The 57,671-nt window shown below is 59.3% G+C and carries 40 protein-coding genes (1 of these 40 only partly in view); 13 read left to right on the top strand and 27 right to left on the bottom strand.

The annotated features are described in order from the left end of the window. Window positions 1-71: 71 nt before the first annotated feature. The 6 genes from ACTQ0H_RS02760 to ACTQ0H_RS02735 all read right to left on the bottom strand — a co-directional run bounded on the left by ACTQ0H_RS02760 (window position 72) and on the right by ACTQ0H_RS02735 (window position 6,622). A complete protein-coding gene (locus ACTQ0H_RS02760; RefSeq protein WP_441048218.1) occupies window positions 72-392 on the bottom strand; it encodes an MGMT family protein in 321 nt (106 codons plus the stop codon). Between the two features lie 193 nt (window positions 393-585). Beyond that, entirely contained in the window at window positions 586-1,440 is an 855-nt protein-coding gene (locus tag ACTQ0H_RS02755) for a DegV family protein (RefSeq protein WP_441063059.1), read from the bottom strand. A gap of 119 nt (window positions 1,441-1,559) precedes the next feature. Further along, window positions 1,560-2,009 (bottom strand): MarR family winged helix-turn-helix transcriptional regulator, encoded by a 450-nt coding sequence (locus tag ACTQ0H_RS02750; protein ID WP_154515655.1) that lies wholly within the window; start codon window positions 2,007-2,009, stop codon window positions 1,560-1,562. A gap of 163 nt (window positions 2,010-2,172) precedes the next feature. Then, complete coding sequence (locus tag ACTQ0H_RS02745; RefSeq protein ID WP_441068315.1) at window positions 2,173-2,892, bottom strand: B3/B4 domain-containing protein; 720 nt, start codon at window positions 2,890-2,892, stop codon at window positions 2,173-2,175. Window positions 2,893-3,116: 224 nt separating this feature from the next. After that, on the bottom strand, window positions 3,117-4,787 hold the full coding sequence (gene pckA, locus ACTQ0H_RS02740; protein WP_427719537.1) for a phosphoenolpyruvate carboxykinase (ATP): 1,671 nt from the start codon (window positions 4,785-4,787) through the stop codon (window positions 3,117-3,119). 263 nt (window positions 4,788-5,050) lie between these two features. Next, entirely contained in the window at window positions 5,051-6,622 is a 1,572-nt protein-coding gene (locus ACTQ0H_RS02735; protein WP_154515661.1) for an L-lactate permease, read from the bottom strand. A 177-nt stretch (window positions 6,623-6,799) separates the two neighbouring features. Here ACTQ0H_RS02735 and ACTQ0H_RS02730 point away from each other — a divergent pair, with 177 nt between their 5' ends. Next, window positions 6,800-8,374 (top strand): lipopolysaccharide biosynthesis protein, encoded by a 1,575-nt coding sequence (locus ACTQ0H_RS02730; protein WP_441537798.1) that lies wholly within the window; start codon window positions 6,800-6,802, stop codon window positions 8,372-8,374. A 317-nt stretch (window positions 8,375-8,691) separates the two neighbouring features. Here the strand turns inward: ACTQ0H_RS02730 and ACTQ0H_RS02725 are convergent, their stop codons facing one another. After that, window positions 8,692-9,531, bottom strand: coding sequence for a metallophosphoesterase (locus tag ACTQ0H_RS02725; RefSeq protein WP_441537797.1), 840 nt, complete (start codon window positions 9,529-9,531; stop codon window positions 8,692-8,694). A 325-nt stretch (window positions 9,532-9,856) separates the two neighbouring features. Here ACTQ0H_RS02725 and ACTQ0H_RS02720 point away from each other — a divergent pair, with 325 nt between their 5' ends. Together ACTQ0H_RS02720 and ACTQ0H_RS02715 are read left to right on the top strand one after the other, a co-directional pair. Then, on the top strand, window positions 9,857-10,849 hold the full coding sequence (locus ACTQ0H_RS02720) for a potassium/proton antiporter (protein ID WP_441537796.1): 993 nt from the start codon (window positions 9,857-9,859) through the stop codon (window positions 10,847-10,849). A gap of 45 nt (window positions 10,850-10,894) precedes the next feature. Then, window positions 10,895-11,458 carry a TrkA C-terminal domain-containing protein gene (locus tag ACTQ0H_RS02715; protein WP_441547758.1) on the top strand — a complete coding sequence of 188 codons (564 nt, stop codon included), beginning with the start codon at window positions 10,895-10,897 and terminating at the stop codon, window positions 11,456-11,458. A gap of 337 nt (window positions 11,459-11,795) precedes the next feature. On the opposite strand, the gene ACTQ0H_RS02710 is transcribed toward ACTQ0H_RS02715, so the two are convergent. The 5 genes from ACTQ0H_RS02710 to ACTQ0H_RS02690 all read right to left on the bottom strand — a co-directional run bounded on the left by ACTQ0H_RS02710 (window position 11,796) and on the right by ACTQ0H_RS02690 (window position 19,521). Then, window positions 11,796-11,987, bottom strand: coding sequence for a hypothetical protein (locus tag ACTQ0H_RS02710; protein ID WP_441547757.1), 192 nt, complete (start codon window positions 11,985-11,987; stop codon window positions 11,796-11,798). 27 nt (window positions 11,988-12,014) lie between these two features. After that, window positions 12,015-13,379: a hypothetical protein gene (locus tag ACTQ0H_RS02705; protein WP_441547756.1), complete on the bottom strand. Its 1,365-nt coding sequence runs from the start codon at window positions 13,377-13,379 to the stop codon at window positions 12,015-12,017. A gap of 74 nt (window positions 13,380-13,453) precedes the next feature. After that, the gene (gene brxL / locus ACTQ0H_RS02700; protein WP_441547755.1) at window positions 13,454-15,799 is read right to left on the bottom strand and encodes a protease Lon-related BREX system protein BrxL; all 2,346 of its coding nucleotides are present in this window, start codon (window positions 15,797-15,799) and stop codon (window positions 13,454-13,456) included. A gap of 11 nt (window positions 15,800-15,810) precedes the next feature. Next, a complete protein-coding gene (pglZ, locus tag ACTQ0H_RS02695) occupies window positions 15,811-18,492 on the bottom strand; it encodes a BREX-1 system phosphatase PglZ type A (RefSeq protein ID WP_441546828.1) in 2,682 nt (893 codons plus the stop codon). 60 nt (window positions 18,493-18,552) lie between these two features. Beyond that, entirely contained in the window at window positions 18,553-19,521 is a 969-nt protein-coding gene (locus ACTQ0H_RS02690; protein WP_441546827.1) for a hypothetical protein, read from the bottom strand. Window positions 19,522-19,992: 471 nt separating this feature from the next. On the opposite strand from ACTQ0H_RS02690, the gene ACTQ0H_RS02685 reads away from it, so the two are divergent. After that, window positions 19,993-20,670 (top strand): DUF3800 domain-containing protein, encoded by a 678-nt coding sequence (locus tag ACTQ0H_RS02685; protein WP_441546826.1) that lies wholly within the window; start codon window positions 19,993-19,995, stop codon window positions 20,668-20,670. A gap of 177 nt (window positions 20,671-20,847) precedes the next feature. Here ACTQ0H_RS02685 and ACTQ0H_RS02680 read toward each other — a convergent pair whose 3' ends face one another. The 10 genes from ACTQ0H_RS02680 to ACTQ0H_RS02635 all read right to left on the bottom strand — a co-directional run bounded on the left by ACTQ0H_RS02680 (window position 20,848) and on the right by ACTQ0H_RS02635 (window position 41,195). Beyond that, complete coding sequence (locus ACTQ0H_RS02680) at window positions 20,848-23,568, bottom strand: hypothetical protein (protein ID WP_441546825.1); 2,721 nt, start codon at window positions 23,566-23,568, stop codon at window positions 20,848-20,850. Between the two features lie 382 nt (window positions 23,569-23,950). Then, a complete protein-coding gene (locus ACTQ0H_RS02675; protein WP_441546824.1) occupies window positions 23,951-24,889 on the bottom strand; it encodes a hypothetical protein in 939 nt (312 codons plus the stop codon). Between the two features lie 9 nt (window positions 24,890-24,898). After that, window positions 24,899-27,367 (bottom strand): BREX-1 system adenine-specific DNA-methyltransferase PglX, encoded by a 2,469-nt coding sequence (gene pglX, locus ACTQ0H_RS02670; protein WP_441547754.1) that lies wholly within the window; start codon window positions 27,365-27,367, stop codon window positions 24,899-24,901. 30 nt (window positions 27,368-27,397) lie between these two features. Beyond that, window positions 27,398-31,057 carry a BREX system P-loop protein BrxC gene (gene brxC, locus ACTQ0H_RS02665; protein WP_441547753.1) on the bottom strand — a complete coding sequence of 1,220 codons (3,660 nt, stop codon included), beginning with the start codon at window positions 31,055-31,057 and terminating at the stop codon, window positions 27,398-27,400. Between the two features lie 9 nt (window positions 31,058-31,066). After that, window positions 31,067-31,690, bottom strand: coding sequence for a DUF1788 domain-containing protein (locus ACTQ0H_RS02660; RefSeq protein ID WP_441547752.1), 624 nt, complete (start codon window positions 31,688-31,690; stop codon window positions 31,067-31,069). Between the two features lie 2 nt (window positions 31,691-31,692). After that, the gene (locus tag ACTQ0H_RS02655) at window positions 31,693-32,364 is read right to left on the bottom strand and encodes a DUF1819 family protein (RefSeq protein ID WP_441547751.1); all 672 of its coding nucleotides are present in this window, start codon (window positions 32,362-32,364) and stop codon (window positions 31,693-31,695) included. Between the two features lie 105 nt (window positions 32,365-32,469). Further along, window positions 32,470-33,426 carry a hypothetical protein gene (locus ACTQ0H_RS02650; RefSeq protein WP_441547750.1) on the bottom strand — a complete coding sequence of 319 codons (957 nt, stop codon included), beginning with the start codon at window positions 33,424-33,426 and terminating at the stop codon, window positions 32,470-32,472. A 3-nt stretch (window positions 33,427-33,429) separates the two neighbouring features. Next, window positions 33,430-35,358 carry an SNF2-related protein gene (locus ACTQ0H_RS02645; protein WP_441547749.1) on the bottom strand — a complete coding sequence of 643 codons (1,929 nt, stop codon included), beginning with the start codon at window positions 35,356-35,358 and terminating at the stop codon, window positions 33,430-33,432. Next, complete coding sequence (locus ACTQ0H_RS02640) at window positions 35,359-36,591, bottom strand: hypothetical protein (protein ID WP_441547748.1); 1,233 nt, start codon at window positions 36,589-36,591, stop codon at window positions 35,359-35,361. A gap of 11 nt (window positions 36,592-36,602) precedes the next feature. Then, window positions 36,603-41,195: a hypothetical protein gene (locus ACTQ0H_RS02635; RefSeq protein ID WP_441547747.1), complete on the bottom strand. Its 4,593-nt coding sequence runs from the start codon at window positions 41,193-41,195 to the stop codon at window positions 36,603-36,605. 339 nt (window positions 41,196-41,534) lie between these two features. Here ACTQ0H_RS02635 and ACTQ0H_RS02630 point away from each other — a divergent pair, with 339 nt between their 5' ends. The 3 genes from ACTQ0H_RS02630 to ACTQ0H_RS02620 all read left to right on the top strand — a co-directional run bounded on the left by ACTQ0H_RS02630 (window position 41,535) and on the right by ACTQ0H_RS02620 (window position 46,964). Then, on the top strand, window positions 41,535-44,474 hold the full coding sequence (locus tag ACTQ0H_RS02630; protein WP_441547746.1) for a DEAD/DEAH box helicase: 2,940 nt from the start codon (window positions 41,535-41,537) through the stop codon (window positions 44,472-44,474). Window positions 44,475-44,606: 132 nt separating this feature from the next. Next, a complete protein-coding gene (serC, locus tag ACTQ0H_RS02625) occupies window positions 44,607-45,731 on the top strand; it encodes a 3-phosphoserine/phosphohydroxythreonine transaminase (protein ID WP_441547745.1) in 1,125 nt (374 codons plus the stop codon). Window positions 45,732-45,800: 69 nt separating this feature from the next. Next, on the top strand, window positions 45,801-46,964 hold the full coding sequence (locus ACTQ0H_RS02620) for a phosphoglycerate dehydrogenase (protein ID WP_154515718.1): 1,164 nt from the start codon (window positions 45,801-45,803) through the stop codon (window positions 46,962-46,964). Between the two features lie 347 nt (window positions 46,965-47,311). On the opposite strand, the gene ACTQ0H_RS02615 is transcribed toward ACTQ0H_RS02620, so the two are convergent. Continuing rightward, on the bottom strand, window positions 47,312-48,118 hold the full coding sequence (locus ACTQ0H_RS02615; protein WP_441547744.1) for a hypothetical protein: 807 nt from the start codon (window positions 48,116-48,118) through the stop codon (window positions 47,312-47,314). Between the two features lie 397 nt (window positions 48,119-48,515). On the opposite strand from ACTQ0H_RS02615, the gene ACTQ0H_RS02610 reads away from it, so the two are divergent. Continuing rightward, window positions 48,516-49,736 carry a M20 family metallopeptidase gene (locus ACTQ0H_RS02610; RefSeq protein WP_441547743.1) on the top strand — a complete coding sequence of 407 codons (1,221 nt, stop codon included), beginning with the start codon at window positions 48,516-48,518 and terminating at the stop codon, window positions 49,734-49,736. Between the two features lie 39 nt (window positions 49,737-49,775). After that, a complete protein-coding gene (locus tag ACTQ0H_RS02605) occupies window positions 49,776-50,465 on the top strand; it encodes a DUF1015 family protein (protein ID WP_441547742.1) in 690 nt (229 codons plus the stop codon). Between the two features lie 127 nt (window positions 50,466-50,592). Here ACTQ0H_RS02605 and ACTQ0H_RS02600 read toward each other — a convergent pair whose 3' ends face one another. The 3 genes from ACTQ0H_RS02600 to ACTQ0H_RS02590 form a co-directional block, all read right to left on the bottom strand. Further along, window positions 50,593-51,228: a histidine phosphatase family protein gene (locus tag ACTQ0H_RS02600; protein ID WP_441048236.1), complete on the bottom strand. Its 636-nt coding sequence runs from the start codon at window positions 51,226-51,228 to the stop codon at window positions 50,593-50,595. Window positions 51,229-51,245: 17 nt separating this feature from the next. Next, window positions 51,246-51,788, bottom strand: a complete 543-nt coding sequence (locus tag ACTQ0H_RS02595; protein ID WP_441547741.1) for a histidine phosphatase family protein — start codon at window positions 51,786-51,788, stop codon at window positions 51,246-51,248. Between the two features lie 80 nt (window positions 51,789-51,868). Next, window positions 51,869-52,540, bottom strand: a complete 672-nt coding sequence (locus ACTQ0H_RS02590) for a nitroreductase family protein (RefSeq protein WP_441547740.1) — start codon at window positions 52,538-52,540, stop codon at window positions 51,869-51,871. A 233-nt stretch (window positions 52,541-52,773) separates the two neighbouring features. Here ACTQ0H_RS02590 and ACTQ0H_RS02585 point away from each other — a divergent pair, with 233 nt between their 5' ends. Further along, window positions 52,774-53,376, top strand: coding sequence for an HdeD family acid-resistance protein (locus tag ACTQ0H_RS02585; protein WP_441547739.1), 603 nt, complete (start codon window positions 52,774-52,776; stop codon window positions 53,374-53,376). Beyond that, entirely contained in the window at window positions 53,377-53,859 is a 483-nt protein-coding gene (locus ACTQ0H_RS02580; RefSeq protein WP_441547738.1) for a YaiI/YqxD family protein, read from the top strand. Window positions 53,860-53,991: 132 nt separating this feature from the next. On the opposite strand, the gene ACTQ0H_RS02575 is transcribed toward ACTQ0H_RS02580, so the two are convergent. After that, on the bottom strand, window positions 53,992-55,074 hold the full coding sequence (locus tag ACTQ0H_RS02575) for a putative manganese transporter (RefSeq protein ID WP_441547737.1): 1,083 nt from the start codon (window positions 55,072-55,074) through the stop codon (window positions 53,992-53,994). A 171-nt stretch (window positions 55,075-55,245) separates the two neighbouring features. On the opposite strand from ACTQ0H_RS02575, the gene ACTQ0H_RS02570 reads away from it, so the two are divergent. After that, entirely contained in the window at window positions 55,246-56,214 is a 969-nt protein-coding gene (locus ACTQ0H_RS02570) for a 3'-5' exonuclease (protein ID WP_441547736.1), read from the top strand. Window positions 56,215-56,652: 438 nt separating this feature from the next. Further along, on the top strand, window positions 56,653-57,671 hold the 5' portion of the coding sequence (locus ACTQ0H_RS02565) for a hypothetical protein (RefSeq protein ID WP_441537781.1). The gene runs 172 nt beyond the window's last position; only the first 1,019 of its 1,191 coding nucleotides appear in the window; it begins with the start codon at window positions 56,653-56,655; the stop codon falls past the right edge of the window.

Below are 57,671 nucleotides of genomic sequence, written 5' to 3'. Positions count from 1 at the left end.
CGTCAACGGCGCCGGCGTTCCACCGCAAAGGGGACAGGCACCTTTGTAGTGGTTTTAGCGCGAACGAGTCGCTATAACCCAGCCGGCCAACGACAGGCAGCCAAGTCGACGTGCATGGGATCGGCAAACACCACGCCCTCCCCCAGCAGGAGCTCGCGCTGAGCGTCGGGACCGCCAAAGGCAAAGCCCTCGCAAATGCGACCATCGGCAAACACCACGCGGTGACAGGGAATCTCGCCGGGGCGCGGATTGCTATGCAGGGCATACCCCACGTACCGCGCACTTCGTGGACGGCCGGCGAGCAGCGCCACCTGGCCGTACGTGGCAACCATCCCCTCAGGGATCTGCTCGACTACCTCGTACACCCGCTCAAAAAAGCCCTCAGACGCCATCGATGCTCCTTTCCGCCCGCAACAGCATAAATCAAATGATCCCTCGGGGACGGCAGGGTTGCGGATCATTTGCGGCCTCCGTGCGGCCGATGGTCCGCAACCCCGTCATCGCCGAGGGATCACATGGCATGGCAGGTAGCGTTTGCCCAGATAAAACCTGCCAAAATAAACCTGTCCCTTTTTGGCAGGTCGGTTAGTTGGCAGGCTGGAAGAAGGCTACGGCTACGGCACCGGGGCCTACATGGGTGCCGATGGTGGCGCCGATGGTGTGAACGGGCAGCTCGCCCTCGGTGTGGCCAGCCCACAGCGCGGCGCTGTCCTCGATATACTTCTTGAGCACCGCATCCGAAAGGCCCGTATAGCCGAGCGCCAGCGGCATGGAAAAGTCGACGCCGCCCGCCTTTTCGACCTTTTGGTTCAGCAGGTTGCGACCGTTCTTGGAACCGCGCGCCTTGCCCAGCTGCACGATCAGACCATCCTCGGCAGCCACCACGGGCTTTACGTTGAGCAGCGTACCCACGGCGCCGGCCGCAGCAGACAGGCGACCGCCGCGCACCAGGTACTCCAGCGTCTCGAGCAGGCCGATAACCACCACGCGGTCGCGCACGGCCTCGACCGCCGCCGCGATCTGGGCCGCGCTACGGCCCTCGTCCACCAAGCGCAGGGCATACTCGACCAGCACGCGCTCGCCCAGGGTGACGTTGTTGCTGTCTACCACGAACACATCGCCGCCCGGGGCCTCGGCAAGAGCGGTGCGCGCACTCTGATTGGTGCCGGAAAGCTTAGCGCCCACGGTAATAATCACGGCCTCATCGCCGGCTTCACGAACCTCGGCGATAGCCTGCGAAAACGCGTACGGGTTGACCTGACCGGTCTTGGGCAGCTCATCGCGCTCCACGAGCATCTCGTAAAAGCGCTGGTGATCGATGTCGACGCCATCCATGTAAACATCGGTGCCAAAGGTGACGGACAGCGGCAGAACAGCCAGTGCCGGGTGCTCCGCCGGCGACATATCGCTTGCGGAATCGGTAATAATGCGGACGGACATAGCGAATCCTTTCTTGCACAGGTCCCGCGCAGGGAATTTTGACAGCAATGCCCCGGCACGGTATACGCGCTCAAACGGGACGATGCAGTTGTTAATGGGAAGCAAATGCCTAGGCGGCCCTACAGCTCGCGCAGGGTGTCGAGAATCGTACGCAGCGACGCGTACATCTGCTCGCGCTGCTCCACGCCCATGGCCTTGCCGGTGGCGTCGAGCACCTCGCGAATAATGCGATCGGCCTCATTCATGCTCTCGCCGCCCAACGTGGTCAGGCGAACCGGGGCGCGATACTTAACGGCGGCATCGCCCGAATCGTCGACCTCGACGTAGCCGCCCTCTTCCAGATGCGCCAGCGTGCGCGAGACGGCAGCGCGGGTCACGCCTGCCATGCGGGCGAGGTCGGCACCAGTCAGGCCGTCCTTGCTGCGCTCAAGATAGTACAGGCACATGATATCGGAACCCTTAAGGCCCAGCCTTGCGCCCTCAGATGCCTTAATGCGCTGGATCTCCTTGTAGAGCCCGCTAATCAGTCCGACAAAATCCTCAAAACGTGTCTCGTCGTTCTGCTGCATGGGAGACGACCGCCTTTCGCTTACATGATGCTAACGGGTAAACATCTTAGCCGTACCCAGCGATCGCAAGCCCCGAACGCCCTATTTGTTAACCCATCAACATAAAAACCACCACAAAGGGGATAGCACCTTTGTGGTGGTTTGTGTGGTGGTTTGGCCCGAGCTAGAGTTCCACGCGCGGGTTATCGCGGGTCACAAGCGTCTTGACGACAACCGTCGCTCCCAGATAGCGCTCAAGCAGCTCGGCTAAGCGATCGATCGCGGCCTGACAGTCCCCCATTCGCTCGGGCTCAACACACTCAATCGCCAGGAACGCATCGGCAGAATCGTCGGACAGGGCCGTTCGAACGCCGTCGCGCCAGTTCCAGCAGCGGCACACGGCGCCCGCATCATCGATGTAGGCGAGCTCGCCGGGCAGCGTCGGGTCATCCGCCTCCTCGCCAAGCGGCAGGAACGCATCGCCACCGTCGGTCACCTTCAAGCGAAGGTCTCCCTCAATCGCGTGCAAATCCTCGCCTCCCACGGGCAGCGCGTAGGTCAGCGACACCGTGTTGTAAATATCCACCGCCGGTGTGATATGACCGACCGGTTTGCCCTTGAGCACGCGCTTGAGCAAGTTCTCGATCGAGCAGCGGGCGCCCTTTTTAGTCTTGAACAGGCGATAGGCCTCGCGCCAAGCCTTGACCGGCGCGTTCTCGCTGATGGTATCGCTTGTCAGGTGGCGCTCCGCATCGATATTGGCGCGATCGAGCAGCGCCGCAATCGCGTCCACGTCCTCTTGAGGAATCGTAGCCGCGGGCTTCATGCCCTTTACGACCACGACGCCGACCGCCGCCTGTGGAAATAGCTCCCAAAATGAATCCTCGGCAACAAAGCCCTTCATACGCTCTCCCTTCGCAATTCGCGCCAACGCGAGCGCCTAAACAAAAAGCGCCCTCACAGCGGCCACCTTCAAAGTCCTACGGTGCCGTCACAAGAGCGCTTACGCTGTCCCCATCCGGAGAAGGGGACGATATGTCAGGCGCATTGTAACCCGAGTCATCCACACGAGCAAAACCACCACAAAGGCGCCTGCCTCTTTGTGGTGGATATGGACTCGAGGCGACGCTAGTGGCGGAGTCCCAGCAGGCCGCGGCCGCGATGACGGGCCTCGGCGGACACCTGAGCGTGCGGGCCGGCGGCCTTGACGGACTCGGGCAGGTGCGAGTACTTCTTCTCGAAGTTCTCCTCGAACATCACCGCCAGGTTGTGCGCGGCCTCGTCGTAGCGCGCTGTGCTCTGCCAGTACTGGCGCGGCACCAGGATGCCGTCCGGCACACCGTGGCACGTGGTGGGAATGTCGACATTAAAGATATCGTCGTGCAAGAACTCGCTGTCCTCGATGGTACCGTCGAGGGCGCGTGCGACCAGGGCGCGCGTGTAGGCAAGCTCGATGCGATGGCCCACGCCATAACCGCCGCCAATCCAGCCGGTGTTGAGCAGATAGACGCGGGTGCGACCGTCGGCGATACGCTCGCCGAGCATCTTGGCGTAGACCATGGGATCGAGCGGCATAAACGGCTCTCCGAACAGCGAGGAGAACGTAGGCGTGGGCTCGGTGACGCCGACCTCGGTACCGGGGATCTTTGCGGTGAAGCCTGTCACAAAGTGATACATGGCGGCATCGGCCGTCAGGCGCGAGATAGGCGGCAGCACGCCAAAGGCATCGCAGGTCAAAAACAGCACGACGCTCGGGGTGGTGCCCATGCCCTTGGTCCACGCGTTGGGGATATGCTCGACGGGATAGGCAACGCGCGTGTTGTGCGTGATCGAGACGTCATCGTAGTTGGGCTTGCGGTTCTCGTCAAGCACCACGTTTTCGCAGATCGCGCCAAAGCGAACGGCATTGAAGATCTCGGGCTCGTGAAACTCGTCCAAGCCCTCGCACTTGGCGTAGCAGCCGCCCTCGATGTTGAAGATGCCCATGTCGGACCAACCGTGCTCGTCGTCGCCGATCAGCAGGCGCGTGGGATTGGCCGAAAGCGTGGTCTTGCCGGTGCCGGACAGGCCAAAGAACACGGCGGTCTCGTGCGTGACGGGATCCATGCTGGCCGAGCAATGCATGGGCAGCACATCGTCCTCGACGGGCAGCAGGTAATTCATGACGCTGAAGATGGACTTTTTAATCTCGCCGGAGTAGCCGGTGCCGGCAACCAGAATCACGCGTTCCTGGAAGTTGATGACCACGGCGGCGCTGGAGTTGAGGCCCTTGATGGCAGGGTCGCACTGGTACCCGGGTGCCGCGAGCACGCAAAAGTCCGGCTCGCCGGTGCGCGCAATTTCGCGAGCGAGCGGACGGGCGAGCATCTGCTTAATGAAGAGCGCCTGGCTCGCGCGCTCGCAGGCAACGAGCAGGCGACGCGTGTGGTTGCGGTCGGCACCCGCCATGCCGCGGGTGACGAACACATCGCGCTCGTTGAGATAGTCGACGATGCCGGCCTTGATGGCCTCGTAGCTCTCAATCGAAAGCGGGCGGTTGACGGCGCCCCAGGCGATCTTGTCGTGAACATCGGGGGTGTCAACGATAAAGCGGTCGTTGGGAGAACGGCCGGTGCGTTCCCCCGTCTCGATTACCAGCGCGCCGTTGGATGCCATGCGGCCCTCTTCACGGCGGATGGCGTGCTCGACGAGCTCCGCAGCAGGTAGATCGACCAGCAGACGCGGCTGATTCTCGGCGGGATCTTCGACCAGCGTAATACCAAAGTTGGACAGAACTTCTGCAGGGGTAACACCAGGCATGGGGCCTCCTTTAAAAGCGCGTCACGCGGGCGCGGCGCGCACTTTACTCACGTAAAGTTCGTTGTACCCGATATGCAAAAACGTTTTTTGCGGCAAGGGCGGCAAGCCCGCCCAACGGTCAAAAATCCCAGGCAAGCGGCCTAGTCATTGGGTAGTCATTGGGGACGTTCTCAAACGACGAGTCGTTGGGGACACTCTTGAACAGGCAACATTCAAGGAGTGTCCCCGGATGCCGGCACTTAGGGACGTTCCCAAAGTGCCAACTATAGCGGCAGGCCTTGGCCGAGCATGGCGATGGCGCTCATGAGGACCAGCATGCCGGCGGCGTAGGGCAGGACGGCGCCCAGGAGCTCGGCATCCTTGCCGCGCACGTGCACGGCGGCAAGACCAATAGCGAGCGTCTGCGGCGAGATCATCTTGCCGGCGGCGACGCCAAGCGCGTTCAGCGCGACCATCCAGTAGTCGCTCACGCCCAGCGCGGTGGCAGCCTGGCTCTGGATGGGACCAAACAGCATGCCAGAAGACGTGCCCGAACCGGTCACGAACGCACCGACCGCGCCGATCCACGGAGCCAGAATCGGGTACAGGCCACCGGCGACCGCAATGCAAAACGCGCTGATCGAAGAGATCATGCCCGCATAGCCCATAACCTTGGCACAGCCCAGAACCGAAAGCATGGTAATGACCGTCGGCATCATCTGCTTGACGGTCGCGGCCAGTACCTTGCCCATCATGCGCGGCGAAGCACCCTGAATGGCGCCGCCGACAAACGCCGCCAGGAAAATCCAGACGCCCGGCGTGTTGATCCACGAAAACGTGAGCGTGCCGGGGTTCTCGCCGCAATACACCTGCACCTGGCTCGCAAACGGTGCGAGCGCAGCATGCACGGCAGGCACCAGGTTAGACGTTCCCAACAGCAGCACAAAGATCAGGATGAAGCACGACCAAGCCGAAAGCGCCGACTTAGCGGTGAGCTGCTCGCCGGCCTCGATATTCATGTGGAAGCGTGCGTCCAGATGCCCCGACTTCTCGGCACGCATGGCAAGCGCAGCTGTCAGCGCGAGCGAAACGATGGAACCGACGACGACGGCAAGCTCGGGACCCACAAACATAGCAACGACAAGCGCCGCACCGGCAAAGGACACGCCGGAGAGCACGGCGATGCCCGCCACGCCGTTCAGGCGCTCGGCAACGCCCGCAACATTACCCTGGTCATCGGCGACACGACCCGCAACCAGCACGATAAACAGAGGCATCATCGCAAAGAAAGGCGCCAACTGCACCATCTGAACGGTCGCCAAATGTAGCGGGTCCAGGCCCACCAGACCGGCAACGGACACCGTGGGAATGCCAATGGAGCCGTAGGGCGTGGGCACGCCGTTGGCCAGCAGACAGATGAGCACGGCGGGCACGGCCTCAAAGCCCAGGCCCGCGAGCATGCCGGCGGGAATAGCGACGGCGGTGCCAAAACCGGCCATGCCCTCCATAAAGCCACCAAAGCACCAGGCCACAAGCAGCGCCAGCAGGCGGCGATCGCTGCTGATGGAGGTGATCATGCTGCCGATCACGTCCATGGCGCCCGTGCGAACGCACAGGTTATATGTGAACACCGCGGCGATGATTACCAAAACGATGGGCCACAGGGCCATCAAAAAGCCTTCGAGCGAGGCGGTCGCGATCTGCGCTGCCGGCAGGTGCCACCATGCGAAGGCAAGCACGCACGAAAGGACAAACGATCCGATGGCGGCTTTCCAAGCTGGCCATTTAAAGCACAGCAGCATCACGACAAGCCAAATGATCGGCACAAGAGCCAGCAAGAATGCGGCGACGTCCATAGGTAGAAGCTCCTTGGTGCCGCGCGGGCGGCATCGTGGTATCACATAACTTCAACAGGATACCGCACGCTCACCGACAATTTACTGCCGCCCCCCGAAAATATTGAACAATCCGTTCAAAAACATGAGTGACACCGTCGCGTCTATACTAGAACGCAGCAATAGAAAGGACCCGCTTTGAGCATCTCGCCCCTCGATAGCATCCGCCGCGCCATCGCCCGCCGCAACGGTATCGCCAACCCCGCTGTATCGGGCGGGGCGCACGGACAGGGCGGCCGCATCGAGAACGGCCTGTTCCCCGCATCGCACACCGCCGAGGAGCTCGCGCGTATCCAGGAGCTGAGTCAGCGCAACGCCGGCGGTCCAAATAGCGGCCAAGCCACGCGTCGTCGGCGCGAGCGCGATCGCGAGCCCGGTCCCGTCCGCCGTATGGTCAACGCCTGGTGGAACCGCCTGCTCGGCGCCGTCTACGGCGGCGGCTTCTCCACGCAAGAAGCCGAATACGAGGAGCACGCCACCCGCCGCGACTACCTTTGGAACACCCTCGGCACCGCTGTGTGGGGCATGGCGTTTCCGCTGCTCACTATCGTGTCCACGCAACTCGTGGGCGCCGAAGAAGCCGGCAAGTTCTCCATCGCCTTTGTCACCGGCACGCTCATCATGATCGCGTGCAACTACGGCGTACGCAATTTTCAGGTCTCGGACATCGACGAGAAGACGTCCTTTGCCTCCTACCAGCTCAACCGCTGGCTTTGCGGAGCTCTCGCCCTAGGCTGCGGCCTCATGTACAGCAGCGCCCGCGGCTATGACGCGCAGATGGCGACGATCGGCCTGGGCGTCTACCTGTATAAGGTGATCGACGGCATCGCCGACGTGTACGAGGGCCGCCTGCAGCAGGCCGACAAGCTCTATTTGGCCGGCATGAGCCAAACGCTGCGTTCCGCCGGCGTCATCGCGGTCTTTAGCGTGGCGCTGTTCCTTACGCGCAGCATGCCCATCGCGGCCATGGCCATGGGCGTCGCCGCCATTGCCTCACTCGTGCTGGTCACCGCCCCGCTCGCCCTGCTCGAAACCGAAAAATCGCGTCGCGTGAGCATACGCGAAGTCGGCCGCCTTTTTGCGCAGTGCGCCCCGCTCTTTGGCGCGCTCTTTTTGTTCAACCTTATCGAGAGCATGCCCAAGTTTGTGATGGAAGGCACGCTGGCCTACAAATATCAGCTGTATTTTAATGCCCTGTTCTTTCCGGCGCAGGCCATTTTGCTGAGCATTGGTTTTATCTATAAACCGCAGCTCTTGCGTTTGTCGAGCATTTGGGCTAACCCGCGCAAGCGTCGCCGCTTTGACTTAATTATTGTCGCCGTCATGGCGCTGATCTTGGGTTTCACTGGCGCATGCGCCGCGTTTATGGCAGGCCCCGGCATTCCCCTTATGAGCTTTATGTACGGCCTCAACTTTGAGCGCTACCGCACATTGGCGCTGCTGATGGTCGTCGCCGGCGGCATCACCGCAGCCATCGATTTTATCTACGCCATTATCACAGTGCTGCGCCACGCCGGCGATGTCACCAAGATCTACCTCATTTGCTTTGCCGTGAGCGTGGTGGTGCCGATGGTCCTCATCAACCTACTGGGGCTAATGGGTGCCGCCGTGAGCTACCTGGCTATCATGGCCCTACTGCTGGTGCTGTTGATTGTCGAGTACGCCCACATTCGCCAGCGCATAGAACGAGCCCGCAACCCGTACGGTGTCTAATTAGCTGCCTCGGCCACCGGAATTTGCGATGGAATTACCCGGGCTGGGGTCTTGTTGCGGACAATATGCATCACGCAAAACTAAGTGAGTAGACTTTTACCGAATCCCCGACCACACCGACAAAGTACAAGTCTGTGACCTGCGGTTTTGTTGAAGCAAACATGTTGGGTGCTCAGCATTTCCAAAATAGTCTACTCACTTAGCCAGCGGGCAGCCAAATGATTATGTAATCCCCGCCCCAGAAAAATCATTTGATGGGCAGAAGGGCAAAAGTAGTCAAAAAAGCCCCGTCCCAAATTAGCTACCCTTTGCACCGATTACTCGCCAGGGAGAATGTTTGCATAGAACTCCGCCCCGTCGTCTAGGCGCAGAATGCCTACGCGGCCGAACTCGGAGCCGGTGGCGGCGGCACAGTCGATGTCGATGCGGTCGGGAACGCCGGCGGTATCCTCGCCGCCCAGGCGCACAATCTGTCCGCGGCCCGACTCCTCATCGAGTCCCGCCAGGCCGCCAACCTCGCAATAGCGCCCCAGCGACACCGTTGGCGTGTGGCCGCTCACCACGACCGGACCCTTGCCCTCGGCAGATAGCAGCCCCGTCGGGGCATCCCAGTAGCCATGGCGAATCCACAGCAAGTCATCGGACGACTGCACGGCGAGCATTTGCTGCAGCAACTCGCTATCGGCATCGACCGCTCCCCTGCCGTCACCGCAATCGACACCGTGCTCAAGCAAAAACGCACGCGCCGCCTCGGTCTGAATACCGGCGTGCACCAGCAGATACGGACGCTCGGCAGTCTCTGCCACCGCATAGAGCGGCAGGGCGGCAGCCCAGCGTACCAACTCCTCGTATGCCTCAAACTCCATTTCGTTGAGCTGCTGGCGCGTGGTCCAACCGCCGTTGATATCCCAGGTCTCAGCATCAAGCGGGTCCTGGCCGATGATCGCGTCGAGCATAATCTGCTCGTGGTTGCCCTTAAGCACGCGAGCGTTGGGCAGCGATCGCACCAAGTTGATGACGCCGACCGGATCGGGACCGCGATCGATCATGTCACCCAACACGTACAGCGTGTCGTCGGACGTTAGCGAGATCTTGGAAAGGGCCTCGTCCAGCGCGCGCACGTGCCCGTGAGCATCGGATGTCACATAGATCGCCATGGAACGCCTTTCCCTGCATTACGGCCGAAGCCCGGAGCCACAACTAAAACTTCAAGTTGAACTTAAACGTTACCCATTGTACTCCGTTGCAATAAAGCTGGGAAGGGCCACGCGTCGCCAACGGTCGTTAGCAGCCGCACGCCCGCGCGCGCAGTTCACGGTGCACCGCCGGCAGCTGCTCCCCGACCAACGTCGCACACGCCGCAGCCTCGTGTCGAAAATGCGCACGCCCGCAATCCGTTCCCATAAACCCACCATCTTTGGGTACAAATAACCGCAGACAACTGACCGTGCCACGCCAACCTCCCAGGAGCGGACACTATCCATGAACCAGATCCTTCTCTTTATCGGCCTCGTCATCATTTTGTGCCTGACCATCAAACCCGTCGGCAAAAAGCTCCCCTTCCCCACCCTGCTCATCTTTATCGCGCTGGGCATGCTGCTGGGCGTCAACGGTCCGGCGCACATCGACTTTAGCGACTACGCGCTCACCGAAACCGTCTGCAGCACGGCGCTGCTGTTCATCATGTTCTACGGCGGCTTTAACACCAATATCGACCGCGCCAAACCTGTCGCCGTGCCCGCGGTGCTGCTGAGCACGCTCGGCGTCGTCATTACCGCCGGCATCACGGGCGCCTTTGCACACTTCGCGCTAGGCTTCGACTGGATCGGTGGCCTGCTGCTAGGCTCGGTCGTGGCGTCGACCGATGCGGCGAGTGTCTTTAGCGTGCTGCGCGAGCACAACCTTTCGCTGAGGGACGGCACCGACTCGCTGCTCGAGGTCGAATCGGGCTCCAACGACCCTGTCGCCTACATGCTCACCGCCGTGCTCGCAACCCTTGCGGCCGGCGGCGACATTAACATCCCCGTGCTGCTCGCCAAGCAGATCATCCTGGGCGTGGGCCTGGGCCTTGTCATCGGCTGGGCATCGGGCCGCCTGATTGAGCGCGCGCACGCAACGGCCGAGGGCGCGCAGACCATCTTTTTGTTCGCCGTGGCGATCGTCGCCTACGCGCTGCCGAGCTATCTGGGCGGCAACGGCTTTTTGGCCGTGTATCTAGCCGGCATTGTGCTGGGCGCCAGCGACATCACCGGCAAGGTCGATATGGCGCACTTCTTTGACACCCTCACCGAGATGGCAGAGATGACGATCTTCTTCTTGCTCGGCCTACTCGTGACGCCCGCCCGCCTGCCGCAAATGCTGCTACCGGGCCTGGCACTCATGGCGTTTATGCTCTTCGTGAGCCGCCCCATCGCCGTCGGCCTGCTGCTGGCGCCCTTTAAGACGCGCCCTCGCCAGGTTGCGCTCGTAAGCTGAGCGGGCCTGCGCGGCGCGGCTTCGGTCGTCTTTAGCCTCTTTGCCGTGGTGGCCGGTGTTCCCGGCGGGCATGACCTGTTTGACCTGGTGTTTGTGATTGCCGTGGCGAGCATTGTGGTGCAGGGCTCGCTGCTGCCGGCGGTGGCGAAAAAGCTCGACATGATCGATGCGGCCGGCGACGTGCGCCGTACGTTTAACGACTACCGCGACGAGGACGGCATGTCGTTTGTTAAGCTCAAGGTTGGCGCGGGGCATCCGTTTGCCGGGCGCTCGCTCGCGGACATCGGCAGTGCCACGGACATGCTCGTAGCCCTGGTGCTGCGCGACGGCGCGCACCCGGTGCTGCCCAACGGCGATACCGTCATCGAGGAAGGTGACCTGCTGGTGATGGCCGCGCCAACGTTTGAAGAACGTGCCGAGGTTACACTGCGCGAGGTCACCGTGACGCCCCACGGTCGCCTGGCCGGCCAGCGTCTACGCGACGTGCCGCAAGGCAAGCACCCCTTTATCGTCGTGATGCTCAAGCGCGACGGCCAAACCATCATCCCCGACGGCAACACCCTCATATACGCCGGCGACGAAGCCGTCATCGCCACGCTGGCATCGTAGCGGCAAGGGACAGCCATCCCGAATTGGCTACATTTGAGCATCAATCGCCCCGGCTGGGGTCTCGTTGCGGACAATTAGCGCCTCTCAAAACTAAGTGAGTAGACTTTTGTCGAATCGCCGACCACGTCACCAAAGCACAAGTCTGTGACCTGCGGGTTTGTTGAAGCAAATTAGTCGTGTGCTCAGGATTTCCAATAAAGCCTACTCACTTAGCCGGCGTGCGGTCAAAATAGAACGGTCGCGAGCTCATTAGACTCCATTGGGACGGCTTATCATGTATTTTCGCGCAGCTGCGGGTGCAGGCGACCGTCCCAAATTAGCTATCCTTGTCACATTCCTAGTCATCGTCGACGGCAAAATCACAGAGGTCGAGGCCTTCGTGTTCGGCTCGGGCTAGGAGCTCTTGAGGGGACTCATCCTCGATATCCATCACGTCGAGCATGGCGGCCGGAAAGCCCACGCCTGCCGCGCTCCCCACGCGATCGAGCAGGCTCTCGCGCAGTTGGTCCACATCAACTTCGATCTTCATGGTGAAACCTCCTACCGAGCCAGGTCCCTACTCAGCAGCGCTAAGCTTATCCACAGCAGCAACAAAAGCCGCAATCTGCTTGTCGTCCATCTGCACAGCCAAACGCCCCACGGGCTCATCGTAGGCGAACTGCACCTTATCGATAAAGCAATCCCAAGCGCGTTCGTCCACACGCACGGCGGCCTCGCAATACTGACTGAGCTTTTTGAGTCCATACCAAAACGCATTCACATGGCGCGTGGGGTCCTCATCCAGCACACCATCGTAGCGACGCCCGTTAAACTCACGCATGCGTGCCACGGCAACCTCGAGCGAGTCGCCGCCTTCGGCCGAAGCCTCATCCACCAGCTCGGGAATCGGAACCTCACGCCGAACATCGTGCCTGGTAGCGCCATCGTACTCGCCCACCAGCACGTCTTCGTCAAGCCGAGAATCGTAGTCGAAATAGCTCGAGCCCCTGCAAATCCCATGCGGCGAGCCTGTGCCAAACGCACAGAACAACCCGCCGTCGGCAACAACGCGACGGTAGGTCTCAAACGACTTCTTAACCTGAGCGAGCAACTCGAAAAGCAAACCGGTATCGCACGCCGTCTCGCACGCAACGCACGCAGGCTCGGGCAACGATACCGGCTCAACCGTGCTCCCTGCAATGCGGGCGGCGCGCTCGGCCCGATACGCCTGCGCGGCCAAGCGCGCCCTCTGCGCAGCGCCGCGCACGTTGGTAAGTTCACGCTCCAACGCCACGTCACCAGCAACATCGCCAGCAACATCACTCGCAGACCCGCTGGCGCCCTGCGACCCTGTCGCACTCAGCTCGGACTCAAACGTCGCTGTGATCATACCCGCAAGGTCCGTCGCATCGGCGGCACAACGCAACTGTTCCAGCTGCGTACACAGCAGGTCGGCATCCAAAGGCACGGCATCCACAACGCGCACGCCATTCAGGCGCGCCGCGTCCCGTAGCACCATAGCCCCCGCGGCATCGTACGCCGCGCGGACCTTGTCCGCCGTATTCGCACGCAGCTTTACCTCGATAAACGCGAGCGTCTGCTCCAAACGGGCCAGTAGCTCGGCCTTGTCCTCCATGCGCAAAAAGGCAGCATAGCGGCGCTCCATCTGCAGCGGACCGACAATGCCCGCCTGCTTACGAGCCCGCGCAAGGGCCGCACCCTCAACACGGCGCACGTACGTATCAACAGCCCGCACGGCAGAGTCGCGCGCAGCGTGCTCGGCAGCCTCGACGCCCCTAAGCACGCCCAGCAGTTCGCGGGAGCGCGCCTTGCGCACCAACTCCCCACGATCGTACTGCTCAAGCGCCGTCTGACGCTTGGCCACCGACTCAAAGCCAAACAGCTCGTCGAGCAGCTCACCAACAGAACGCTCGTCCGCCACGGTAGGCCTCCTCACGCACTACGCACCAACACGCCCGCGGGCCCACGCGCACGCAAGCCCGCTCGCCCGCACTCCTACAGATCCAGTGCCTTCTTCGCGGCATCGACCGGGTCGCCATCCATGTAGAACACCGGGCTCAGGCCCGAGATAATCTCGGACGAAACACTCTGCAAACCTGCAATAGCACTCAGCGGCAAAATCACGCGCTTAGCGCCGGCGTTTTTGGCCACGCGCATAATGTCCTCGAGCCCACGGATCTCGTCCATAGAGCCCGACATGCGCAAGATTCCCGGAATCGCCAACGCAGGCATCACCGGGCGGTTGCACGCCGCGGAGCACAGGCCCACGAACTCGGCGAGCGAAACTTCCTCGGACAGGCCCTTGCTCTGCAGGTCGTTGTAGAACAGCAGATAATCCTTGGAGCCAATGTGCATCCCCGGTGCCACGCGGTTCGCCAGGTTCACAAAGTTGTCGAACGCGGCCTCCAGCGTATCGCGCACCGGCTTGTTAAAGGCCACGCCCTCGTGCTTAAACTTGCACTCGCCGGCAACGGCCTTGTTCTCCAACTTGTACACGGCGACCTCGCCGCCCTGCGATCTGCCCACGCCAAACACATGGCCGGACAGCAGCGGCCCGTCGGGAATCAGCGTGTCCTCGCTCTGCTCGGGCACGCGCACCACGTGCACGTCCTGCGGGTTGTCGGCATCCATATAGCCCAGGTTAACGTCGATAAACTCAACGCCCGCCATAATCTTGAGCTGCTCCTTTACGCGGCGACGACCCTCGATGGCGTAGTCCAGCAGCCAGCGCACGTCGTCCTTGTCCATGGCCTCGTCGGGGAACAGCAGCTTGGCCAGGCCGCTAAAGGTCTTGCGCACGGCGATCTCGTCACGTTTGTTAAAGTCGCTGTTAAAGCGGAAGTAACGGTCGATATGGTGCGTAAAGTCCTTGCGGCGCATCTCCTTGCAAAACTCCGACAGGCAGTCGGTGATCAGGCCGTAATGCCCGGTCAGCAAGCTCGAACGCATCTTGGGAATCTCCCAGCCCGGCAGGTAATAGTGGATACGGTCGAAGAAGGCCGAATCGTTGTTAAACTCCGGCGGAAACGGATCAAACAGGTGCGTGGTCTTAAGGACGTTTTGCACGGTGTCGTTGATGTTGCCCTCAAAGACCATGGAGGCATCGGCGTTAATCTGGTCGCGGCCGCGCGCATAGCTGCCGCTCGCCATGTAGTCCTTCATGATCTGCACGGCGTTGGTGTCCTTAAAGCGCATGCCGGCGACCTCGTCGAACGTCACGCAATCCCAGTGGCCCACCAAGCCCACGCGGTCGGCGCGCATGGAGTTCATGCGGCCGAACAGGTTGGCCGTGGTGGTCTGGCCGCCAGAGAGCAAGATGGCGTAGGGCGAGACCTCTTTGTAGATATGGCTCTTGCCGGTGCCGCGGGGACCCAGCTCGCACAGGTTGTAGTTGCGTTCGATGAGCGGCACCATACGCTCGATAAAGTGCAGACGCTCTTTCTCGGAAAGCTCACTGGGTTCGTAGCCAGCTGAGCGCAGCAGCATGTTGAGCCACTCGTCGCGCGTAAAGTACTGGCGCTCGTCGATCATGGCATCCAGGTCCAGGTTGGGCATCTGGATGGGCGTAAGCGACGCCACACTAAACGGAGAGTCCTCGGGGCCGCGCTTTTTGCGCTTGGCCTTGGAGCGGCGTGGCGCATCGTCGCCAAAGACCTCCATGCCAAACTCGTCTTCCTCATCCAAGGGGTGACGATACTCGATGCTCATAATGCACCAAATGCCGCCCTGCAGAATCTTGGAATAGTCGCGCACGTACTCGGCCGGCATCACAAACGGCTCGATGGTCAGGTTGGCAAACGACGCCACGTAGATATCTTTGTACTCGTCGAGCTTGGCCGTCACCTTATCGATGATGGTAAAGCGGCCCAGTTCGCGAATCTTGGACTTAATGCGCTCGGACTCGTCGGGGCGCACGTAGTTATCGGTGAGGATCCTGCGGATGCGATCCAGGCCCTCTGCAACGGCTTCCTCGTCATCGGTTGAGCAGTACATGCCCAGCAGGTACTCAAGCACAAAGGTTGGCACGTTGGCGCCGCGCTTCATAAGGGCAGTCAGGTCCTTGCGCACGATCTTGCCAGCAAAGTGCTCGAGCAGCTTGCCGTCCAGCCCGTCCATGTCGTAGCCCTCATCCTCGGGAGCCTCGGCCACAGCTTGGTCATAGCCATCGGTCGAGGACTCGTCCTCAACGGGCGCGACGGCCTCCACCGGCTCCGGGGCAGGCGCCGCAGCAACCGGCTCCGGGGCAGGCGCCGCATCCTCAACGGACGCCGCAGCCTCCGCAGGCACATCCACATCAATCGAGGGAACTTCCCACAGATTGTCGTCATGGCTATCAATCATAGGGCACACTCCTAAAAACCAAAGTCAGCAACAGGGGCAAACGAAACAGCGATGGTATACGTCTCGCGCCAAACGATCTTGCCCGACTGGGCATCGCGGCAAACCAGCAAATGGGACGAGCCGGACCCAAACGACACACCCGTCTTAAGCGTAAAGCGAGCCTCGACCACGCGATCCTGCGGGTTGGGCGAAGTCATGTCCGCATGCACGCGAGCAACGTCGCTCACCTCGTTGCCGGTCTCGTCGGTAAACACCAGCTCGTACTCGCACGGCAGCACCTTGCCCGTAGCGGCCTCCTCCTGCAGCAACTTAATGCCAAACAGCGAGTTGGTAACGCGGCGGCTCTCGCTCAGCACGCGCAGCTTCGCAGTCTGCGTATCAACGAATTCCTTTGAGGACGCACTCAGGCGGCGATACCCGACCACCGGCACCACGAGCTCCTGCAGACTCACGCCGCCATGCACGTAGCGCTTGGTTCCGCCGGGTCGCTTGTAGTGCACGATCCCGCGCAGAGCCAAGCCAACGTAGCCGCCGCCCGGCACCACATGGTCCATGTTCATGGCTAAACACGGGCTACCGTCCGCGCCGTTAGCGATATCGGCCAAGGTGTCGCCCTGAGCGACCACCGCATGGCGCTTGCCAAACAGCACCGGATCGTCGGGCAGGTCGTTCTTGCCCAGGAACAAGCATTCCGGCAGTTCGTTGGCCGTGTACAAAAAGCCATGGTCGGATGTAATCGTCACGCGGGCGCCTGGCGCGTCGGTGCACACGCGCTTGGCGATCGAGACCAGCTCGTCCACGCTCTCGGCGCATGCATCGAACACATCGCTTTCGGTGGCGAGCTTCTCCCCCGTCGCGTCGATCTTGTTGTGATACAGGTACACGATCTCGCTGGACTTGAGCAGCTCCTTGCGGTCGGCGGCAGACATGTCCAGATACGCCGCGGCACTCAGGGCGCGACCCGTAGGCGCGGCCTTCTGCAGCACCGCTTGACGCTCGACCGTAGAGCTCGTCGGCATATCATCGAGCAGCACGGCGCCCGTTTCCATGTTGAGCGTCATGGCCTGATGCGGCAACAGCGCCGGCATGCCCATCTCGGTAATAGAGGGAAACATCGCCTGCACGCTACCCATGCGCACCTCGCCGCCACGCTCGCGCTCCAAAGCGGCGGCCACATCCTGCGCCACCTCGTAGCGAAGCGCATCGCTAATCAGGACCACCTTGGCCTTGGCACTACCGGTATACGTGGGCAGCGTCTCCCAATAAAACAGGTCTTGGCGAGCGACACCCTCAACATAGCCGGCATCGCGCCACTGCGCCTGGGCGGCATTGGCCCAGCACGCGTTGCTCTCGGTCAGATACCAGTTAACGTAGTTGTTCTCGGCCCATTCGACCGCACGGCGCTCGGGCTCCTCCAACAGGTCGACACCACGAAGCTTGCAGCGCTCGTTGGCCTGGCGCAGCGCGCGGTATGCCGCATCCATGCGCCACCAATCTGTGGTATAGGCCTCCCATACCTCGGCCGCCTGGGCAATATGGAATCCACCCGCATGGTCGCGCTTAAAGGCCGCCATGTCGGCCAGCGCCAAAAGCACCTGGTAGTAGCAGGCAACATCGTCGTACCAGCACAGGTCGCGACGGGCCGCGGCAACACGACGGGCCTCGTCAACGCGATCGGCACCCTGCGCCAGCGAGGTGAGCAGGTCGCTCAAAATGGCCTCGTCAACGCACGGGAATACATCCAGGCGCAGCAGATCGTCGGTAGGCAGAGCACCAAACACATGGCGCAGGCCGCACGCGTCCTGGACCAGCTCGCAAATCTCGCGCAGGTCATCAGACGCCGCAGCATCGCCCGCCCACTCGCGGACGACGGCGATGCAATACGGCGCATAGGCGGGCGCAATATGGTTGGAAAGCTTTTGCAGCGCAGCCGCTGGCACCAGCGAGGCTGAGGCCGTCAGCAGCACATGGGCGGCAAAATCCTGGAGCGAATCGCGCTCGAACAGCGTACCCTCAAAGCCCGTGCGCTGACGAACAAAGGCAGCAAGGCTGTCGGCGGCCTCAAACTTTTGCGCCAGCTCCGACAGCGCCTCCGGGCCATCGCGCAGCAGCATAGTCAGGCATGCGCGCACAATAAACGGCATGGTGGCAGCGCTGGGGTCGGAGCCGCCAAACATTGCAGCCAGCAGGCCCAGCTCAACATCGGCCGCACACGCAGGCGCGGGCATGCACTTAGAAAACTTGGCGACGCGGCCCTTGGCGGCAAAGAACGACTTGTGCGCCTGCAACGCCTTGCGAATATCCCGCGCGTTCGAAGCCCCCAGCTGATCGGCCAGCAGCGACAGATAGTCCGCCGAGAACTGATCGGCATACAGTTCAACATCGGCCAGCCAATCGCCCTCGAGGCCGCCACGCCCCTGCTGGCGATACACCAGCATGTCGCTCGTGGTGTCCTCGCGGGCGATAAGGCGCTTGACCTCAAACATATGCCCGTCGCAAGCCTCCACAAAGCGCACCGGACGCGGCAAACGTTGCTCTACCGCTTCTCCAAAGCCGCCCTCGGCAAGCTCGGCAAACGTGGCGGCAAACTCGCCTTCCGCGTCGTGCCACACCACCACGCGGCGCTCACGGCAATCGGGCAGCGGCTGTTCAAAGCGCGCCGCCAGCTCTTCAATTACATCGAACTTTGCCATCTAACAATCCCACTGTCATACCGGTCAAAACAATTCGCGTAACGCGTAATCACGTGTGCATTATTTTATCTTTGCCAGCACATCCTGGAACTTGGCATAGTTGACCTTAACGCCGTCGTCCAGGTCAATCTTGATCATCTGGTCGGCCAGGTGATGCAGCTTTTCCTCGTAGGCAACGGTCTCGGTCAGCTGATCCTTGAGCTTTTTGATGCGCTTGGTCAGCGCGACCTTCTCGCCGCGCTCGGCCGTGGCCAGCGCGTCCTCGGCGTCGGCGATCTGCGAGCGATAGCGCTCCTGCTGCTCGTGCACGTAGTCGGTACGAATGCGCGCCAGCAGGTCGGGCGTATAGCGGTGCATGTAGACCAGGGCCATAAAGCCGTTCTTTTTGCCCGAATCAAACAGCCAGTAGATAGGGCGCTTCTTGTAGGTCTGGCAGTGGTCCTTAAAGAAGTCCTTCAAAAAGTAGGTGCGGATGACCTCTCGCGAGGTGCCCTTGCCGCCGAGCGCCTCGGCAATAAAGGCCAGGTTCTGCTCGAGCGTCTCCTCGCCGTACACGGTGCGCACAAAGTCGATAAAGTAACGCACGATGTCGTCGTCAAAGTACTCGTCATCGGTGATGGGCAGCACGTTGTCGCCGTCGGGCATAAAGGTCACGTGATCGGGATCGGGCATCTTGGCCAGGTAGTCGTTGACCGTGGCACCCTGATCGGCCAAAACCAGACCGTCCACGTCCAGCGAATAGCGGCCGAACATGCAGCCCACGGCATAGCTTATGAGCGAGGTAATCTCGTCGCGCTTGGTGCGCACGTACTTGTTGCCCTTGTAGCTCTCGGGAATCTCGTCAGCGGTATCGAAGATGCGCGCCACCGATACGTACTTGTCCTCGACCTCGATGGGCACCTCGCCCTCCATGTTGTAGATCTTGGCGAAGATTCGGTTGAGCTCCTCCTCGTTAGCACGAAGCTGCTCAAAGCGAGCATTGACCTCGGCCTTGCGAGCCTCGTATTTATCGGCGAGCAACGTTGCCATATCTCTATCCCATCCAATCAGGACCGATTAAAAGCCCAATAAAACTAGCTAAGTCAACATAGACAAGTCTACCCGACAGCAAAGCTTATAGCGCCCCATGCAGAGCATTCGCAGGCATCATTTTGAGAGGACGCCCACTACAAGCCGACCCCGCTTCGCAGTCAACTATGTATTAACTTACTCCACCAGCCCCACCATTTGTTGAGCAACAAGTGCGAGCGGTAGCCATAACGCCACGGCCGCATCAACCGGTTCAAAGCAACACGAACGAGCGCGTCCCCACCATCTCATGCCAAAAGTCTGTCGTTATCCTAAAACCGCAGGCAGATTGACGAACATGTGTTTGGTCATTATAATTCCTACTTGAATAGACTCCTCGTCTCGTGGTATAAATGGGTTGCGTTCCTTTATGGAGGGCAGTCAAGGGCCGGGGGATCCCCCCGGCATTTTTGTTTTTAGGGAGACTGCATCATGAGGGAGCTTTCCGTCTTCGTCGACGAATCAGGCAACTACGGAGGGCAAAGCGCTAAATACTATCTCGTCACGCTTGTATTTCATGACCAGTCAGCATCAATTGCTGAAATTATCGAGCGTTATGAACACACGCTTAGAACGCGTGGACTTCCCGATATCCCCCTACACATGAACCCCCTGATGCACGGCAACGAATCCTACGGAGCCATGGACACTCGCTTGCGCAATCGGCTTCTGGCGAGCTTTGCAGTATTTGCAAACAAATGCCCCATTACATACATGACGCTCAGTTACCAAAGAAACAAATTCAAAAGTGATGCGACTATGTTCGCAAGAATGCGTCGCGACTTGATCCTCTTTTTGTTCGACAGACTTCAGCCCTTCCAAAGCTATGACGCTGTCAAAATCTATTACGATGACGGGCAAAACGAGGTAACAGCCGTCCTTCACGCTGCATTCGAATACGTTCTTGGAAAGCAAGCGGTCATTTTCAAAGAATGTGATCCGAAGCAGTTCAGGCTTCAGCAAATTGCTGACTATATCTGCGAAATCGAACTGGCACAAATTAAATTCGGAAACTCCGAGCAATCAAATACCGAGCAAATCTTCTTTGGAAACTATCGTGATTTCAAGAAAAATCATCTTAGAAAGATTCGGGCGAAACGTCTCGCGTAGACCCGGCGCGCAGCTTCTGCTATAAAGATATCGGTACCCTCGAATAGAGGGACCTCCAAGAGCCGGGGGATGTCCCCCGGCATTTTTTATGCGTGGATCCAATGCAGGCTCGACATAAAAACAGGGGGCATCCCTAGAGATGCCCCCTGCAAAATACATCCGACTTCTGCTTCAAAATCAATCGTCCCATATATCCATGAACCTTTTATCGGTCAACATATAAGCAGTGCGATTGTTAATCGGAGCAACCTTTTTTACTGAATGAGTCCTGTCATACATATAGCAAACAACGCCCGCTTTTGAGAACGTATCTATTCCGTCAACAGCGTCCATCATGTCATATAAAGTAAATACTTCCCCAACGTCAACTGTTTGCGCAAACTGCTTCGCAAGCCGCTTGTTTTCCGGATCGGTCTTAGCCTTCCTCTTGCGATCGTACGCTTGTCGCATCTGCCAATCGGCATCCCAATAGCATTCATCAAATCGGTCACTTTTTGGCACGCTGGCACAGAATGCTTCGAGCTTAGCCCTGCGCTCTTTCTTTTCGGCTTCTATTTGTTCGAAGTTCGCTTCGGCCTCTTTAAACGCTAGCTGGGCATCGCCCTTTTGCTGTCGCAACTCATCGACCTTTGCTTTGACGAGCTTACTTGAGCCCTTGGAGAGTTTGACCTCGATCGCCTTAAGGCTGGAATCGACCTTTTCTATATGCTCGGTAAGATCCGAGAGCTTCTTCTTTGCTTGACGTTTATTGCTAATGTCGAACAATCCAAACGACTGAAGCTCTTTCTCGCAGCTAGAGGCCTCATTATTAAGGTTGTTTCTTAGCTCTGCCAGCTGCTCTCGTTTGCGCTCTAGGTCCCGAAAGTAATCGAATTTTGAGATTGCCTCATTCAAATCGTCGACAATCGAATCTAGCTCGCGCTGGCGCCTCGCCTTGTTCACTTTGGCGTCAAAGTAATCGCCGCGCATCTCATTGCATCGATCGGCAAGCGCGTAAACCCTATCCCTCGTCTCGTCCTCTGCCCAAGACTTTGGTTGAAACGGTTGAGGCTTCTCGTCCTCGGCCTTTTTCTTCTCGATGACCACATCATTCTTTTTCTCAGGCGCAGCCGCCTTCTCATCCTTGGCAGGCTCAGCGACCTTCTCCTCAGCCGGCGCAGCGACCTTCTTCTCCTTGGCGGGCGCAGCATCCTTCTTCTCCGACGCCTTACTCTCCGGCGCGGCCTTCTTCTCCGGCGCAACGGGCGCCGGCACCGGGTCCAGTCCAATGCGGGCGCGAATCTCACGCATGTGCTCGGAAGGGGCAAGGATGGCCTCTGCGTTACGCCCGTCTTCGAGGTCGCAATTAGATGCCCTCAGTAAAGCAACATCAATAACATTAGCTGCGGCAGAGCGAATGTCCTGATATACGGAGCTCTCTTTTCCGTAGAGGCGCTCCTGGGCATCGACCGCGTCAAGAATGCGATCCAGATAACGCTCGGAATCCACATGAAGCTGAGCCAAAGCCTTTAAACCGGCATTCTCCTGATCGAGCTTAGTATTACCGACTACCAAACTAGTCTCGTATGCCGCTGACGTATAGACCTTCTGGCGAATCGTGATCAAAGGAGAAACGCCCTGGAATGCAAGCTCCCTGAACTCCTCGGGCTCGACCTTAGTTTCAAAGCATTTCTTAAACGCAATGTCCCAACTGAGAGGCTCCACCTTATTAAGACGAACGGTCGACGCGAGTCCATCGACAAACGTGCGGGCCTCATCAACACGATCCCGATCCCATGAATAGAACGTCACGCGCATGCCGTCGTTGTCACGGTATAGAGGGTAGACATAGAACTCCAAGCCAATCCCCGTATCCATGCCAGGAAGTCCCACGCCAACCTGGACGACAGCGACAATGCACCCATCACCCTGAACTTCGTGATACTCAAGCCCTCTGGGAACCATGTTGTTTATGGGAGGGAAGTGGGTGGTCCTAATCACGGCGCGACGAACCTCGAGCTGGTCCATGATGCGCATTTCTTCTGGTGTTTCAGGGCGCCACGAATAAAGAACCTGAGCCCCTTCCATGCGCCTGTTGGACGAAGCGGGGCTTAAAACAAAGGTATCTTTTTGGCTGGGGTCGGAATCGACAATCCAGCCATCGGGAAGCGCCACGGAAAACGCATTACCCCATACGCGGTCGCCCTCGCTTGCAGCAACCTTCCTATCACCGCCTGCGTTACCAGGCCGCTCCCCTCCCGCAGGGGCAGACGCCGCGCCGCATCCGTCTGAGGCCGAGGTGTCCAGCTGAATCGCCGGGGCAGAGTAGACCATCATCGTTGCCGGCTTTTCCTGCACGCCCGGAACATCCGTCACGTTGCCTACGACCAGCGTGGATAGATCGACGTTCTTCGCCGCAACAAACGTCACCTTAAACGAGGCGCCTTGCTGGCTACGCAGCCCTTGGCGCATATCCCAAAGCATGCGTGTGACCAAGTTGAAGAACTGCGGAATACCGCGAGCGATTCGCGTGTCATACATTACGCAATACGCATCGGGGGCCGGATTGTCGATTACGAGTGCCTTGTTACAGCCGCAGAAATCAGCCAAAACAAGGCCCGTCAAATCCCCTTCTCGAAGCATAGGGTAAAGCGCCTCGTGGATTGCGCTCCTGGGAACAATGAGATCCTCATCGGCCTCAACCAGGTTATTCAAAAAGCCGTCGACAAAGCAGTTGAGGTAATCATTCAAATCATCAAAGCCGCCCTGCGTGGCAAACTCGGTAAGCTCGGGCACCTTTTCGTTATCGACATGCAAACCGGTCGCAGCGTGATGATGACCATCCCAAGTAATCATTCCATCGTCAAAGCAAACGCAATAATCGGACAGCAGGTGGAAAAAAGAAGTCACCAAATCCATTTGAATTAACCTTTCGCTTAGACTTCAGGAGCTACTTAACTTCCTTTGGGGCGTTTTCAAGGAGGGCTTCGACTCCCTCCGCTCCCCCGCTTTGGTCCAACGCTGCAATCAACTTAGCCCATCAACCTCGCTATTTGTTGAGCAACAAATGCGAGCGGTAGGTATTGGGCTACGACCGTTGAGGTCAAATAAAAGCACCGGCTGGCAATGCAATAATTTCCGATTTGCGCGGCATAAAAATAGAGGGCGTCCCATAAAGAGAAGCCCCCTTGCAAAACGGTTGAACCGTTTTTCAGCTAACCTCATTTTACACCGCGAGTTAAAATAGCGAAAAAGCACGCTCCATCAACATCCCATTCATAAAATGGATTCGATTCGCAATCTAATCGTCTTCGGCATACATGACGTCAGCAATTAAATCGATTGCCACACGATAGGCCTCTTCATAATCCCCTTTGTACACGGGGACATCGATAATCTTGACTCCGTATGTTGAAAATAAATCATAACGAGCAGGATCGTTTACACGGAACGACGGACTCTCAGATTGATAAAGGCTGTAGTATCTAATGGCATTAGGCTTGATGTCCGGATGGTCTTTAAACCAGAGAGAGCGAAGATGCAGCAAATGCCATAAGTCAATCTCATCTAGGCTGAAGCCAAATCCAAGAATAAAAACATCTGTGCCGAGGAACAGAAGCGGCCAATCACACTCAACGAAGCTTGAAAAGGACCCGTTCCAAGAACGGACTACCTCATCCATTTTCACAGCAGACTTTAGATAATCACTTTGCCCAAGTACGACAGATGAAACATCATCGATCGAACCGTGAATATGCAAGACGGGATAAGTAGACAGACATAAGCCAGACTTCTTAAGACCTTCGTAGCGATTCTCAATCCTCAGATCGTAATTAGAAGTTAGAACAAAATCGTTTTTCAGCTTAAGCGCAGCATCCAATACATCGGGAGCACAATATCTCCGTTCGTTAAACCAGCCGGCAACAAAGCGCTTAACGCGGTGCTCCATATCGCCCGACCTAACCATATCGTCTGGATTAAGAATCTGCTTCCAAGCGTCATTGCGTCCTTCGAGCGAATAATAGTCCCTAAGTGAGTCTTGATTCCGTACCAGCGATGCAATCAGTCGATCATATTCAACGGGCATAGGCCTATCGTTATTGAAAACATCTTGGACATGAAAAGCAATTTCCGCCAGCAAATCCGCCCAGCTTTTGTCACGACCCTCGCAGCCAACCTTCTTTTCAGATTCTGTCCTAACTCGAAACAACCCGTTACCGAGAAATAGTGTCTTCTTCATTCCATTCACCTACAGCAGCGGATGACGCTTGAAATCCCAGGAGGTTTCAAACGAATCGTAGTCGGCAATAGAGTCCGCAATGCATTTTTTGACCAGCAGTTGGACCGCCGGATCGTGAGATTCTTCAACGTAGGGCTGTTTGCCTATATCGCCAGATTGGAAGTGCAGCGTCGGATTGACCATTCCGTTAATCTCCTTGGCCACAGAGGAATTAAGGTAGCCCAGTAGGTAAATTAATTGCATTTCAGACGTAGCAAAAAGGGCAGTCCCCGAGCTCTCGAAAAAGAAACCATCCGGCATCAATCGAAACGCAGCAAGAGAAGAACTGATGTTGGACCATGTCAATCCCCTCTTAAAGAGATATTCTTTATTTCTTATTGTTGCTCGTCCAAGGTTTCTAACGGCCCTACCATCGTCAGCCCAGTCAACCACATATGTCTGATTCCCGTACCACCTTCGAAACTCACCGCCCTTCATGCACGGAAACCAGCGCGATGAACCCTCAGACACCTCGTACCATCGACGTAAAAATAAATCATTGTTGCCTAAAGTTGACCCTTGTTTAGGAAAGGCGACGTCAGAAATTTGGGGATTATTAGCAAATGTGTCAAGCAGGGCATCGCTGGCCCAGTAGGCGATGGGGGTGCCGGGGATCTGCTTGAAGGTCTCGGCGTCGCGGCGGTAGAACCAGCCGCAGTCGGGGTTCTTGATCGCCTCGAGGGCCTTGGGAGCCTGGACGGAAGCACCAACGAAGTCCGAAAGGCGCACGTAGCCGCCCTTGTAGCCCTTGATGAATGAGTTGTGGAACGTGTAGGTGCAGATGGGCACAGTCGCGCCAGCGAAACCCGAGTACTCGAGCTGGATAAGGGAAGTCAGCGTTCTGTTGTCGATAATCTCGTTGCGGAGCTTCTCGTAGCTTCCGATGAACATCCAGACGAAGGGCGACATGACACCGCACTCGCCATGGTCTTTGGCGAGATCGAACATGCGGACGACAAAGCTGGAGAACAGGTCGCTCTTGACGTCGGGGTAGCTCTTCTTGACCCACTTGGACATGAAGGGGCCGAAGCTGGAGCTGCCCATGTAGGGCGGGTTGGCCACGACGCAGTCGTGGCGGCGGGCCAGGATCTCACAGGTGGAAAGGGCGCGCTGGAGCTTCTCCTTGGAGCTGCTGCCGAACAGGCCGTCGGCGCCGGTGAGCGCTATCGCCTCGCGGACCGCGGCGAGGTCGTCCTCGCCCGGGGCGAGCAGCGAGCCCACCTCGTCCAGGTGCGCCAGGGCGTCGAGGAGGTCCTTCCTCTTCTCGAGCGCGCTGCCCCGCGGCACGTCGCCCTCCCCCAGCGCCACCGGGGCGAGCACGGCGATGTCGGCCTGCACGCCGCGACCGAAGAAGCGGCGGTCCAGCTCACGGGCGCACATGGCCAGGGCCAGGCGCGCGATCTGGGCGGCGCGGGGGTCGATCTCCATGCCGTGCAGGTTCCTGGACAGGACGAGCCCGGGGATCTCGCGCTCGCGGTAGCCGCGCTCCAGGTACATCTTGGCCAGCAGCTCGAAGGCATAGACCAGGATGTGGCCCGAGCCGCACGCCGGGTCGCAAAGCGAGATGTCCTCGGGGCCGTTAATCTTGATGAAGCCCTCGTGCTCGGAGTCGGGCTCGATGTAGTACTCCATCTCGTCGCGAAGCGGGCTTCCGGGGTTGTTGAGCATCCACAGGCGCCCCAGCGAGTTCTGCACCATGTAGCGCACAATCCAGTCGGGCGTGAACAGCTGGGTGGCGGGGCCGATGGTGTCGGGGGCCTCCTTGGCCTTGGAGGCGAAGAAGGCGTCCTTGACCTCGGAGTTGTAGTACTGGTACATCCATCCCAGGACCTGGACGTCCTCCCAGTCGGCCTCGTCGATGTCGCCCACCATGCGGCCGATGACGCCGTCCGCATCCATGAGGTTGGCCGGCAGCAGCAGCGCCATGCACTCGTCCACGGGCTGGAACACGCCGGGCAGGCACCCGGAGAGCTCGGCGCACTGGGCCAGGAACAGGTAGCGGAACAGCGGCCCGTCCTCGCCAGCCTGCTTGAGCTCGGCGACGCGCACCGGGTCCGCCCCCTCGATCTCCACGTCGAGCGCCTCGTCCGCGGCCTGGCTGCCCAGCCCCCAGGAGCCGTCCGCCGCGGGGCGGGTGAACATGCGCACGCGGGAGGGCAGGAAGTCGTGGACCTCCATGTAGCGCACGGCGGCGATGCGGTTGAACCAGGTGTAGGCGGCGCGGTCGCGAAGGTGGTCGAAGCCCTCCTCTGCCGCGGCTCGCAGCAGGGCGTCGCGCCACCCGGTCTCCTCCGGGGACAGGGCGCGCCCTCCCACCGCCGTCGCGCCGGCGGGCTCGGCGCCCTCGGCCACGCCGTAGAGCCTCATGCGGGCCTCGACGCCGGCGATGAGCTCGTTGCGGGCCCAGATGCAGTAGTTCTTGATGGCGGTATCGTTCATGGCGGCCTCCCCTTCCCCGGTGGTCCTTGGTTAGCTCAGGCGGATGGCGTCGTTGCCCTGCAACTCGGCAAGCAGGCGCACACGGAGCTGGGCAAGGTAGGCATCGATATCGCTTTCGCTCTGTAGCTTTTTGCGCTCGCCCAGGTCGGCCAGGCGCAGCTTTTTAATCCTCTTGGGAGCAGGAGCGGGTGCAGGCTCGACGGTCGCCGAAGCATCGTTGCCCGGGTCTTTGATCGTAGTAACGGTCTCACCGTTGGGCGTGACTTCTACGAATCGGCTCTCACGCTGCTGGCGGGCCTTCTCCTCATCGATAGCTTTATCGATGTTCTCGCATGCGCGATCGCAATACTCAATCAGCTGCTGCTTGAACGCGGCAAGCTCACTGGCCTTGGTGGCGCTGTGCGCACGGCCCTCGAACGACTTGGCCATGCGGCCGGCGTCCTCGATGGCGCGCTCGGCCAGCTTGGCATAGCCGTCCTGGCTCTGGGCATATTCGTGCACCTGGGCCATCTGTGCGGTTATGTCGTCCAGCATCTCCTTGCGCTTGGCATCGACCATCTGCTTATGGGCAGCCATGACGGGCTCCATCAGGTCATGGAGCTTGCAGATCTCGCGGTACGGACGCGGACTCTTAAGAATCTGCTCAATACGCTTGTTGGCCTCAACCGCCTGGGCGTTAGAGTCCATGTAGAAGCCCTCGTCCTTCATAAGGCCCATAAACGCAACGGCCTTATCAAAGACGGGCTTTTGGCTCTCAAAGAAGAACACGACCTGGTCGTAGCCCTCTTTCCAATCGTCCAAATCGTCTTGTGCCTTTACGAAAGCATTGAAGAGCGCCTGGGCATCGTTCTGGTTGTCCAGCAGGCGCGTGGTCAGCGTAATGCCATCTTCCAGCACCTTTAGGCCCGGGTACGGGCAGGCTGGGGCCAAGCCCGTAAAGTTGTTGTTCGTGAGCTCCACGCACTCGTTCTTGTAGCCCGTAAGCGTTTCGACCACCGTGGCGGTAAGCTCGTCCTCGTTGGAAATATCACGCTTGGCATCGAAGGTCTCGCGCAGCACCCTGTTGACCTTCTTGATGAGCTCATCGCTCATCTTAACGCGCTCGCGCACCTGGGCCTTGTCAGCATCCTTGCGCAGGAAGGTAACCATACGCGAATCGGCAGGAGCAACATTGGCGCCGGCAGCCGTAATGATCGCACGCTGCGAAACCACCAGCTGTGCCACCACGTTGGCAATGTCGATTTCGCGCCAACCATAGGGGGCACCCTGGAACTTACGCTGCAGGTCACCCATGGTCGTATTCAGCGACAGGCGCGTCTGGGCATGCAAAAAGTCCGCGACCTCCTTCTCGGCGCGGGCGTTCTGGGAGCTCTGACCGTCGAGCGCCACCTGGTTGGCACCGCGCAGCGTGGCGCGAATGTCCTCGTCGGTCTTGGCGGGGTCGGCGATGTAGTCGGCCTTGGTAAAGATGGCATCCGTCAGCTTTGACAGGGCCTGGTCAAACACATCGGCGGGCTTGGTGGCGCGAATGTTAACCATGGAACCATTCACAGCCACACGGGCATGCAGCACGGCCTCCTCCAGCAGTTTGGCTGCCTCGCGCTCAACGAAAGTAGCCTCTTTCATCTTTGCCTGGATAATCTGCTGAGTCGAAGGCGCCAGGGCCTCGGTATTGATGGTCTTGCGATACTTACGGATCTTAGCCACATTCTGCAGATCGTCGAAGTAGTCGATGTCGTCTGCCAGCACCACCAGCGCGATATTGGCCGACTTGACGGCGAGCTCGGCATCGTCGGCACGCGAGAGGTCATCTGCCACCGTGACTACGTTGAGCTTCATGCCGCCCTGGGCCACACCATAGACCGAGTCGTCTACATAGCGGTCGAAGGGAAAGTCGTTGGCGCCCACGCGCAGCTTGGTAGCCGTATAGATGCCGCTAAAGAGCGACTTTTTAATGCCCTCGATAATCAGGGCGGCATCTACCGGCGTCTCGCTAATGGCGCGCGAGATATCCTGCTCCTCGTCGGTGAGGAAGTTGTACGCATCGCCCTGACGTGCCACGTAGTTCTCGCGCACCAGGCGGTCGAGCGACTCCTTAACGCGGTCCTTAAGGGCGGCCTTGTCCACGTCCATGCCGTCGACCATAAGGATGGAGATGTTCTCGACGTTGGACTTGATGTAGTCGATATAGCGGATCAGATACAGCAGCTTTAGGACCTTAACGTCCTCGGTCTTAAGACCATGGCCATCCTCGGCTGCGCGCTCGGCGCGCGTGACCACCTGGATCACGCCGTGCTCCAGGTCCTTGGCGATGGTATCGAAGAAGCGCCAGAACGGCACCAGGGCGCCTACCTCTTGGTCCTGAATGGCCTGGGCCGATTCCTGGAAGGCCGAGAGCATGGAGCGCTCGCCCGTGGACATATGCTTGGCCTTGACGCCGTGCTTGCGCACCTCGGTCATAACGTCGGGCAGCACCTTAAACTGGTAGTTCACAAACGGGTAGCTGGCCGTAAAGTCGTTGCGGCTGGCATAGCCAATCAGGTCGCCGCGCGAACCGTCAAAGGAGAATACGTTTTTGAGCACGGTGCTCTGGGCCTCATAGTTCTGCTGGAGCTTTGCCGAGGCGGCATCGTTCTTTTGCAGCACGCGGCGCTGGATAACCTCGTCCACGCTGGAGCTGGAGAGCGAAAGGCGTGTGTTAAAGCGACCCTGAATCTTGGAGAAGTCGTCGCCCACGATCATGGCGACCTCGTCGATGGCCTCCTGGCTGGTCACCATAACCCACACGCGGCCACCGCAACGGCTGCCCAGCTCCTCGACGAGCGTCTGCAGCGACAGCATAAGGCTGGTGCTCATGTCGGCATCGGAGCCAATAAACTGACCCACCTCGTCGGCCATGAACAGCAGGCGGAACTCGCCGCCGCACTCCTCGGCGCGCTTGTCGGCATACTGCTTGACCATCTTGGCAAAGGTGTCGGCAGCGATGGCGTCGTCCTCGGTACCGTCGAACCAGTGGCGCGCAGCCTGCTCGCTCATGCCCAGGACCTCTTGCAGGGCCTCGACAATGTCGTCCTCAAAGTAGCTATAGCTCTCGCGGTCCTCGAGCCAGTTGCCGCCGCCAATGCGCTCGTAGGCAGCGCGGAACTCCTGCGTCTTACCCTTGCTGTCGATATGCTGCTCTAGGCGTGCGAGCTTTAGATCCTCGCCAAAAAAGCCCAGGTGCTCAAAGAACACGCGCTCAAAGGCGCGCAGCAGGGCCGTGCGCGAGGTGTCGCCCTCTTTCCACTGGCCGCCCTTGCTGTCGATGTTAAACAGGATCGCCTCGGTGGGAACCTCGCAGCAACGACGAACCCGAGCGGCCACGATGGGATCGGAAATCTTGCCATCAAAGTAATCGACGGCGCGCTTGCCGGCAATCTCATCGTTTTGCAGCAGATACGAGAGCATCTTGAGGAAGTGCGATTTACCGGAGCCAAAGAAGCCGCTGATCCACACGCCCATGTTGTCGGTGGGAACATCGAGCGCCTTATCGTACGCCTCGAAGAAGTGCGCAAAATGACCCTGCAGCTCGCGCGTCACCACGTACTCGTCAAGCTCCTGGCGCACCGATTCGTCGCTGGCATCCTGCACCTTAACGACGCCGTTGATGGAACGGTTGATGTCCTTGGAAAACAGGTCTTGGATAATCATCTGTCGCTCCTAAGAAATATCGAACGCGCGGTAGTAGTTGCTGGCGTTCTCTTTGTTGAACAACTTGAGCTGGCGGCCATCAAAGCTGCCGGGATACATGACGACGACGGGCACGGTGCCAAAATCGGCAAGCATGTCGTTGAGCAGGTTGTGCACGCGCAGTAGCGGAAAGACCTCGCCCACACCCGTGAGCAAGATCACGTCGCCGGGCTGATGCGGCTGGGTATGCTCCAAGAGGTACTGGGCAAAGCTCTTGGAGCTGCAGGGCTTCTGGAGCTCTTTGATCTGGGCCTCCGAGCCGACCTTTGCCTCGCGGCGGGGAATCGCACGAAGGATGCGGCGCTGCTCGCAGATATCGAGCATCACGTCGTACAGGTTAAAGACCTGCAGATTACACGGCAGCTTGCCGGCCTGGGCATCTGCCATGAGCTCGTCCACGTAGGCGCGGCACTCAAACTCCAGCGAAGGATCGTAGCAAAACGTATAGAAGCCAATCTCGTTACCGATGCCCTTGTTGGCCAAGAAATCCTGGTCTTGCAGGCGCTCGCGCAGCGCCTCGCGGCGATGGTCAAAGTCCTCATGTATGCGCTCGGCGCGGTTGCGCGGGCGAATGTGCGGCTGGTTTATTGCCATGTCTACATCACCTGCCCGGTGAGTGCGGCCAGAGCGTCCATGTCGCCCAGGTCGCGGATGGCCTGTTCCACGTCGGGGTCCAACAGCAGGGGCTGGAGCGTATCGGTTCGCTGCGATGCCTTAAAACCGGCGCTGCGCAGAATCTGGCGCAGGGTGCTTTTTATACGTCCCAGCGTAGCATCGGACCATTTGACGGCCTCGGCGTGCTCAACCTGAAAACGGGTGACAAACGCGTTAAGGTCAACGTCGGTAAAGTTGTAGTCGAAGCTGGCCATGCGCTCGCCAATCTCCACCTGGATGAGCTCGCGGACCATGGTGTAGCGGCACATCATGGCAAACAGGTTGGCTTGGGCCGCCTGGTCGGGCATGCCGTTGGCGATGAGGTCCATGATGCGCGTGACCGCTTGATCGGCGGTGTCTTTGTCGATACCGCGGGCAGCGCACTGCGCCTCGTCGAGCGCCACGGCATCAAAGCGGCGCAGGCACACGCGGGCGCGATCAGCGAGCATGCGCTCGGTGGGATACTGAAACAGGTTGTCGTGCTTAACGCGCGCGATGATCTCGTCGTCGCTCACGCCATCAAGACGCAACGCGGCGACGATACGCATCTCGGGCAGCAAAAACTGCTCGCGCGTGAGCACGCCTCCCAGTGATATTTTTTCGGTGTTATCCACAGGACACACTCCAAGGGTTCGGACCTTTTTATTTGCATCGGGGCGATGCAAACATGCCTTCCAATGATACCGTTTAAGTACGAGGTCGTGAGGGTTGTTGCTGCCTTACTGACCCAGTTCCTTGAGCGCTTGCAGCGACGCTGCGCGGGTCTCGGCGTAGGCAAGGCGCGCGTCGCTCAGCTGCTTGTCAATCTGGTCGACATGGCTGCTGAGATCTTTGACCTGCCTGCCGACTTCCTCCATCTCGACAATTGCCCTCCAACCACTTTGATCAGAAAGCTGCTCATGCTTATGGCGCAGCACAAGCAGCTGGTTGAGCAAAGCAACACGTGCCTTGTCGAGCTCTTCCATCTTGTCGCGCGCGGCCTTTACCTCCCTTGCGATGCGCAGCTTTTCTTGCTCTTTTGCAGAGGGCTTGGGAGCAGGTTCCGGTGCAGGCTCTGGCTCAGGCTCGGGCTCCGGTTCAACACCGAGCGCATCCTCGGGTCCGGGCTCCGCGGAAACCGCATCACCCATCTCCAAAAACGCGCATATACCCGGCTCCGTTGCCGGCCTTGCCTCGAACACCGTGGCAACCGATCCGTCACTCAACATAGTGCTCTGTGAGCAAAGCGACTCGACAAAGCTCGCCATAAACAGGCCGAACCCAGAAATCTGCTGAGCCAAGCGCTCGTCGTAGGTAACGCGGATCTCGCCCTCATTGCCTTGACGCACCGAAATCCAGTCGCCCACACACATGAGCTGCACCAGCGTAATCGGCGTCAAGTCGCCCTCAAACAGCAACTGCAGACGGGACGAAACAACGTCGCGGGGAACAACCGGCTCGGCATGCTTCTCGAGCTCTTCTAGCGTGGCACCGACGTATTGGCACAAATCGATGTTGCTCGGAACATCCGTAAAATGCTCGCGCGCATGGCTCAGGAGCCGTTCACTTTTGTCAGCATTGATACGAATGCGCTTAACGGCGTGCGACGACCCATCCCACGTCACATCGGAATGCGTTAAGAACAGCCAGCCGTCGCAAAACAGCTCCACGGCAAAGATGGGAAAGGCTTTCTGCATCGTTTACATCTCCTTGCGTTCTTGCGTATCGTCCGCGGCGTCGTGGTCGTTGATCTCGTTACGCTGTTCCTCGTCATCAAAAAGACCCTTAAACACCAGTTCCAGATCGCGCTCGTCGGTATAGCCGGGCTCCAGCGTGCCGCGGTCGATCGAATCGAGCATGACCTGCTCCTTGTACTGCAGGCGCTCGTAAATGTTGCGGTCGAGCGACCACGGTCCGTCGCGGCGCTCGTACACGGCGCGCAGGTAGTGGTACTGCGTGTATTGCTCTTGCGACAGGCCCAGGCGGTGAATGCGATCCTTGGACTGCAGCAAGTGCACCAGGTTGTAGCTGCACTCAAAGTAGACGGCGTCGTGGCACACGTCGTGGAGCGAGACCGACTCGGCCAGCGTGTGCGGGTTGGTGACCAGCACGCTCGTCTCCCCCGCCTTAAACGAATCGATGACGCGGGCGCGCGCGGGCATATCGGTCGACCCACTAATAGCGCGGGCCGTAATGCCGTGCTCGCGCAGTTCGCGCACCACATTGCGGATGCTGCGCTTAAAGATGCACCACACGATGACTGACTTGCCCTGGGCTACCAGCGACGCGACCAGATCCAGACAGGCGACCATCTTGGCTGTGGGCCGGTCATCCACCTGCAGGCCTTCCAGCGCTTTGCCGGCGCCCGTCTGCACCTCGCCATCAAACAAGTCGGCATAGTCGCCGGCGCTCAGGTCCTCGGCCAGCATGCGCGGGTCGGACGAAAGCTGCAGCAGGCGAATAATCATCTCGAACGGCTCGCCCGAAAGCGTGCGCAGCACCTTTTGGAACAGCTCCTGCTCCCAGCGTTCCACCGGCACATCGACCAGATGGTCCTCGTTGGCCCGGGGTACGCCCAGCTGATGCTTGTTCGTACGACAAAAGAACGGCGCGATGGACTCATTGATATGCTTAACGTCGTCCTCACTCGTCGACTTAAGGGCATTGGCGCTCATGCCAAAGTACCAGTTGTAGTCGCGCGGCCACAGGCAGTGGAGCAGGTTGTACAGGTCCTCAAACGAGTTGGGGATCGGCGTACCGGTAAGCGCGATAAAATACGGCGCCGCCGCGGCAATCTGCACCGCACTCGCTGCGCGCTTGCCGCCCACACGCTTCACCTTGTGCACCTCGTCAAATACCACCAGGGCGCGATCGGCCGCAATGCGCGCGGCCGCCTCCCCCAGCGCGACCGACTCGTAGTTGAGTAGGATCATGTCGTAGCGCTTGTAGTCAAACAGCAGAGTGCTGTACTTGTCGCGCGTGGAACGACCGCGAAACTCGGGGTCGTGAAAGCACAGCGAACGAAGCGGGCGGTCGGCGCCAAAGCAAGCCGACCATTCATCACGCCACGAGCCAAAAGCGTTTTTGGGCGAAAGCACGATGATGCGATCGACCAGGTCACGCTCGCGCAGGTACGCAAACGTGCCCAGGACCGAAGCCGTCTTGCCCGAACCGGGAACGGAAAAGTTGGCGCTGCGGCCCATGGCGCTCATAAAGAACGCGTCCCACAGCTGGCGGTCCTTAAGCGGGCGTTCCATCAGGGTGTCCTCGGCGCGGCGGAACTCATCAAAGCGATCGGCCACCGACTCATCGTGTGCCTTGATCAGCAGACCCACGCGCGCCTTCTCGCGCAGATAGTCCTCACGCGCCGTAAGGCCTCGCAGCAGGTCCGGGTCCACCTGGCACTCCACACCAAAGCTTGCCGCCCGCTGCAGCAGCTCAACGATGCGCTTGGCGCCCGGGTCGTCAATCCCCAGAGAAAAGAGCACGTCCGTCTCTCGATAGCTCGGCGCATAGCGGCGCAGTGCCGAAAGCCGAATCTTCCAGACCGGCTCGCGACGCAGCTGCTCAACTGTCATGTCGAGCGGCACGACGGAAATGCCGTCGCTATACGAGAGGCGCAGCTTCATTTAGGCTTCCTCGCCGCCCATCTTGTACGCAATCTTGTCTTTGATCATATGCACCCTGGCCTCGAGCTTGGCAACCTCGGCGGCGATATTGGCAATCTCGTCCGCAGGCAGCAAGCCAAAGGTCGATTCCTCCACCTGATCAAGATCCCTGATGGCGCGGATGATCGAGAGCGAAGGCGACTTGAGGGCCTTGTTCATCTTGGTGGTGTTCTCGGCCGACTCCATAACCTCACGGAAGGCTGTCGCCAGTTGAACATCGTCGCGAATCTCGGCGATGTCGGTCGAGGTTACGATCTCTTTGTTCTTCAGGCGCTCGGCGACCTCAAAGGCCAGCTCGTTTTCGCGCTCGATAAAGCGATCCGCGTCGGGGCCCTCCAAAATCGGCTTGATCTTACGGACAAAGCGCACGATGTCGCCCTGCGGCTCGGTAATCATGTTGGCAAAGACGATGTTCTTAACGTCCTCTTCCTGATCGTCGCTCTTGCACTTTTTAAGGACGCCCTGCAGTTCGTTGATAACGCCGGCGACCTTGAGCTCGCGCGCCAGGTGGAACTGGTCCTTGGCGTTGGCAAACTCCAGGAACTCGTTCATATAGCGGGCTTTTACAATCTCCTTCTCGAGCTCCTTGGGCTCAACGCCAATGCACTGGGCGTACTCCTCCTTCGAGAGCAAGTTTGAGCTGATGATGTCGTTGTAGATGCCCACCAGGCGGTCGACGGGATCGTAGCCGACCTTTTCTTCCTCGCCATGCTGGATCGAAAGCTCCAGCATCTTGATCTTCTTGGAATCGTTACCCAGGCTCTCAGGCAAAATGACAGCCTCAAACCAACCAAAGCTTGGGTTTTCGGCGGCAAGACGACGCAGGCAGGTAAAGCGGCGGTTGCCATCGACGATCAGGCCGTCGGCCAGCACCACGCCGGGGCGCTCTTGCGAACGCAGGGCAATGCTACGCTGCGTCTTTTCGATAGCATCCTTGTTGCTGTCGACGATAAAACCCTCAATGATGTCGTTGCAGGCCGCGACGTCCAGCTCGTTAAACGCGCCCTCGCCATGCTCGGCCTTGTAGCGGCTGATCCAGGAGGCGATACGGTCGTTCTGCACGTTGTAGCGCAGGAACTCGAGCTTAATGCTGTAAACGGGATACATCTCGGGCTTGCCGTCAATCACGATCTTGTGGTTGGCACCGGTCGGCTTAATGTTGACGCCGTCGCCGATCATCTCGAGCAGGTTCATGTTGACTCCTCCTATTGGTTGTTTTTGATATACAGCTCGCGCAGGTATTCTGCGTTCATCCTTTTGCTGAGCATGACCATGTCGAGGTCCTCGTTGTAGAACAGCCCCTTGTCCTGGACGGCTCGGTTAATATCGGCTGCGGTTATTACGACGCCGTAGTCATCCTGGAACGCATCGATCAGGTCCCCCACCTCGATAGGCCCCTTTTGCCTCACGACGTATTCGACCGCGTCGCCCGACGAAAACGCCCCCTCCTTGCGACAGAACATGTAAACTCCGCTAAAGCGGGTACGCCTTATTTGCTCATGAGCCAGGCCGTACAGAACGATTGAGTCATAAAACGTATTGTCAAAACCACATTCATCGACCACGGCATGGAGCTTATGCATAAAGCCCTGCTTACGCAGGCTCGTCACCGTAAACGGCACGTCAGGCTCTGTGCAGGCAAACAGGGAATACGCGTAGCTGCCCAGGTCAATACGTCGAATACCTGTCGATTCGTTCAGGCGCTTGAGCGAAATAAACGAATCGTGGTTGCACTCGATAAAGGTAAAGTTGCGCAGCAGCGGCGTAATGGCATTCCTAAAATCCGGATGGTTGATGACCTCGTCGCCAAAGCCCGGGGAACCGTAGGCAAAGCTGTCGCGCGACATAAGCAGGTTCGTAAACGACTGACGCAGGTCCACGCCTTCCTTGACTATCAGGTCCCTGGAGATTTCCAGACCAAGAGGCGCCAGTGACTGATCGTTAATGAGTCGCCCGGATGCGGTACCAAACTTGGCAGCAAAACTCGCTGCGACATACGGTAGCGAGACGTAGTCCTCGGTCACCATATCTTTGATGAACTGCTGCTGCTCGTCCGTAAGGTTGCTCTCGACATACGAGTAGCGGCCGTTGCGCAGATATGCGTTCATGTCGCGCAGGTAGTTGCCGCGGACCGTCCTCGTTTCCACGCAGTACTTGTCAGCATAGCGCTGGGCAAACTCCTCGCGCGATAGCTCGGTGCCCGCATCTCGCAGCACATCGAGCATTTGGTTTTTACGGTCCGTTTTGCCGAGGCGAATCAGCGGCATCGAGCCCATTTCCAAGCCGGGCACCGAACCCGGACGCACAAATGAGCGGATAATCTCGTAGAGCTCCTCGTCGTCGCGAACGTCGTAGAGGTCACACAGCTCCTGATTCTCGCGTAGGATGAGGCCCGCGCCGCACTCGATATTGCGCCCCACGGCGAGCGTCAGGATCTGACGCAACTCGGACGTAAAGCGACTGTCGACCTTGTAGGCGCGGATCTTATTGGCGCGCGCCACCAGGAACATGTGCGTGCCACGCAGCTCGTTAAGACATCTGATGTCCTCGGAAGGCAACGAAAGCATCTGTTTGTAACCGCACTTGTTGTCTTCCAAAAACAGCTGGTACCTGTTGCGGAAATCTTTAAGGTCGTGATACTCATCAACGGCTCCAGACTCGGCAAAGGCACGCAGCGCGGCACCGCGCGTGGAGAAGTTGCCCAGTTTTTTACGCGCGATCTGCTCGAGCTGGGAGGTGTTGTCCCTCTCGACACTTACGGGCGTTCGGAGCACGCCGGCAGAAGAATGACGATTCAGCTGCGCCGCCCTATCACGCCATTCCTGCGGCAACGAGTGATCATTGGCGGCAAGGCGGAGGCTAAACTTGTTCGATACCTTAACGGCTTTCAGGTAGCCAAAAGTCATCGGGGATGCCTGCGTGATCTTGCAGAACGCATCCTCGGTAAGGTCATAACGCTGGTACAACGGGGCGAATTTGTCCTCATCGAGGTGCGGCCGATTGCACAGCAGGTCGGCACGACGCTGGCGAAGCGGACCAAGACCGGCGGGCTTGTGCGGGTAATCCATAAGCGGCTTATCGCTAAAGATCCAGCGTAACAGGCTGGCATCGTCGGCGGGCAGCAACGCCAGCCACGCCTCGATGGACATGGGGCCTTTGCCGGTGAGGTCTTCGACCTTGCTGGCGAAGGGCTTTGCCGGTTGTACCGGAGCCGGGGCGGGGGTAGTAACGGGCGCGGGCGTGGGTGCGGGCGCGGAAGCAGACTCGGGCTCAGGCGTCGACGCGACAGCCTGCTCTGCAGGCGCGGACTCCTCCTCCACCGGCTCGTCGGCGCTTTCGGTTTCTATGCTCGCCAAGTATGCTCGAACCACATCGCAAACAGTCGGTGCAAGGTCCTTATCGGCCGCAGCATATTTAAGCGGAATGGTACCCTGCCCATACACGCGCTTCATATACAAATAGGAAGGCTGCGCGGTGTTCGTCAGCTGGTAAAAATCCTCGGCGGTCAGCTTATACGCATGGAAGAGCGGACCAAAGGTATCGATGTCAAACGTCGGACGACCCGCCATAAGAACATTGTAGCGCTCACGGATTTTCCAAGCAGACTTAGCAAGGCTATCCATCCAGCGAGCCGGCTTGTCATCGATGAGCATATAGCCCATCAGGATGCGGTCCTGGTATGCGAGATCCGTGAACCATCTATTGAACTTTACAATGTCCTGGCCCACGGCAAGCTTAAGCACCTGTTCCAGCGTAAGATCTTGCACCAGCGGCTGCTCAGACTCGTGAGCGGACTGCGCTTCAAGCGCTTCCGTCTGAGCACCCACCTCGCCGCCCGGTTGAACCTCATCGACCGACGTAATAACGTCGTCTGCCGAATTTGCATTTTCGCAGTTAGATTCCGTATTGCTGGCCTCAATATCTTCTTGATCCTGAGGCAGCTCAAAGTTCAGACGCTCAAACGTTTTTACCGCTGCACTAAAGGCGGGATATTCACTTTTAAGACTCGCGAGCGCCGAATTGACAGCGTCCTCTTCGTTAGCGCCCGTCGCAAGCCTACCCGCCAGCCTGGTACAAAAGAGTAGACGGAACGAAGGCTCGTTTACGGCAAGGCCTTCGCGCTGCAGACGGTTAATGGTATCCCTGACAAGACGGTTAACTGCCTCGACGCGCTCGAGCGGCGTGCCAGCGGCTGGATACCAGCCCCCTATTGCAGCCAGACGGGCAAGTTCCATTTCGTCTTTGGTTTTTCCCAGCTGCAAACGACCCGATGGCCACTCATTTAAAGCATCGATAATCGAACCAACCTCAGAAGATGTGAGGCCGCTTCTCCGTAACGCCGTAGCATTGTAGGTGAGCAGCGTAGGCAGGTCGTAGATTTTAAGGGTCCATTTTAATTTACGCTGAATTGCCGGAGTAATCGAAAGGTTCCACAGCGAAAGCGGCGCGCCGCCACTCGTATACACCGTGCTAAGTGTTTCGCTAATCGGTCCTTTAATGTTCGCGTAGGCACGGTAATCACGCCCAATGCTGCGCAGATTACCATAGATGTCAAATGTCAGCCTCGCATTGCCCGAGAGTCTGCCGAGCTCTGGCGCCTGCGCGCGATACTGCGGAGATAGCGGCAAAGCATAGGCGGTAAGATGCTTTTCGAAAGCAATGCGTAAGGTCTCGTCCTCAGCCTTGCCCAACTTGCGCACAAGGCAAAACACATCGTGAATCTCATGCTTGTCGAGAAAGGCAACCTGGGTCTCGGTATCAAACACACAGCGCGGGTCGTCCCAGCCGCTCAGGTACTTGGGACGCTCGAGCTTTTTAACGGCGTCCTCGGAAGGCTCAAACTTAGATGCAGCCATGACGCCGGGCTCAAGTTCGAGCTCTGGTTCGGATTCAGAAATGGGCGCAATCTCGGCTTCGGGGTCCGCGACGGTCACGGTCTCTTTAATGGATTCGGGTTCAGACTCGAGCACAAGCGCGGGCTGCTCGAGCTCGGTGGCGGCCTCGGCCTCAAGGCTATCCGAGAAGGAAATAACCAGCTGCTGCGGCTCGGAAGACAGCGTGAGCCTGGGACACTCAGGCTGCACCGGCTCCTGCTGCTCGACTTGAGCCGGCTCCTGCTGCTCGTCCGCCACCTCTGCAGGCTCCGTCGGCGACTCGTATCCCATGAGAGACAGACCGTCGGCCGGCTTCTTGTCATACGAAACACCCACGGCAACAGGGATAGGCCAGCTGCGCCCATTAACCTTCAACTGCACAAGGGTCGAATCTGCACGCAACGAAATGGGACCAAAAGCCATTGGTGCAGGGTCCTCAGGAGTAACGGATTCAACCGCTTCGGCCTCTGCAATATCGGCCTCGTCGGCCCACGGCGCCGCCGCCGCGCGCTCAAGTGTCTCAGGCTCTGTGGCTTCGGGCTCTTCGGCATCGCACTCAACGGCCTCAGGCGCAGCCTCTTCAGACTCAACGTTTTCGTCATCAACAACGGTGCCGTCAACGTCCTCGTCCCCAGTGTTTTCGCCCTCGGCACCTTCGCTTTTAACAGCCTCAAGCTCAATGGCATCAGCAGCCACCGGCTCCCCTGCGGGTTCCGCCACCTCCTTGGCCGCTCCGGGCGCCATGCTGTACTCGCCGTTGGCGTATAAAAGTTCGCCACCTATAACTAGTTGGGCTAGTGCACGTTCGTATGAGTCATTGATGGTGCGATACACGCTCGAGCGCACCAGCGCTTCGTGCAGTGGGGTATCGGCCTGCGCGACCGCATCCAGAATGAGCGACTCGTAGTACGCGTCTACGTCCATTGAAATGTTTGTTGTACTCACAGCATTGTTGTCCATACAGAAACGACCCCCGATATTCCCCAAACAACCCACTAGCTGTATTGGAAAAAAGGAAGAATTATGCCAATGATTACTTCATACGCCACTTGCGAACGTTTTTGTTTAGCAACATTTTGTTGTGCAATAAATCAACTGTGCATATGCAGATGAGCGGTAGTTTTAATCGGTGAACGGCGATCGCGCACGCCTGAAGGCCCTTTCATTTTCCTTGGCACCAAGGCAATTAAAATGGACCTGTCGCGCGGTCACGCCGCGCGCCTCACGCGTCTCAACTTGTCCGCACATCTTCAGGAGTCCGTAATGGCAAGACCGTTTAGCCCCAGCGAAGCAAAAGCCGTCGTCTCGAAGGCCCAGGAGCTATTGGGCGATATCGAGGTTATTTCGAAGGCCACAATATACGGACCCGACAACTTTAGGAACGCGATCGCTCAAGCCAAAACGGACACGCTAAACAAGGAACTTCGACGGATTAAAATCGCCGACCTTCAAACACCGGCGAGCACGCAAAAGAAGTTGGCAGATCAGAAGATCAAGACGGCATACGACCTCTACTGTCGTGGCGAATTTGCAGAAGACGACCAACACGTTAAAAAGCTCGTACGCGTGGCGAATGAATGCGCCGACGCAATCCGCAAGCTCTATCGACCCAAACCGAAGAGTACCCATATGCGCGACGCGCTCTTTTTAGCCGCCCGCTACTATAAGTCCGCCTTACTTGCCGAACTCTACGAATCCGCAATACGTGACGCCCACGACATTCCGAATGCCTGCGGCCTTGTAGGCCAAAACAGTGGAAGGCTCCGCTGGCTTCTGCTGAATGCCACCGATAAGCAGACGACGGAAGCGGCGTATCGACGCCTCGTGCAATTTACAGACAACTCCAATAGCAAGTTTATAAAAGATGGACGTCTTCAGGCGAACAGTATCCTCGGCATGGACCCAAGCATCCCACTTGGACCGGAAACCAAGCAAAGGGCCGTAAGGGTTATCGCCGAGGACGCCGGCGAGAACCTTTTCTCATCCGACGCTAAGCCCAACAGAAACGAAATTGAAGCAGCGGTCTATGGCGCCGAAGGCAAAATTCCCGAGCGCGCGATTACCAAACTGGAAGAAAAGCGTAGGCGCAGCCAAAACCAAATCCGTAAACAAGTAGACAAGGTCCGCCACGCCGACGCTCAGCGCTACGTTTCGGAGCAATCGGTCGACATGCTTAAAGATCTAGTTCCAGGCGTTCGCGTTAAGTGCCTTAAAGACGCCGGGTACACAACGCTCGGCAAGATTATGTACGGAAGATTGCGCGGGCGCGAAAGGCAGCCCTGGGACAACTATGACCAGCGTTGGGAACTAAGCAAGATTAACGGCATTAGCGAAAATGCTGCCGGCAGAATTGTCGATGCCATTGAACAGCAGGTCGACATGCTTGCCAAAAGCGGCAAGATAAAACTGACCCCTGACAATAAAAAGCCAGAGGACACGGCACTTCTCCAGGAAGTCTATAAGTACTTTGAGCTCGAAGATCTGCTCAGCGAGGCCAAGGCTGCGCTCGCGCGCATTACCGAAGAGCTTTCGGAGCTGCAAGGCCAGATTCTGCCGGCGCTCGATGCGTACACCTGGCTCTTTTACAAGGATCGCGACACGGTTTACGGCGCGTACGAAAAGCTCAACGATCTTATCAACGGCGCAGAGCTCGAGAAGGTCAATGGCTATGCGAGTCAGAGCCTAATCGAGCCGGACGAAAAGACCGTGTGGAAACTCTTCGGGGCCGATCCTATCCGCGTGTATAACCTGCTCGAAAAGCTAATTCCCGAGGCGTTTTCTTCGACTTCCAACGGATATGGCCTGCCGGAGAAGCTCGCCGACCAGATTAAAACGACGTCGTTCGATACCACGGGCCTTAAGTGCGAACTCCGTACATACCAGACATGGGGCGTCCGTTACATCTTGCACCAGGGCAATGCGCTGCTGGGCGACGAGATGGGTCTGGGCAAAACCGTCCAGGCCATCGCCGTGATGACCGCACTCAAAAACAAGGGTGCCAAGAAGTTCTTGGTCGTTTGCCCTGCTAGTGTTCTCGAAAACTGGGTGCGCGAGGTGCACAAGCACAGCGACCTTACATGCATTAAAATCCACGGGCCCGCGAAGGATCTCCATGCAAGGACATGGCTGGCGGGGCTGGATGTGGGCGTCACCAACTATGAGAGCACAAGCTATATTGAGCTGGACCCGTCAGTGAAACTCGACCTAGTCGTAGTCGACGAGGCCCATTACATTAAAAACCCGAGCGCCAAGCGAAGCATCAACACGCTCAACTTGTGCAAGCAGGCTAAGCACGTGTTATTTATGTCGGGCACGCCGCTCGAGAATAAGGTCGACGAGATGATCGGGCTTGTGTCGCATCTCAACAAAAAGGCTGCGCGTGAAGCGGGCAAATACGCCAGCAGATTTAGTTCGGCGGGGTTTAGAGATGCCCTGGCACCGGTTTATTACCGCCGCAAGCGCGAGGACGTGCTCTCGGAGCTGCCCGACCTTATCGAAAACAGCGAGTGGTGCCAGATGGGATCTTCGGAACTCCAGCAGTACTACCTAACCCTGCGGATGCGAAACCCGATGCAGATCCGACGGCTGTCGTGGAACGCCCCAGACCCCAGCGACTCGTCCAAGCTCAAACGCCTGCGCGAGATTGTCGCCGACGCCAAGGACGAAAACCGCAAGGTCATGGTATTCTCGTTCTTCCACGACACTATCGACGTGGTGCGCTCGGCGTTTGGAAGTGCGTGCTACGGCCCCATCAGCGGCTCTACCCCACTCAATAAACGCCAACAGATTATCGACTCGTTTGACGCGGCGCCCGCGGGCTCCGTCCTGGTGGCGCAGATTCAGTCGGGCGGCACGGGCCTCAACATTCAGTCGGCAAGCGTCGTCGTGCTGTGCGAGCCGCAGTACAAGCCCTCGATCGAAAACCAGGCCATTTCGCGCGCGTACCGCATGGGCCAGTCGCGCAATGTACTGGTCTATCGTCTGCTGTGCAAGGATACGATCGACGAGCGCATCATGTCGATCCTCGAGCGCAAGCAGGGTGACTTCAATGCCTTTGCAGACAAGTCCGCCGCCGCTGAAGCCGACATGCAAAACGAGCTCGAGGTCAAGCAAGAACAGCTCAACGCCATGTTCGACGAAGAAATCAAACGCCTGGAGAGCCTGATGCCATCGCTCGCAGACCTGGACTTGCCGGAGGAGTAGGCCCTCTCCCCCATGTAACCATCCTGTAAATCATAGCGGCGCAGTCGAGTTTTACCGTGATGCGGTCGCGCCTGGCGCTCCACTGTGCTAAAGTATCCCGAACGTTCAAACGACTACGAGGGGAACTAGAAGATGGCACGTGTGCACAACTTCTCAGCTGGCCCGGCCGCGCTGCCTACAAGCGTGCTCGCCGAGATCGCCGACGAGATGATGGACTACCGCGGTTGCGGCATGTCCGTGCTCGAGATGAGCCATCGATCTAGCATGTACCAGCAGATCATCGACGACGCCAAGGCAACCCTGCGCCGCCTGCTGAGCATCCCCGACAACTACCGTGTCCTGTTTTTGCAGGGCGGCGCCACGCTGCAGTTTGCGGGCATTCCCATGAACCTCATGCGCCGCGGCCGCGCCGGCTACGTCGTGACCGGCAACTTCGCCAACAAGGCGTACAAGGAGGCCGCCAAATACGGCGAGGCCGTGCTGCTCGCGAGCTCCGAGGACACCAATTTCGACCGCATTCCCGCCATGGCCGACATAAACGCGCGCATTGCCGCCGAGGCCGCGGGCGACGGGCTCGACTACGTCTACATCTGCCAGAACAACACCATCTTTGGCACCATGTACCACGAGCTGCCCGCTTGCGGCGATGTGCCGCTGGTCGCCGATGTCTCGAGCTGCTTTCTGTCGCAGCCGCTCGACGTTGAGCGCTACGGGCTCATTTACGCAGGCGCGCAGAAAAACGCCGGCGCCGCGGGCGTGACCGTGGTTATCGTGCGCGACGACCTCATCGCAGATGGCCCCGCCTTTGCGCAGACGCCGCAGTACCTGGACCTTAAGACCCAGGCCGCCAAGGGCTCCATGCTCAACACGCCCAACACCTTTGGCATCTACGTGTGCGGCAAGGTATTCCGCTGGGTGGAGCAAGCCGGCGGACTAGCCGCCATGGCCGAGCGCAACTGGGCCAAGGCCAACCTGCTCTATGACCTGCTCGAGCACAGCGAGCTGTTCCATGGCACCACGCAGGCTGGCAGCCGCTCCATCGCCAACGTCACCTTCCGCACCGGCGACGCCGATCTCGACGCGGCCTTTGTCGCAGGCGCGGCCGAGCACCAGATTCAAAACGTCAAGGGCCATCGCCTGGTGGGCGGCATGCGCGCGAGCGTCTACAACGCCGTAACCATGGAAGACGTGCAGGCACTGGCCTCGTACATGAAGGACTTCGAAGCGCAGCATAGTTTGAGTCCGCGATCTAACTAGCCCGCAACCCGCGGGCCGACCAGCCACTTCAAACCACTTGTTATAAACAAACCCGCTAAGGAGTTTTTCATGCGCAAGATCAAAACCATCGACGACATAACCAAAGACGGCAAGGTCGAGTTTGGCGAGGGCTACGAGTTTGTGGGCACCGCCGAGGAGGCCGACGCCATCCTGATGCGCTCCACCGACCTGCACGGCTACGAGCTGCCCGAGGGCATCCGCGCCATCGCCCGCTGCGGCGCCGGCGTCAACAACATCCCCATCGAGGAGTACGCCAAGAAGGGCGTCGTCGTCTTTAACTCCCCCGGTGCCAACAGCAACGCCGTCAAGGAGCTCGTCCTGGGCATGCTGGTGCTCTCGAGCCGCGGCGTGGTGCAGTCGATGAACTGGGTGCGCGACAACGCCGACGACCCCGAGATTCAGGTCGATGCCGAGAAGGCCAAGAAGGCCTTTGTGGGCCGTGAGCTCAAGGGCAAGCGCATCGGCGTCATCGGTCTGGGCAACGTGGGCTCCAAGGTCGCCAACGCCTGCGTCGACCTGGGCATGGACGTCTACGGCTACGATCCGTTCATTTCCGTCGAGCACGCATGGGTACTGAGCCGCGAGGTGCAGCGCGTGGGCACGCTCGAGGACCTCTGCCGCGGCTGCGACTACCTCACCGTGCACGTGCCCAGCAAGGCCGACACCATCGGCATGATCAGTACCGAGCAGATCGACCTGCTGGCCCCGGGCGCCGTGCTCATCAACTATGCGCGCGAGACCATCATTGACGAGGACGCCGTCGACGCAGCCCTGCGCGCGGGCAAGCTGAGCTGGTTTAGCTGCGACTTTGCCACGCCCAAGACGGTCAAGATGCCCAACACGTTTATCACCACGCACTCGGGCGCCGGCACCGGCGAGGCCGAGGCCAACTGCGCCGATATGGCCATCAGCGAGCTCAAGGATTACCTGGAGAATGGCAACATCGCGCACAGCGTCAACTACCCCGCCTGCAGCATGGGCAAGGCGCGCGCCGCAAGCCGCATTGCCTGCCTGCATGCCAACGTGCCCAACATGATCGGCCAGATCACGGCGATCCTGGCCAAGGACAACGCCAACGTGCAGCGTATGACCAACGAGTCCGCCGGCGAGAACGCCTACACCATGTTCGACACCGACGAGCACCTGGACAGCAGCACCATCGAGGCGCTCAAGCAGATTCCTTCGATGTATCGCGTACGCGTGATCAAGTAGCGTCGGCGCCAAGCCTGCCAGACAAGCCACGAAGTCTATTCGCCCCCGTTTTAACGAAATGGGGGCGAATTTCGTTGTTCCCGACGGCTGGAAAAGTGCTACCCAGAATAAGTTTTTTCGGATAATCGACAGTCATGCCCAAATCACTGAGCGCACCTACTCTGATAAACAGCTTTATCAGTGGTTTTAGTAGGTAAAAATCGATCTCTATATGCCAAATTTAAGTTGACTGTCCATTTTCCGAAATAACTTGTTCTGGGTAGCGTTTTTAAAGCCTATTTCAAAGAGCAACTGAAGCCTTTTCGCAACCAAACCCTAGCTCACGCGACCGTTTTCCACCCGCACGGCTACATTCCCGCCCAATCGATAAAAATCTCCTCACGAAGCCGCCGTTCGAGCTCCTGCTGCCGCGGCGTCTTGTCTTTCAACGGCACATCGAGATAGGACATGATGAGTTCCATCACCACGCGGAAGGCATCGGAGTCGACCAGCTGACCATAGGTCATCAGAACGACAGGATATCCCATCGCTTGAAGGGCCGTCGTTCGATCGGAGTCCGAGATCTTGGATTCTATGGATCCGTGAATGGCTTTACCTTGGCATTCAACCAGGCACTCTCTGCTGCCGTCCTTATTTGACAGCAGGATATCGGCGTAGCGCCTATCAAGCCCCGAAATCAGGCGGGCGCTGCGCGTCATGCGAATCTCGACGTTATTGGTAAGGCGCAGCCCTTCGCCGCCGCGCAACCTCGTAAGGCCAAACAGCATCGAAGCCTGGACCTCGAGCGGCGATGCCACAACCCCCGTAATGCATTTCGCGGCACGCGTGAATGATTTAGCACCGCGGAGCCCCTGGATCTTATCGACGTACTCGGTTAGTTCAGAGAGCTCAATCAAGGGCGGTCGTTTCCACAGGTCCGTTGGATTCCCCGAGGCATCCTTTACGTTTTCCCAGCCCAACCGTGCGTCACCCCACCGGCTCCCATATGCCTGCTCAAGCGCCGACTTTACCTGAGACGCAATCTTGCACACGGCAAAGGTGCCGCACATCTCATACATGCACATGATCAGGCGCTCATTTGAGACCGAGGAAGCCATGGTCAGCAGGGTAAAGAGCGGGGACGCAACATCAAGGCCAAACTCTGTCTGTCGCACGGAGCCAAACGGCCTCTCCCCGTTCCAAACGTGCCTGACAATACGGCCGCCCTTACGCCCGCAGCCGCCCCGCGCCAACACGTGTAACGGGGTGCCCAGGAAATGCTTGACAAGCGGGTGCTCACAAAGATGCTCCCTGCGCGGATCGTCCACAGAATCAGGCAGGTCCGGCATTATTGCCAAGACCTGCGGAGGTATCCGGTGATACCGAAAGGCAGATATGTCGCACAGCATGTCATCCATGAAGGATACGTACCCATTGCGTCATTTGTGAGCCTGCCCGGCCGCCAAACGCGATGGCTCGGCCTGCGAACGGTTAATACTGCTACGCACACGTCGCGAATCCTCCAGGTGGCTTACAATCGGTTTTGGAAGCAAACTGATTGTGAGGTTTCGTATGGTTGATGAGAACTTTGCCTGGGGGCTTACGCAGGAGCTCGTGAAGATTGATAGCTCGGACCCGGGCGCCTACGAAGGCGAGATCGAACACTTCATTAAGAGGCTCATTGAACAGCAGCTGGCGCAGCTTGATAGTTCTGCGCTCGATGCCGTGCAGATTGCAGAGCTCGAAGTACTCCCCGGGCGCCGCAACCTTATGGTCACCGTGCCGGGTGTGAGCGACGAGGCGCGACTCGTCTACATCTGCCATATGGATACCGTCACCCTAGGAGATGGCTGGAACGCGGACACACCGCCACTCGGGGCGACCGTGCGAGACGACAAACTCTATGGCCGCGGCGCCTGCGACATGAAGGGCGGCCTGGCCTGCGCCATTGCCGCACTGGTCCATACGCTCGAGCGCGTGGCGGCAGAGGGCGAGCTGCCCCACCGCGGCTTCTCGCTTATTTGCTCGGTCGACGAAGAGGACTTTATGCGCGGCTCCGAGGCCGCCATCGATGCCGGCTGGGTCGGCTCGCGCGAATGGGTGCTGGACACCGAGCCCACCGACGGACAGATTCAGGTGGCGCACAAAGGTCGCACGTGGTTCGAGATCGAGATGACCGGCGTCACGGCGCATGCGAGCCAGCCCTGGAAGGGAGCGGATGCCGTCGCCGCCATGGCCGAGGCCGTCTGTGCGCTGCGCCATGCGTTCGCGGCGCTGCCCGTGCATGATGAGCTGGGGCCTTCGACCATCACGTTTGGACAGATCGAAGGCGGCTATCGCCCCTATGTCGTGCCCGACCGCGCCAAGGTCTGGGTCGATATGCGCCTGACACCGCCGACCGATACGGCCGCCGCGACGCGCATGGTAGAGCAGGCCATCGCCGATGCCGAAGCCGCAGTCCCCGGTTGCCATGGAAGCTATACCGTGACAGGCGACCGCCCCGCCATCGAGCGCGATCCGGTCTCTCCCCTTCTAGCCGCGCTCAAGCGTGCCGCTGATGACGTGACTGGCGCGGACACGACCGTCGGCTTCTTTACCGGCTACACCGACACTGCCGTCATTGCCGGCAAGACGGGTAACCGCAACTGTATGAGCTATGGCCCAGGCTCGCTCGCGCTCGCGCATAAGCCAAACGAGCATGTGCCCCATGCCGATATCGTTCGCTGCCAGCGGGTGCTGATCGCGCTCGCCGACAACACGCTCTGGGGCGCGAATAGCCAAGTTGGGGCATAATAAGCCGCGAACAAACCGACTCGCGCGTTAGGACTGTCCATGAAAGCTCTTCCGTTTCCCTGCATCCGCCCGGCTCAGGACCGTGCGCTCGAGGCGCTGCCTGCGATGGACAGCATTCTGAGTAACAACGAAGCCCTGCGCGGTGCGATTGCCGATGGGCTCATGCTCAAGGATCCGGGTGCGGCGTATTACGTGTACGAATGCTCCGGAGAGCCAGGGCGCGTGACGGGCGTTGTGGCAATTTGCCCGGTTAACGTGCTGACGGGTAGCGACGAGGCCGCCGCCGAGAGCGTCGACGCACTCGGCGCCGCGCGCGCGATCACCGAGCTCAAGGTGCAGCCGCGCCCCGTGTCGCTCGCCTACGAGGCGTCGCCCGTCATGGATATCATACTGGGCGCCGCCAAAGAGGGCGCGTCGCTCTATGCCGTCACCGATCCCGCCGGCATTACGCATCGCGTATGGGAAGTCAAGCGCGAGGACGCCGTTGCCGCCATCCGAGCCATGCTCGATCAGGCACCGGAGCCGGCGCTGGCCGATGACCCCGCCTACGCTGCCGCGCTGGCAGGGGCGTCGCAGTTGCTGGCCGATGAGGCCCGCGCAGCCGGCACCTACACGGGCAAAGAGCCGTTCAACTTTACCGTGGCCGTGCTGTTCCCCGCCGCGCAGGTCAGCGGCGGCGCGCCGCAGGTTCCGACGGGTCTGCTCACTCACCAGATCTCACGGTTCTAACGGGGCCTAAACGCCCAGCACAAAGACTCGTCAGCTCAACAAGCAAGGGGCGGGGATACATGCGCATGCATCCCCGCCCCTTTCGCATCAAACAATTATGTCGGCGATCCGAATCGCCGCGCCCGCGCTACCCACGCCGCGGGCCCGCTGCCGCCACGAGCGGCTCTAGCCCCAGCTCACGCGCGTAATCCTCCTGCGTAAAGACTTCGACCAGTTCAAACGTATCGGTTGCATCGTCAAACGCAAAATGCAGAACCGAGCAGTTGCCCGGCACGCGCTCGCGCTCGTCGGCCGCCGCTCCCCTAGAGTGGTCCAAAAACTCCTTGATGGCCGAGGCATGGCTCACCGCGAGCACGCACGAATGGTCCGGACGTCGCATAAGATCGGTCAACGTCGTCACCATGCGCTCACGTACCTGCATCTGGCCCTCACCGCCAAACTGACGATAAAAGTCACGCCACGGACGCTCGGGCATCAGCATCACGCGCTCGGCCTCAAAGTCGCCAAAGAACCACTCGCGCAGGCCATCCAGACGCTCGTAGGCAAGGCCCGGCCACAGGCTGGCGATAGTCTGCTCGGTGCGGTGCAGCGTCGAGGTGTAGGCGTGATCGGGCTCAACGCCACGCGCACGCAAGAACATACCGGCACGCGCCGCCTGCTCGCAGCCCAACTGCGTGAGCGGCGAATCGCTCCATCCCTGAATAATGCGTTTAAGGTTGAATATTGTCTGTCCATGACGGACCAGATACAGATCTTTGTTCATAGGGGTCCTTTCGTTCGTTACCAATCAAGGAGCGAAAACGCCCCGTCGCAATAGCCAAAATGAAGCACGGCACCGTTGTCGGGCTGCTCTCCCCCGCCGATCACGCATCTAAGAAACTCCTGGCAGGCAGAGCCATGAGAGACCGCAAGCACGCGATCGTGCTGCGGTCGGGCCATAATACGGGACAGCGCCGCGACCATGCGCGCCCGAAGCTCGCCTTCCGACTCGCCACCAAAGGCCACCGGATAATCGCCCCAGGGCTGCGGCGGCATATCGCGATTTGATGTGCCCTCCAGCGTGCCCAGGCGCCACTCGCGCAAATCATCGACCGGCTCTATGGGAAGATCCTCGCCAACGATCAGCTCGGCCGTGTGGCGCGCCCGACCCAACGGAGACGAATACGCGTGGTCAAAGGAGATGCCACGCGCCTCAAACGCCGCGCGCGTCGCCAGTGCCTGCTCGCGCCCGCGCTCCGTGAGCGGCGAGTCTTGCCAGCCCTGCAAAATGTTCTGCACGTTAAGCTCGGTCTGCCCATGCCGAACCAAATACAGATCGGACACACGCCCTCCCCTCGCACCACTACAAAGGGGACAGGCACCTTTGTGGTGGTTTGCCGCCGGATCGCGCCGCAACGACGCAACTACACCAGCACGTCGGCAAGCGGACGCTTGGGCACGTGATGCACCTGCGCCTCGTCGCGCCAGTAATTAATAGAACCGTCGGGGTTGGAATCGATCGCGTCGATAACCTGGGTCTCGGCCGGCACGCCAAAAGCCATGATCAGCTTGAGCTCGTACTTGTCGTTATCGAGCCCCATCGCATCGATCGCGCGGGGCGTAAAGGCCTTGAACATGCAAGCCGCCACCTCGGGCGTTGCGCTGCGCGCGGCGAGCATCATCGTCTGAGCCGCGATGCCCGTGTCGACCTCGGTGATAGGCGCGGCGGGTTTGCCGGGAACGGTGCGCTCGGCAAGAATTGCAATGTAGCCGGTCGGACGCTCGCCCTCGGCAGGACCCGGCCAGTCCTTGAGCGCCCCGGCCCATGCGAGCTCGTCAAACACGCGAGCGCAGTCCTCGGCACCGCTCACCACATGAAAACGCAAGCGCTGAGCATTGGCGCCACAGGGGACCAGGTGCGCCAGCTCTGCCAGCTCGAGCAAAAACTCGCGCGGCACGCGCATGGACTCGTCAAAACGGCGGCATGTGCGGGCGCGACGGACCAGCGCATCAAACGCATCCAGGCCAAGCTTTTCGCAACCCTGCTTTGCCATCGACTCGACGCTCGACGGCACCACGGGAACTGCTTCGTTCATAGGGACCCCCAAAAAGCCAATTGTTCTTAGGAAAATCTAACCTAAAACGCAGGCAATAACGAACAGAGCTGCAATGTTCTACACCTGTTGAATAGAAAATCGCAACGTGGGGAACAACGGAAACAAATCGGGGCCTTTGAGTTGCGTTTCGCCCTCCCCGGCCCATACGCCAGCGCCTTTAGGCGATACTGGTTGTAACGATCGCGGCTTACGCCGCACGGAAAGGAGGCCTCATGGGCATCTTTAAGAATGACGACCGGCAATCGAGTCTGTTTGGATTTGACGAGAAAAGCATGGCAGGCAAGGCGATTAAAGCCGTGCGCTGGATCTACGCCGCCACGGGTGTCATCGCGCTCATCGCCGGCATCGCGCTGCTGTTTGCACCCGCTAAGACCCTCGTCTTTTTGACGACCGTACTGGGCTTCTACTTTGTGATCACGGCTGGCGTCAGGCTGTTCACCGCCATTTTTGAGCCGCTGCTGCCCGCCGGCTGGCGCGTCACGAGCATCCTCGCCAACCTGCTCATCATCTTGGGCGGCGTGGTGATCCTGCGCAACCAGGCACTTTCGACCGCGACGCTCAGCACGCTTGTGGTGGTCGTGGCCGGCTTTGGCTGGATTGTCGAGGGCATCATGTCGATTCTGGAGTCCGAGCTTTCTTCCAACCGTGCCCTCGCCATCCTGAGCGGCGCGCTCTCCATCATCGCCGGCGTGTTCGTGTTCATCTACCCGCTGTGGTCGGCAAAGATGCTCGTCATCTTTACCGGCGCTGCGCTCCTGGTGTTTGGCGTGACGCTGGTTATTCGTGCTATCCGCTTTGGCAAGCTGGTGCACTAGATGCCGCGAACGCTGTTTATTGATGCCGACGCCTGCCCGGTCACGCGTGAGTCGATCGACTGCGCGCGACGGGCGGGCGTCGCCGTGGTTGTCGCCGGCAACAGCACGCAAAACCTGGAGCGGCACATTCGCCGTGACGACCCGCGCGATGCCGAGCACGCGCGACGTGGCTTTTGGGTCACAACGCTCGACGTGAGCGTAGGCGCCGATAGCGCCGACTTTGCCATTATCGAGCGTCTGCAGGCGGGCGACGTGGTCGTGACGCAGGACATTGGCCTGGCGAGCATGGTGCTCGGTCGCGATGCCGCCGCCATCGGCGTGCGCGGGCGCGTGCACGACAAAGCCACCATCGATATGCAGCTGTTTATTCGTCACGAAGAAAAGAAGGTGCGCCGCGCCGGCGGTCGCACCCGTGGACCGGCAGCCTTCACCAGCGAGGACCGCGCCCGCTTTAAGCGCAACCTCACCGACCTGCTGCGCTAACCAAGGTAGATTTTTGGGATATGCCTAAAAATCTACCTTTTTGTTTTGGCGATTGGCGCGCATCCAACGCCGGTCATGGCGGTAGATGTTTGAGGCATGCCCCAGTTTTTACGGAATACCTCTAACATCTACTTAGAGGCCAAAGGCGGAAAGGATAAGGCCCCAGCCGGCGCCGATGACGTACATCATGACCAGGAACACCGCGTTTTCGCGGGCGCTGCGGTTGGTGCGGAACAGCACCAGGTAACCCACGCCGGCAGAAATGAGTGTACCGGCGAGCATCGGTGCCAGCTGCAGCGCGCCTTCCAGATACAGCTGCGTAATGACCACACTCGCCGAGCAGTTGGGAATGAGGCCGACAAGCGCCGAACCCAGGACGGCGAGCGTCTCGTTGCCGCGCAGGAACTGCTCGATCGCGGACTCGCCAAAGGTCTCGAGCACGGCGACCAGGACCAGCGTCACCAGGAAAATGAATACCGAAACCTGCACGGTGTGCGAAATCGCGCTGCGGATAATCGACAGGACGGGCGCGCCTTTGTGTGAGTGGGAGTGACCGTGGTGGTGTTCGTGCTCGCCCTCGTGTCCGTGGTCGTGGCCATGTCCGTGGTCACGCTCGTCCTCGTCTTCATCACAACCGCAATGATCGCGCTCGCACAGCTCATGGATGTGGTCGGCGCTCACGCCCGCCTCGGCCACCTCGTCGATGATGTCACCGCCGCTGTGATCGTCATGTGCGCAGTTAACGTGCGCCGGATTGGCAGCGGTTCCCAACACGGTACGGCGGATCGCCGCATGAGCACGGGCGTTGCGACGCAGGCCGCGAATGGCGGCATCCACGATAAAGCCCGTGACCAGCGCGATCAGCGCCTTCGAAGCCAAAAGCATCGCCATGGTCTGCACGGGAACCTGCTCGGCAAGTAGCAGTGGCAGCATCTCGTCGGAGGTCGAGAGAAACACCGCCACCAGGGTGCCCAACGTCACGACGCGACCGGCGTACAGCGTTGCCGCCATCGCCGAAAAGCCACACTGCGGCACCATGCCCAGCAACGAGCCAACCACGGGACCAGCGGCACCGGCACGCTTGATGGCGCCGTTGACGCGATCGCCCGCCACATGCTCCAGCGTCTCGAGGGCCAGATATGTCACCAACAAGAACGGCACCAGCGAGAGCGTGTCCTTGCCGGCGTCGAGCAAAATATCAATCAGAAAATCCATGACGGATGGAACCTTTCGTGTCTTTCGGCAGCATTGTAAAAGTCCTAGCGGTCAACTAGGGTATTGTAGTTGTCCTAGGCGTGATGCCAATAGTTGCCTGTGGTAAACTATCATCTCGCCACATCTCAATGACCCCGAGCCGCACGACGCGGCCCGTCCAAGGAGCAGTATATGAACGTTTCGCAAGCACTCGAATACGAGCGCCAGCCGTTTATCCCCATGTTCATCTATGGCGATCACGCCGCCATGGAGTCCGAGCGTCAAAAAGGCGAAGAGGCCCTCAAGGTGCTCGAGACCGAGTACTTTACCGCCGAGGGCGACCCTGTCTTCGACTTTGCCACCGTGCGCGACCTGGCCGACCGCAACCGCGACCTATGCGACCAGATTGGCGAGGCGCGCCTGCGCAACGTGACGCCCGTGACGCTTTCGCGCGGTCTGTCCGACGCCGATACCTGCGCCGCCATCGGCAAGATGCAAAAGCGCACCGCCGCGTCCGTCATGCGCGAGATCCGCGGCGACCGCGATGCGCTCGGCGTGGCGTACGCCCGCAAGCCCATCCAGGGCACGGTGCTCGGCATCGACATCGAGACCACCGGCCGTGCACCCGAGCGCGGCTACATCATCAACGTGGGCTGGGAGATCATGGAGCTCACCAGCGACGCCGTCCCGCACGACGCCGAGGCACACTATTGCGGCCTGCCCGATATCTACCGCGGCGAAGATGTGCCGCTGTCGAATATCCATCACATCACCTGGGACGACATCGACGGCAAAACGCCCTTCCGCGAGAACAAGGAGCTGCAAAAGCAGCTGCTCAAGCTCATGAAGAAATACCCGTACATGGCGCACAACGCCGCCTTTGAGGACAGCTGGTTCAAGATCCATCTGGACGGCTATGCCGAGGCGCGCCGAGCCGGCAAGATTATCGTCATCGACTCGCGCCAGATCTGCCGCAGTCTGGACGCCGACGTGCGCTCGCTCCCCCGCGAGTCCGCACCCGCCGCACTCGAGAACTGGGCACGCCGTCGCGGCACCCTCGCGCCCGACGCCAACGAGCAGCACCTGGGCCTCGACGACACCGACCTCATGCTCCGGACGGTGCAGGCCGAGTTCAACCTCAAGAACCTGTTTGCCAAGTAGATTGCCAAGCAGAGGCGCCATTCGCGAGCAACACTTGCCGGACCATAGCGCCCCGCGCAAAAGCGACACGCCGAGGCGCTCCCCTCAAGCGACGCAATACGGGCCGATATCCAAGCGGATATCGGCCTGTTTTTCGCGCCGTACAACGCGGCCCTCCAGCCCCCGATGTCTAGCCGCCGCATAACCAAGAACTTCATCTGCGCATGTTCAAGCCAAATTGCACATTTTTGTTGACGCCGCCTTTGCATCAAAACGATGCTGATCAGCATCAGTTGTGGAGGTCTGCGTAGCCAGCGAGCTGTGACAATGCTCCAAATAGCATCTTTCTCCATCATTGGCGTCAAGCGCTTGGACAGCTTTTGTTATGCCGCGACATTTTACCTTGGCGTTCATTGCGAACCCCGCCGCCTGGTCTGCCATGCTATCTGTATGAGTATCGTGCTTTCACATAACACGGCAAAAGCGGTCTACCAAGCCGCATACTCGGTATCCGCAATTGGCACCGAGCCCTGCAGCCCTGCCAAGATCTACGGGGCGCGCCCCAGCAAGGAGCTGCTCGACTCTGCCGCCGACTGGCTCGCCAGGCACAACGTCGCTCTGGATAACGATGCCCCGCTCGATACAACGGTGTTCGAGCGCGCAAACGTGCGCAGCATGACGGGATGCAAGTGCCACGTATCATCCAAGCGATTCGCGGGCTCGCGCTTTATCAAGCTTGCCGACGACATCTATATTGTCGGCGTCGAACTCTGTGCGCTTCAGGCCGCAACCTATCTTCCCTTTCGAGAACTTGTGGAGTACTACTTCGAACTGTGTGGAGCCTATTCCCTTGGGCACGATGCCTCAACATCCTATACCGAGCGCTTCGCGCTCACCTCGACTTCGAGCCTTAAACATTTCTTTAACTCCCTCATCGACTGCAAGGGCCTCGAACTTGCCCGAAAAGCCATCCAATGCGTGCGGGACGGATGCCGATCGCCGATGGAAACGGCGTTTGTCATGATGCTCACGCTACCCAGGCGCGAGGGCGGTCTTGGCATTAGCGAGATCGAGACCGACTACGAAGTAAAGGTCACAGCTGCTGCAAAGAATCTCACGCGGCGCGAAAAGTTCTATATGGATGCATATCTCAAGCGGTCCCGAACCGACATCGAATACAACGGATTTCAGCACGATGCCGAAGAAGACCGCGCCATTGACGAAGAGCGCAAGAACGCGCTGGCGTCCATGGGCTACGGAATCATTACCGTCAGTCGCTATTCCTTTATGCACGCCAGCGCCTTCACCAGGGTTATGGAGGCAATCCAGCGAAAGGAGGGCATTCGCCCATCGCGCCTGCCCAAAGATTTCGCAACCAAGCAAGAAGAGCTGCGACAATTTGTTCTCAGGAGATTTATCGAGGAAAAGAAGCGTATTGAGGAGCTCCTCCGTCAAGACGCAGCGCAGGGTAATGCACT

This window comes from Collinsella sp. LCP21S3_A3 (assembly GCF_052118905.1).
Classification (GTDB): domain Bacteria; phylum Actinomycetota; class Coriobacteriia; order Coriobacteriales; family Coriobacteriaceae; genus Collinsella.
The sequence above is the reverse complement of the archived record's forward strand: the minus strand, read 5'-3'. Positions and strand labels throughout refer to the sequence as shown.

Excerpts from the sequence above, each read along its gene's own strand:
- ACTQ0H_RS02760 (WP_441048218.1), bottom strand. The coding sequence starts at position 392 with ATGGCGTCTGAGGGCTTTTTTGAGCGGGTGTACGAGGTAGTCGAGCAG.
- ACTQ0H_RS02755 (WP_441063059.1), bottom strand. The coding sequence starts at position 1,440 with ATGTCCGTCCGCATTATTACCGATTCCGCAAGCGATATGTCGCCGGCG.
- ACTQ0H_RS02750 (WP_154515655.1), bottom strand. The coding sequence starts at position 2,009 with ATGCAGCAGAACGACGAGACACGTTTTGAGGATTTTGTCGGACTGATT.
- ACTQ0H_RS02745 (WP_441068315.1), bottom strand. The coding sequence starts at position 2,892 with ATGAAGGGCTTTGTTGCCGAGGATTCATTTTGGGAGCTATTTCCACAG.
- pckA (WP_427719537.1), bottom strand. The coding sequence starts at position 4,787 with ATGCCTGGTGTTACCCCTGCAGAAGTTCTGTCCAACTTTGGTATTACG.
- ACTQ0H_RS02735 (WP_154515661.1), bottom strand. The coding sequence starts at position 6,622 with ATGGACGTCGCCGCATTCTTGCTGGCTCTTGTGCCGATCATTTGGCTT.
- ACTQ0H_RS02725 (WP_441537797.1), bottom strand. The coding sequence starts at position 9,531 with ATGGCGATCTATGTGACATCCGATGCTCACGGGCACGTGCGCGCGCTG.
- ACTQ0H_RS02720 (WP_441537796.1), top strand. The coding sequence starts at position 9,857 with ATGAACCAGATCCTTCTCTTTATCGGCCTCGTCATCATTTTGTGCCTG.
- ACTQ0H_RS02710 (WP_441547757.1), bottom strand. The coding sequence starts at position 11,987 with ATGAAGATCGAAGTTGATGTGGACCAACTGCGCGAGAGCCTGCTCGAT.
- brxL (WP_441547755.1), bottom strand. The coding sequence starts at position 15,799 with ATGATTGATAGCCATGACGACAATCTGTGGGAAGTTCCCTCGATTGAT.
- pglZ (WP_441546828.1), bottom strand. The coding sequence starts at position 18,492 with ATGGCAAAGTTCGATGTAATTGAAGAGCTGGCGGCGCGCTTTGAACAG.
- ACTQ0H_RS02690 (WP_441546827.1), bottom strand. The coding sequence starts at position 19,521 with ATGGCAACGTTGCTCGCCGATAAATACGAGGCTCGCAAGGCCGAGGTC.
- ACTQ0H_RS02685 (WP_441546826.1), top strand. The coding sequence starts at position 19,993 with ATGAGGGAGCTTTCCGTCTTCGTCGACGAATCAGGCAACTACGGAGGG.
- ACTQ0H_RS02680 (WP_441546825.1), bottom strand. The coding sequence starts at position 23,568 with ATGGATTTGGTGACTTCTTTTTTCCACCTGCTGTCCGATTATTGCGTT.
- ACTQ0H_RS02675 (WP_441546824.1), bottom strand. The coding sequence starts at position 24,889 with ATGAAGAAGACACTATTTCTCGGTAACGGGTTGTTTCGAGTTAGGACA.
- pglX (WP_441547754.1), bottom strand. The coding sequence starts at position 27,367 with ATGAACGATACCGCCATCAAGAACTACTGCATCTGGGCCCGCAACGAG.
- brxC (WP_441547753.1), bottom strand. The coding sequence starts at position 31,057 with ATGATTATCCAAGACCTGTTTTCCAAGGACATCAACCGTTCCATCAAC.
- ACTQ0H_RS02660 (WP_441547752.1), bottom strand. The coding sequence starts at position 31,690 with ATGGCAATAAACCAGCCGCACATTCGCCCGCGCAACCGCGCCGAGCGC.
- ACTQ0H_RS02650 (WP_441547750.1), bottom strand. The coding sequence starts at position 33,426 with ATGCAGAAAGCCTTTCCCATCTTTGCCGTGGAGCTGTTTTGCGACGGC.
- ACTQ0H_RS02645 (WP_441547749.1), bottom strand. The coding sequence starts at position 35,358 with ATGAAGCTGCGCCTCTCGTATAGCGACGGCATTTCCGTCGTGCCGCTC.
- ACTQ0H_RS02640 (WP_441547748.1), bottom strand. The coding sequence starts at position 36,591 with ATGAACCTGCTCGAGATGATCGGCGACGGCGTCAACATTAAGCCGACC.
- ACTQ0H_RS02635 (WP_441547747.1), bottom strand. The coding sequence starts at position 41,195 with ATGGACGTAGACGCGTACTACGAGTCGCTCATTCTGGATGCGGTCGCG.
- ACTQ0H_RS02630 (WP_441547746.1), top strand. The coding sequence starts at position 41,535 with ATGGCAAGACCGTTTAGCCCCAGCGAAGCAAAAGCCGTCGTCTCGAAG.
- serC (WP_441547745.1), top strand. The coding sequence starts at position 44,607 with ATGGCACGTGTGCACAACTTCTCAGCTGGCCCGGCCGCGCTGCCTACA.
- ACTQ0H_RS02620 (WP_154515718.1), top strand. The coding sequence starts at position 45,801 with ATGCGCAAGATCAAAACCATCGACGACATAACCAAAGACGGCAAGGTC.
- ACTQ0H_RS02610 (WP_441547743.1), top strand. The coding sequence starts at position 48,516 with ATGGTTGATGAGAACTTTGCCTGGGGGCTTACGCAGGAGCTCGTGAAG.
- ACTQ0H_RS02605 (WP_441547742.1), top strand. The coding sequence starts at position 49,776 with ATGAAAGCTCTTCCGTTTCCCTGCATCCGCCCGGCTCAGGACCGTGCG.
- ACTQ0H_RS02600 (WP_441048236.1), bottom strand. The coding sequence starts at position 51,228 with ATGAACAAAGATCTGTATCTGGTCCGTCATGGACAGACAATATTCAAC.
- ACTQ0H_RS02590 (WP_441547740.1), bottom strand. The coding sequence starts at position 52,540 with ATGAACGAAGCAGTTCCCGTGGTGCCGTCGAGCGTCGAGTCGATGGCA.
- ACTQ0H_RS02585 (WP_441547739.1), top strand. The coding sequence starts at position 52,774 with ATGGGCATCTTTAAGAATGACGACCGGCAATCGAGTCTGTTTGGATTT.
- ACTQ0H_RS02580 (WP_441547738.1), top strand. The coding sequence starts at position 53,377 with ATGCCGCGAACGCTGTTTATTGATGCCGACGCCTGCCCGGTCACGCGT.
- ACTQ0H_RS02575 (WP_441547737.1), bottom strand. The coding sequence starts at position 55,074 with ATGGATTTTCTGATTGATATTTTGCTCGACGCCGGCAAGGACACGCTC.
- ACTQ0H_RS02570 (WP_441547736.1), top strand. The coding sequence starts at position 55,246 with ATGAACGTTTCGCAAGCACTCGAATACGAGCGCCAGCCGTTTATCCCC.